General features: G+C 61.5%; 58 protein-coding genes and 4 tRNA genes (1 of these 62 cut by a window edge). 27 read left to right on the forward strand and 35 right to left on the reverse strand.

Annotated features, from left to right (window positions below):
* The first annotated feature begins 147 nt into the window (after window positions 1-147).
* The 3 genes from PY254_RS12195 (at window position 148) to PY254_RS12205 (ending at window position 421) form a co-directional block, all read left to right on the forward strand.
* Window positions 148-223, forward strand: a tRNA-Ala gene (locus PY254_RS12195).
* Between the two features lie 9 nt (window positions 224-232).
* Window positions 233-308: transfer RNA gene (locus PY254_RS12200), tRNA-Glu, on the forward strand.
* Between the two features lie 36 nt (window positions 309-344).
* Window positions 345-421, forward strand: a tRNA-Asp gene (locus tag PY254_RS12205).
* A gap of 65 nt (window positions 422-486) precedes the next feature.
* Here the strand turns inward: PY254_RS12205 and PY254_RS12210 are convergent.
* A complete protein-coding gene (locus PY254_RS12210; RefSeq protein ID WP_281012316.1) occupies window positions 487-948 on the reverse strand; it encodes a DUF1249 domain-containing protein in 462 nt (153 codons plus the stop codon).
* 28 nt (window positions 949-976) lie between these two features.
* Window positions 977-1792 (reverse strand): posphoenolpyruvate synthetase regulatory kinase/phosphorylase PpsR, encoded by an 816-nt coding sequence (locus tag PY254_RS12215; protein ID WP_281012317.1) that lies wholly within the window; start codon window positions 1790-1792, stop codon window positions 977-979.
* Between the two features lie 297 nt (window positions 1793-2089).
* Here PY254_RS12215 and ppsA point away from each other — a divergent pair, with 297 nt between their 5' ends.
* The gene (gene ppsA / locus PY254_RS12220) at window positions 2090-4462 is read left to right on the forward strand and encodes a phosphoenolpyruvate synthase (protein WP_281012318.1); all 2373 of its coding nucleotides are present in this window, start codon (window positions 2090-2092) and stop codon (window positions 4460-4462) included.
* Between the two features lie 117 nt (window positions 4463-4579).
* Here ppsA and PY254_RS12225 read toward each other — a convergent pair whose 3' ends face one another.
* Window positions 4580-5281, reverse strand: coding sequence for a PP2C family protein-serine/threonine phosphatase (locus tag PY254_RS12225; RefSeq protein ID WP_281012319.1), 702 nt, complete (start codon window positions 5279-5281; stop codon window positions 4580-4582).
* Window positions 5282-5393: 112 nt separating this feature from the next.
* Between PY254_RS12225 and PY254_RS12230 the strand changes: the two genes are divergently transcribed.
* Window positions 5394-5483, forward strand: a tRNA-Ser gene (locus PY254_RS12230).
* A gap of 405 nt (window positions 5484-5888) precedes the next feature.
* Here PY254_RS12230 and dnaQ read toward each other — a convergent pair.
* Genes dnaQ through PY254_RS12245 form a run of 3 tightly spaced genes read right to left on the reverse strand, consistent with a single transcriptional unit; the run spans window position 5889 to window position 7747 of the window.
* Window positions 5889-6593: a DNA polymerase III subunit epsilon gene (gene dnaQ, locus PY254_RS12235; RefSeq protein WP_281012320.1), complete on the reverse strand. Its 705-nt coding sequence runs from the start codon at window positions 6591-6593 to the stop codon at window positions 5889-5891.
* Window positions 6590-7033 (reverse strand): ribonuclease HI, encoded by a 444-nt coding sequence (gene rnhA, locus PY254_RS12240; protein WP_281012321.1) that lies wholly within the window; start codon window positions 7031-7033, stop codon window positions 6590-6592. The genes dnaQ and rnhA overlap by 4 nt, the downstream gene beginning before the upstream one ends.
* A 27-nt stretch (window positions 7034-7060) precedes the next feature.
* Window positions 7061-7747 carry a class I SAM-dependent methyltransferase gene (locus tag PY254_RS12245; RefSeq protein ID WP_281012322.1) on the reverse strand — a complete coding sequence of 229 codons (687 nt, stop codon included), beginning with the start codon at window positions 7745-7747 and terminating at the stop codon, window positions 7061-7063.
* A 248-nt stretch (window positions 7748-7995) separates the two neighbouring features.
* Here PY254_RS12245 and gloB point away from each other — a divergent pair, with 248 nt between their 5' ends.
* From gloB to PY254_RS12265, 4 genes are all read left to right on the forward strand, one after another.
* Window positions 7996-8760 (forward strand): hydroxyacylglutathione hydrolase, encoded by a 765-nt coding sequence (gloB, locus tag PY254_RS12250; protein WP_281012323.1) that lies wholly within the window; start codon window positions 7996-7998, stop codon window positions 8758-8760.
* Window positions 8757-9941, forward strand: a complete 1185-nt coding sequence (locus PY254_RS12255; protein WP_345781812.1) for a transglycosylase SLT domain-containing protein — start codon at window positions 8757-8759, stop codon at window positions 9939-9941. The genes gloB and PY254_RS12255 overlap by 4 nt, the downstream gene beginning before the upstream one ends.
* Before the next feature lie 653 nt (window positions 9942-10594).
* Window positions 10595-11185: a GGDEF domain-containing protein gene (locus PY254_RS12260; protein WP_281012324.1), complete on the forward strand. Its 591-nt coding sequence runs from the start codon at window positions 10595-10597 to the stop codon at window positions 11183-11185.
* 134 nt (window positions 11186-11319) lie between these two features.
* Window positions 11320-12213: a sensor domain-containing diguanylate cyclase gene (locus PY254_RS12265; protein ID WP_281012325.1), complete on the forward strand. Its 894-nt coding sequence runs from the start codon at window positions 11320-11322 to the stop codon at window positions 12211-12213.
* Window positions 12214-12344: 131 nt separating this feature from the next.
* Here the strand turns inward: PY254_RS12265 and PY254_RS12270 are convergent, their stop codons facing one another.
* From PY254_RS12270 to PY254_RS12300, 7 genes are all read right to left on the reverse strand, one after another.
* Window positions 12345-12821, reverse strand: coding sequence for a DUF2269 family protein (locus PY254_RS12270; protein ID WP_281012326.1), 477 nt, complete (start codon window positions 12819-12821; stop codon window positions 12345-12347).
* A complete protein-coding gene (locus PY254_RS12275; protein ID WP_281012327.1) occupies window positions 12818-14110 on the reverse strand; it encodes an NAD(P)H-binding protein in 1293 nt (430 codons plus the stop codon). Before PY254_RS12275 ends, PY254_RS12270 begins: the two co-directional genes overlap by 4 nt.
* A gap of 143 nt (window positions 14111-14253) precedes the next feature.
* A complete protein-coding gene (locus tag PY254_RS12280; RefSeq protein ID WP_281012328.1) occupies window positions 14254-14823 on the reverse strand; it encodes an RDD family protein in 570 nt (189 codons plus the stop codon).
* A 200-nt stretch (window positions 14824-15023) separates the two neighbouring features.
* Window positions 15024-15242: a hypothetical protein gene (locus tag PY254_RS12285; protein ID WP_281012329.1), complete on the reverse strand. Its 219-nt coding sequence runs from the start codon at window positions 15240-15242 to the stop codon at window positions 15024-15026.
* 184 nt (window positions 15243-15426) lie between these two features.
* The gene (locus tag PY254_RS12290; RefSeq protein WP_281012330.1) at window positions 15427-17511 is read right to left on the reverse strand and encodes a putative bifunctional diguanylate cyclase/phosphodiesterase; all 2085 of its coding nucleotides are present in this window, start codon (window positions 17509-17511) and stop codon (window positions 15427-15429) included.
* A 225-nt stretch (window positions 17512-17736) separates the two neighbouring features.
* Entirely contained in the window at window positions 17737-18369 is a 633-nt protein-coding gene (locus PY254_RS12295) for an energy transducer TonB (protein WP_281012331.1), read from the reverse strand.
* Window positions 18370-18541: 172 nt separating this feature from the next.
* Entirely contained in the window at window positions 18542-19933 is a 1392-nt protein-coding gene (locus PY254_RS12300; RefSeq protein ID WP_281012332.1) for a serine hydrolase domain-containing protein, read from the reverse strand.
* 192 nt (window positions 19934-20125) lie between these two features.
* On the opposite strand from PY254_RS12300, the gene PY254_RS12305 reads away from it, so the two are divergent.
* The 4 genes from PY254_RS12305 (at window position 20126) to PY254_RS12320 (ending at window position 23615) form a co-directional block, all read left to right on the forward strand.
* Entirely contained in the window at window positions 20126-20914 is a 789-nt protein-coding gene (locus PY254_RS12305; RefSeq protein ID WP_281012333.1) for an alpha/beta hydrolase-fold protein, read from the forward strand.
* A 170-nt stretch (window positions 20915-21084) separates the two neighbouring features.
* A complete protein-coding gene (locus PY254_RS12310) occupies window positions 21085-21564 on the forward strand; it encodes a VOC family protein (RefSeq protein ID WP_281012334.1) in 480 nt (159 codons plus the stop codon).
* A 72-nt stretch (window positions 21565-21636) separates the two neighbouring features.
* The gene (locus PY254_RS12315; protein ID WP_281012335.1) at window positions 21637-22866 is read left to right on the forward strand and encodes an acetyltransferase domain-containing protein; all 1230 of its coding nucleotides are present in this window, start codon (window positions 21637-21639) and stop codon (window positions 22864-22866) included.
* A 92-nt stretch (window positions 22867-22958) separates the two neighbouring features.
* Window positions 22959-23615: a glutathione S-transferase family protein gene (locus PY254_RS12320; protein WP_281012336.1), complete on the forward strand. Its 657-nt coding sequence runs from the start codon at window positions 22959-22961 to the stop codon at window positions 23613-23615.
* A gap of 90 nt (window positions 23616-23705) precedes the next feature.
* On the opposite strand, the gene PY254_RS12325 is transcribed toward PY254_RS12320, so the two are convergent.
* Complete coding sequence (locus PY254_RS12325; protein ID WP_281012337.1) at window positions 23706-24608, reverse strand: hypothetical protein; 903 nt, start codon at window positions 24606-24608, stop codon at window positions 23706-23708.
* Window positions 24609-24870: 262 nt separating this feature from the next.
* Between PY254_RS12325 and PY254_RS12330 the strand changes: the two genes are divergently transcribed.
* The 7 genes from PY254_RS12330 to PY254_RS12360 all read left to right on the forward strand — a co-directional run bounded on the left by PY254_RS12330 (window position 24871) and on the right by PY254_RS12360 (window position 30544).
* Entirely contained in the window at window positions 24871-26100 is a 1230-nt protein-coding gene (locus PY254_RS12330; protein WP_281012338.1) for a YncE family protein, read from the forward strand.
* Window positions 26101-26222: 122 nt separating this feature from the next.
* Entirely contained in the window at window positions 26223-27149 is a 927-nt protein-coding gene (locus tag PY254_RS12335; RefSeq protein WP_281012339.1) for an aminotransferase class IV, read from the forward strand.
* Complete coding sequence (locus PY254_RS12340) at window positions 27146-27892, forward strand: sulfotransferase-like domain-containing protein (protein ID WP_281012340.1); 747 nt, start codon at window positions 27146-27148, stop codon at window positions 27890-27892. Before PY254_RS12335 ends, PY254_RS12340 begins: the two co-directional genes overlap by 4 nt.
* A gap of 334 nt (window positions 27893-28226) precedes the next feature.
* Window positions 28227-28970: a hypothetical protein gene (locus PY254_RS12345; RefSeq protein ID WP_281012341.1), complete on the forward strand. Its 744-nt coding sequence runs from the start codon at window positions 28227-28229 to the stop codon at window positions 28968-28970.
* A 323-nt stretch (window positions 28971-29293) separates the two neighbouring features.
* A complete protein-coding gene (locus PY254_RS12350; protein ID WP_281012342.1) occupies window positions 29294-29725 on the forward strand; it encodes a MarR family winged helix-turn-helix transcriptional regulator in 432 nt (143 codons plus the stop codon).
* Between the two features lie 52 nt (window positions 29726-29777).
* Complete coding sequence (locus PY254_RS12355) at window positions 29778-30155, forward strand: VOC family protein (RefSeq protein WP_281012343.1); 378 nt, start codon at window positions 29778-29780, stop codon at window positions 30153-30155.
* Entirely contained in the window at window positions 30122-30544 is a 423-nt protein-coding gene (locus PY254_RS12360) for a VOC family protein (RefSeq protein ID WP_281012344.1), read from the forward strand. The genes PY254_RS12355 and PY254_RS12360 overlap by 34 nt, the downstream gene beginning before the upstream one ends.
* Before the next feature lie 82 nt (window positions 30545-30626).
* On the opposite strand, the gene PY254_RS12365 is transcribed toward PY254_RS12360, so the two are convergent.
* The 4 genes from PY254_RS12365 to PY254_RS12380 form a co-directional block, all read right to left on the reverse strand.
* A complete protein-coding gene (locus PY254_RS12365) occupies window positions 30627-30758 on the reverse strand; it encodes a hypothetical protein (protein WP_281012345.1) in 132 nt (43 codons plus the stop codon).
* A gap of 288 nt (window positions 30759-31046) precedes the next feature.
* Entirely contained in the window at window positions 31047-31880 is an 834-nt protein-coding gene (locus PY254_RS12370; RefSeq protein WP_281012346.1) for a hypothetical protein, read from the reverse strand.
* Window positions 31881-32510: 630 nt separating this feature from the next.
* Window positions 32511-33119, reverse strand: a complete 609-nt coding sequence (locus tag PY254_RS12375) for a M15 family metallopeptidase (protein ID WP_281012347.1) — start codon at window positions 33117-33119, stop codon at window positions 32511-32513.
* Window positions 33120-33356: 237 nt separating this feature from the next.
* Window positions 33357-33962, reverse strand: coding sequence for a DsrE family protein (locus PY254_RS12380; RefSeq protein WP_281012348.1), 606 nt, complete (start codon window positions 33960-33962; stop codon window positions 33357-33359).
* 320 nt (window positions 33963-34282) lie between these two features.
* On the opposite strand from PY254_RS12380, the gene PY254_RS12385 reads away from it, so the two are divergent.
* Both PY254_RS12385 and PY254_RS12390 read left to right on the forward strand, forming a co-directional pair.
* On the forward strand, window positions 34283-34726 hold the full coding sequence (locus tag PY254_RS12385; RefSeq protein WP_281012349.1) for an ArsR/SmtB family transcription factor: 444 nt from the start codon (window positions 34283-34285) through the stop codon (window positions 34724-34726).
* Window positions 34704-35219 (forward strand): SRPBCC family protein, encoded by a 516-nt coding sequence (locus PY254_RS12390; RefSeq protein ID WP_281012350.1) that lies wholly within the window; start codon window positions 34704-34706, stop codon window positions 35217-35219. Before PY254_RS12385 ends, PY254_RS12390 begins: the two co-directional genes overlap by 23 nt.
* A 425-nt stretch (window positions 35220-35644) precedes the next feature.
* Here PY254_RS12390 and PY254_RS12395 read toward each other — a convergent pair whose 3' ends face one another.
* Window positions 35645-35983: a hypothetical protein gene (locus PY254_RS12395; RefSeq protein ID WP_281012351.1), complete on the reverse strand. Its 339-nt coding sequence runs from the start codon at window positions 35981-35983 to the stop codon at window positions 35645-35647.
* Window positions 35984-36422: 439 nt separating this feature from the next.
* Between PY254_RS12395 and PY254_RS12400 the strand changes: the two genes are divergently transcribed.
* Entirely contained in the window at window positions 36423-37757 is a 1335-nt protein-coding gene (locus PY254_RS12400) for a M48 family metallopeptidase (protein WP_281012352.1), read from the forward strand.
* A gap of 81 nt (window positions 37758-37838) precedes the next feature.
* Here PY254_RS12400 and PY254_RS12405 read toward each other — a convergent pair whose 3' ends face one another.
* From PY254_RS12405 to PY254_RS12455, 11 genes are all read right to left on the reverse strand, one after another.
* Window positions 37839-38339, reverse strand: coding sequence for a hypothetical protein (locus tag PY254_RS12405; RefSeq protein ID WP_281012353.1), 501 nt, complete (start codon window positions 38337-38339; stop codon window positions 37839-37841).
* A gap of 186 nt (window positions 38340-38525) precedes the next feature.
* Window positions 38526-39143 (reverse strand): hypothetical protein, encoded by a 618-nt coding sequence (locus PY254_RS12410; protein WP_281012354.1) that lies wholly within the window; start codon window positions 39141-39143, stop codon window positions 38526-38528.
* 471 nt (window positions 39144-39614) lie between these two features.
* Window positions 39615-40649, reverse strand: a complete 1035-nt coding sequence (locus PY254_RS12415) for a hypothetical protein (protein WP_281012355.1) — start codon at window positions 40647-40649, stop codon at window positions 39615-39617.
* 66 nt (window positions 40650-40715) lie between these two features.
* Window positions 40716-41027, reverse strand: coding sequence for a type II toxin-antitoxin system RelB family anti-toxin transcriptional regulator (locus PY254_RS12420; protein ID WP_281012356.1), 312 nt, complete (start codon window positions 41025-41027; stop codon window positions 40716-40718).
* A complete protein-coding gene (locus tag PY254_RS12425; RefSeq protein ID WP_281012357.1) occupies window positions 41024-41251 on the reverse strand; it encodes a type II toxin-antitoxin system RelE/ParE family toxin in 228 nt (75 codons plus the stop codon). Before PY254_RS12425 ends, PY254_RS12420 begins: the two co-directional genes overlap by 4 nt.
* A 212-nt stretch (window positions 41252-41463) precedes the next feature.
* Window positions 41464-41775 (reverse strand): type II toxin-antitoxin system RelB family anti-toxin transcriptional regulator, encoded by a 312-nt coding sequence (locus PY254_RS12430; protein ID WP_281012358.1) that lies wholly within the window; start codon window positions 41773-41775, stop codon window positions 41464-41466.
* 68 nt (window positions 41776-41843) lie between these two features.
* Window positions 41844-42236 (reverse strand): HVO_A0114 family putative DNA-binding protein, encoded by a 393-nt coding sequence (locus PY254_RS12435; protein WP_281012359.1) that lies wholly within the window; start codon window positions 42234-42236, stop codon window positions 41844-41846.
* 119 nt (window positions 42237-42355) lie between these two features.
* Complete coding sequence (locus tag PY254_RS12440) at window positions 42356-43336, reverse strand: IS5 family transposase (RefSeq protein WP_281012220.1); 981 nt, start codon at window positions 43334-43336, stop codon at window positions 42356-42358.
* 54 nt (window positions 43337-43390) lie between these two features.
* A complete protein-coding gene (locus PY254_RS12445) occupies window positions 43391-43750 on the reverse strand; it encodes a toxin-antitoxin system TumE family protein (RefSeq protein ID WP_281012360.1) in 360 nt (119 codons plus the stop codon).
* Between the two features lie 114 nt (window positions 43751-43864).
* Window positions 43865-45535 carry a urocanate hydratase gene (gene hutU, locus PY254_RS12450; RefSeq protein WP_281012361.1) on the reverse strand — a complete coding sequence of 557 codons (1671 nt, stop codon included), beginning with the start codon at window positions 45533-45535 and terminating at the stop codon, window positions 43865-43867.
* Between the two features lie 74 nt (window positions 45536-45609).
* Window positions 45610-47007: a S41 family peptidase gene (locus PY254_RS12455; RefSeq protein WP_281012362.1), complete on the reverse strand. Its 1398-nt coding sequence runs from the start codon at window positions 47005-47007 to the stop codon at window positions 45610-45612.
* A gap of 132 nt (window positions 47008-47139) precedes the next feature.
* On the opposite strand from PY254_RS12455, the gene PY254_RS12460 reads away from it, so the two are divergent.
* A complete protein-coding gene (locus PY254_RS12460) occupies window positions 47140-48657 on the forward strand; it encodes an AlkA N-terminal domain-containing protein (protein ID WP_281012363.1) in 1518 nt (505 codons plus the stop codon).
* Complete coding sequence (locus PY254_RS12465) at window positions 48654-49181, forward strand: methylated-DNA--[protein]-cysteine S-methyltransferase (RefSeq protein ID WP_281012364.1); 528 nt, start codon at window positions 48654-48656, stop codon at window positions 49179-49181. Before PY254_RS12460 ends, PY254_RS12465 begins: the two co-directional genes overlap by 4 nt.
* A gap of 48 nt (window positions 49182-49229) precedes the next feature.
* Here the strand turns inward: PY254_RS12465 and PY254_RS12470 are convergent, their stop codons facing one another.
* Entirely contained in the window at window positions 49230-49643 is a 414-nt protein-coding gene (locus PY254_RS12470) for a hypothetical protein (protein WP_281012365.1), read from the reverse strand.
* Window positions 49644-49695: 52 nt separating this feature from the next.
* Between PY254_RS12470 and PY254_RS12475 the strand changes: the two genes are divergently transcribed.
* Window positions 49696-50970 carry an alkaline phosphatase family protein gene (locus tag PY254_RS12475; protein WP_281012366.1) on the forward strand — a complete coding sequence of 425 codons (1275 nt, stop codon included), beginning with the start codon at window positions 49696-49698 and terminating at the stop codon, window positions 50968-50970.
* Between the two features lie 80 nt (window positions 50971-51050).
* Here the strand turns inward: PY254_RS12475 and PY254_RS12480 are convergent, their stop codons facing one another.
* From PY254_RS12480 to PY254_RS12495, 4 genes are all read right to left on the reverse strand, one after another.
* Entirely contained in the window at window positions 51051-52325 is a 1275-nt protein-coding gene (locus PY254_RS12480; protein ID WP_281012367.1) for an MFS transporter, read from the reverse strand.
* Window positions 52326-52424: 99 nt separating this feature from the next.
* Window positions 52425-53411, reverse strand: a complete 987-nt coding sequence (locus tag PY254_RS12485; protein WP_281012368.1) for a multidrug resistance efflux transporter family protein — start codon at window positions 53409-53411, stop codon at window positions 52425-52427.
* Between the two features lie 80 nt (window positions 53412-53491).
* Window positions 53492-53686: a hypothetical protein gene (locus tag PY254_RS12490; protein ID WP_281012369.1), complete on the reverse strand. Its 195-nt coding sequence runs from the start codon at window positions 53684-53686 to the stop codon at window positions 53492-53494.
* 99 nt (window positions 53687-53785) lie between these two features.
* On the reverse strand, window positions 53786-55156 hold the full coding sequence (locus PY254_RS12495) for a formimidoylglutamate deiminase (RefSeq protein WP_281012370.1): 1371 nt from the start codon (window positions 55154-55156) through the stop codon (window positions 53786-53788).
* Between the two features lie 93 nt (window positions 55157-55249).
* Between PY254_RS12495 and PY254_RS12500 the strand changes: the two genes are divergently transcribed.
* Window positions 55250-56513 carry the 5' portion of a bifunctional GNAT family N-acetyltransferase/carbon-nitrogen hydrolase family protein gene (locus PY254_RS12500; protein WP_281012371.1) on the forward strand. 296 nt of this gene lie beyond the right edge of the window, so the window shows 1264 of its 1560 coding nt (coding positions 1-1264); the start codon lies at window positions 55250-55252; the stop codon falls past the right edge of the window.

Raw genomic sequence — 56513 nt, forward strand, 5'->3', positions numbered from 1 at the left:
TGGATCGTTCCAGCTTAAACGAAGGACACTGCTCACTCGCCTGTTGGCTGAACGAGTGGTTGGAGATCAAACCCACGCTGATCGAAAGTGTGAAAAAAAGCTTGACGGATATACGGCTCGCACCTATTCTTTGCGGCTTCCAGCGGCGGGGCCATAGCTCAGCTGGGAGAGCGCCTGCATGGCATGCAGGAGGTCGGCGGTTCGATCCCGCCTGGCTCCACCAATTTGAATTGTCCCCATCGTCTAGAGGCCTAGGACACCACCCTTTCACGGTGGACACCGGGGTTCGAATCCCCGTGGGGACGCCAAGTTGGCTCGCAAAGCTGGAAGATGCAACAAAATGCGGAGTGGTAGTTCAGTTGGTTAGAATGCTGGCCTGTCACGCCGGAGGTCGCGGGTTCGAGTCCCGTCCACTCCGCCACTATTCAAGCAAGAAGCCCGCCTAGCGCGGGCTTTTTGTTGTGCGGCAAGAAAACCCCGTACGGCTCAATCCTCGCGCTGCAAAGTCCCTGCGGAATGCCCCTGCTCGGCAAGGTATTCCAGCCATCGCGAGAGGAAGCGGTTCATGCGCAGACGATGCTGGAACACCGTATGCGCGGGTGAGAACGGACCCAGCACCTGCCAAAGATGCCGACCGGGATGGCAATGCAGGGCCTCGGCCACATGGGCGTCGGTATACATGCGCAACTGCGCCGACGGCGCGCGCTGGCCGGTGTCGACATCGACAAAATCGTAGGTGAGCTCCAGCTCCAGCGTGTACGGATGACATTCCTGCACATGCAGGTGCACGTTGAGACCATCGTCGACATTGGAAACATAGCGGCCCGGTGCCAATTGCTGCGGCTGGAACAGCCGGGACAGGCGATGGTAATTCTCCGCATACAGGCCCATCAGGAACTCGAAGCGTCCCGGCAACAGGCTGTGGCGATTGTCCAGTACCGCACTCATGGCTGGCGTGCAAACTCCGGTTGGTGGTCTAGAACATGGTGCGTTCAATGCCAAAGCGATCGAAAATCTTGCTGGCAATTTCCTCGATCGACACATGGGTGGTGTTGAGACTGGGGATGTTCGATTGCCGCATCAGGCGATCTGCCTGCTCCAGCTCCCAGCGGCACTGCTTGAGCGTGGCATAGCGACTGCCGGCGCGACGCTGTTCCCGGATCTGTGCCAAACGGACTGGATCGATGGTCAGTCCGTAGAGTCGATCCTTGTAGGGCCGCAGGCGTGCCGGCAACTCCAGCTTCTCCAGGTCTTCGTCGGTCAGCGGATAGTTGGCGGCACTGACGCCGTAATGCAAGGCCATGTACAGGCAGGTCGGTGTCTTGCCCGAGCGCGATACGCCCACCAGGATCAGATCGGCCTCGGCATAATCCACGTCGATCCCATCATCATGCGACAGCGCGTAATTGGTCGCGTTGATGCGCGCCTCGTATTTGTCGAAATCAACCATGCCGTGCGAACGATTGACCGCACCCGAACGCTTGGTGGCCAATTCGTCTTCCAACGGGCCAATGAATGGCGCGAACACGTCCATCATCAAGGCGCCGCTGGTGGCGACAATCTCGCAAAGCGCGCGTTCGGCCATGGTGTTGACCACAATCGGTCGCTGGCCCGTCTGCGCGTAATTCGTCTTGATGCGCAAGGCAGCCACTTCCGCCTTGTGCGCATTGTCGGTGAACGGCAACCGGTGCTTGTCGAACTTCACACCCTCGAATTGCGCCAAGATGCTGTTGCCGATGGTCTCTGCCGTAATGCCGGTGGAGTCGGAGATGAAGAATACCGTTCGCTGCATACCTTGACCTTGATGGCGGTTCGTACTTGGCCGCACCATAGCAGGTTGCTGCGGCCAGCCTGCCGTCCCGGTGTGCATGACACCCCAGTGCCAAATCCACCAACGGCGGCGTGCGACCTGACGCTGAAAATCGACTGCCAGCTGACTGGTATCGGGTTGGAATGGCATCGGCGTGCAATGGTCTTCTTGTGCTCCGCACCATTCGCAGCGGACAATACCAGTTCCTTGCAAGCCGCTTCACGCCTGCATGTCGCGTACATTCCACTATTCGCAACGATTCCCCAAAAGGAGACACCCTTGAACGATCTGGTGCTGTGGCTCGACCAACTGCGCATGACTGACCTGGGCAAAGTGGGCGGCAAGAATGCCTCGCTCGGCGAGATGATCGGCAACCTGGCGAAATTGGGCGTCTCCGTGCCCGGCGGTTTTGCGACCACCGCCGGCGCTTTCCAGCAGTATCTGGAAAAAAGCGGCCTGGCCAAGCGCATCCAGGATCGGCTGGAGCACCTCGATGTCGACGACGTCGATACGCTGGTGGCTGCCGGCAAGGAAATTCGCGGCTGGATCGTCGATACCGCCCTGCCCGCCGAGCTGGAACAGGCGATCCGCGACGCCTACATCAAGCTGTGCAAGGACGCGGGTTCGGACGACATCGCGGTCGCCGTGCGTTCTTCGGCCACTGCTGAAGATCTGCCCGACGCCTCGTTCGCCGGTCAGCAGGAAACCTTCCTCAACGTGGTCGGCATCGACGACGTGCTGCACAAAGTGAAGGAAGTGTTCGCCTCGCTGTACAACGACCGCGCCATTTCCTACCGCGTGCACCAGGGCTTCAAGCACGACGATGTGTTCCTCTCCGCTGGCGTGCAGTTGATGGTGCGCTCGGACGTGGGCGCCTCCGGCGTGCTGTTCACGCTGGACACCGAATCGGGCTTCCGCGATGTGGTGTTCGTCACCGGCTCGTATGGTCTGGGCGAAATGGTCGTGCAGGGCGCGGTGAATCCGGACGAGTTCTACGTGTTCAAGCCCACGCTGCGCGAAGGCAAGCCGGCGGTGCTGCGGCGCAATCTCGGCGCCAAGCAGTTGCGCATGGTCTATTCCAGCGCACCGGGCGAGCGGGTCAGGACCGAAGACACCCCGGCTGAACTGCGCCACAAGTTCTGCATCAACGACGAGGACGTGCAGGAACTCGCTCGTCAGTCGCTGATCATCGAAAAGCATTACGACCGCCCGATGGATATCGAGTGGGCGAAAGACGGCAACACCGGCAAGATCTATATCGTGCAGGCGCGCCCGGAAACCGTGAAGTCGCGCTCGCACGCCACCCAGCTCGAGCGCTTCCACCTCAGCGAAAAAGGCAAGGTGCTGGCCGAAGGACGCTCGATCGGTCAGAAGATCGGCGCCGGCAAGGCGCGCGTGATCCGTTCGCTGTCGGACATGAACAAGGTGCAGGCCGGTGACGTGCTGATTGCCGACATGACCGATCCCGACTGGGAGCCCGTGATGAAGCGCGCCTCGGCAATCGTCACCAACCGTGGCGGTCGTACTTGCCATGCGGCGATCATTGCGCGTGAGCTGGGCGTACCGGCGGTAGTCGGCACCGGCAACGCACTGGAATTGATCCCCGATGGTGCCGACGTCACCGTGTCCTGCGCCGAAGGCGATACCGGCACGATCTACGAAGGCATCCTGAAATTCGAGCGGATCACCGCCGATCTGGGCGACATGCCCGAAGCACCGCTGAAAATCATGATGAACGTGGCCAACCCCGAGCGCGCGTTCGACTTCGGCATGCTGCCGAACGCCGGCATCGGCCTGGCGCGTCTGGAAATGATCATCGCCAGCCACATCGGCGTGCATCCCAAGGCACTGCTGGAATACAACAAGCAGGATGCCGAGACCAAGGCAAAGATCGACGAGCGTATCGCCGGTTACCCAGGCCCGGTCGAGTTCTATGTCGACCGTCTGGTCGAAGGCATTTCCACGATTGCCGCCTCGGTCTACCCGAAGCCGGTGATCGTGCGTCTGTCCGATTTCAAGTCGAACGAATACGCCGGTCTGCTTGGCGGCTCGCGTTACGAGCCGCACGAAGAAAACCCGATGATCGGTTTCCGTGGCGCCAGCCGCTATGTCGACCCAAGTTTCGCCGAAGCCTTCGGGCTGGAGTGCAAGGCGGTCAAGCGCGTGCGCGAAGTGATGGGCCTCAGCAATGTCTGGGTGATGATCCCGTTCGTGCGCACGCTGGAAGAAGGCCACAAGGTGATCGACGTGCTGGCCAAGAATGGCCTCAAGCAAGGCGAGCACGAGCTCAAGGTCATCATGATGTGCGAAGTGCCGTCGAATGCCCTGCTCGCCGACGAGTTCCTCGACATCTTCGACGGCTTCTCGATCGGCTCCAACGACCTGACCCAGCTCACCCTGGGCCTGGACCGCGACTCCAGCATCGTTGCCAACCTGTTCGATGAGCGCAACCCGGCGGTGAAGAAGCTGCTGTCGATGGCAATTCAGACCGCACGCGCCAAGGGCAAGTACATCGGCATCTGCGGCCAGGGCCCGAGTGACCATCCGGACCTGGCGGAATGGCTGATGGAACAGGGCATCGAGTCGCTGTCGTTGAACCCCGATACCGTGGTCGACACCTGGCTGAAGCTAGCCAAGAAAAAGGCAAGCTGATCGAGTTGCAAGTGATCCGTTGACGGCTACCGTCACGCGTACCACACAAGGGCCGGATCAATCCGGCCCTTGTGTTTTCTGACACCTGCGGTCAGGCGCGCGCAAGCCACAGAACAATCAGCGCGCGCGCACAATCAACACGGTGACATTGTCATCACCGCCGCTGTCCAGTGCGGCCAGCAGCATCTGGTCCACGCACTCCTGCACCGCCAGATCGGTGCGAGCCATGGTGCGGGCGATGGCTGCATCGTCGACACCTTCGGTCAGACCGTCACTGCACAACAGAAAACCGGTACCTGCTTCCAGTCGCCCCCGCGCCATGCCGATGTGCAGATGTTCGGTCGCCGTGACGCCCAACGCCTGAGTCAGCACATTACGTTGCGGATGCTGAGAGGCCAGCGCGGGGTCGAGCTGTCCAGCCTCGACCAGCGCCTGCACCAAGGAATGGTCATGACTGACCTGCCGCAAATCCTGCTTCCATTGGTATACCCGGCTGTCGCCCACCCAAGCCACTTCGTGGCTGTCGCCCACCACGCGCAGTGCCGCAATGGTGGTACCCATGGGCAGGATGTCGCGGCTGTCGCGGGCATGCACCAGAAGGCCTTCAGCTGCACCGCGAACGGCCTCGACCAGGCTGTGGCCTGCCTTGACCAAACGCACGACCTCATCACGCACGAACGCCGAGGCGACTTCACCGTGCTGGTGGCCACCCATGCCGTCGGCCACCAGGAACAGACCCAGCGAAGCATCGGCGTAATAGGTGTCCTCGTTGCGCGTGCGGCGCAGGCCGACGTGCGTTCCGTGTCCGAATTCGATCATGGGGATTCAATGAGAGCTAGCGCTGGAAGCATGCCGCAAGACACGGTTGTTGTCACGGCAAGTTCGCTCGCGTATGATTCCCGGCTCGCATGAGCCACCATGCAAATGCACCGGAGAGGTGGCAGAGTGGTCGAATGTACCTGACTCGAAATCAGGCGTTGGTGAAAGCCAACCGTGGGTTCGAATCCCACCCTCTCCGCCAAAAAGCAAAACGCCCCCACGTGGGGCGTTTTGCTTTTTTGGCGGTGATAGCTGGGTGAGAACCCACCCGGGTTCGACAAATTTGTCAGGAACAAATTTGGACAGCCGAATGGCTGGCCCCGCAGCGCAGCGAAGGGGTTCGGCCCAAGGAAGGGCCGAACAATCCCACCAGCGCCTTACCACACTCCATCCGTCGCTCGCGTTTTGCTTTTCTGGCGGTGACGACTGGGTGAGAACCCCTTGGGTTACTCGGCACATCCTGTGCCTCGCCCTTCGGGCCATCGGCTGCGCCGAAGTGCGACTACGGCATCCCGCCTACGTCGTCGAAAAATTCATCGGGAGCGTGCTGGACAGCCGGAACTTAGCTCCGCAGCGGAACGAGAGGGCTCGACCCTGGGTCGAACAATCACGCCCCCCGCCAAACACTAACCCCACCCGCCGCCTTGTCCAGCACATCCAACCGTTGCTCATGCAAAGCCAGCTCTTCCGGCGAAGCAGCCAGCACGCGCGGTCGTACCCGTAGCTCAAGCGGAGCCGCCACCACCACATCGCCTTGTTCCCCAACGGCATCGAAACCCAGATCAAACGCCACCTGGCCCGAGGTCATCGCCAGATAGACGTCTGCCAGCAACTGGGCGTCGATCAAGCCACCGTGCAGGTCGCGACGGGAGTTATCCACGCCGAGCCTTTTGCACAAAGCGTCCAGACTGTTGCGCTGGCCGGGGTAGCGCTCGCGCGCCATGGCCAGCGTATCCAGCACGGTGCAGCGGTCGCTGATCCGGCCAACGCCACGATCCAGTCTCGCCAATTCGGCATCCAGAAAGCCGATGTCGAAACTGGCGTTGTGGATGACCAGTTCCGCGCCGTCGATGAAGGCAAGAAATTCTTCCACCACTTCGGGAAAGCGTGGCTTGTCGAGCAGGAACTCATCTTCGATACCGGTAACCAGCCGCGCACCTTCGTCGATTGCGCGATCCGGATTGAGGTAGGTCTGGTAGTGCCGTCCGGTGAGCCGGCGCTCGACCATTTCAACACAGGCAATTTCCACCAGACGATGTCCCTGGCGAACCTCAAGACCGGTGGTCTCGGTGTCGAGAATGATCTGCCTCATGCCACGCCCCTCAAGGCTTCAGCCTGCTCGCGCGCCGCCTGATCGACCCGCTCGTTCTCGGCGTGACCGCTGTGCCCTTTCACCCACTTCCAGCGCACCTGATGCGTACCGACGGCGTCGGACAAACGCTGCCACAGGTCCTGGTTCTTCACCGGCTTCTTGTCCGCGGTACGCCAGCCGTTGGCGCGCCATTTGGGCATCCACTGCTCGATGCCCTGCATTACGTAACGCGAGTCGGTGGTCAGTAGGACCTGACAAGGGCGCGTCAGGGCTTCCAGCGCGCCGATCGCCGCCATCAACTCCATCCGGTTGTTGGTCGTGGCGGGATCGCCACCGGCGACCATGCGTTCACTACCCTTCGCACGCAGCAGTGCGGCCCAACCGCCTGGCCCGGGATTGCCGAGACAGGCACCATCGGTAAATGCTTCCACGTCACTCATTGTCTGTCGTCTTTTCCATAGAAGAAATCAGGAGATTGAATTGCGGCGCACGCTGGGCGACAACTGGCCATTGGCAGGCACCCGCCCCGGCAGTGGTCGCAAGCGCACCAAGGGCAGTGACTGCCTGCGTTTGCGCGCCACCAGCACATAGCCACCACCCAGCGGGCTGGCAGGGTTGCTTCTGGTGTCGGCAGCGTGCGGCCAAATGCTGCCTATCCGCTGAATTTGTTCGATCAGCATGCCGTTGCGCTCAAGCTGAAGCCGTAGCCGCCACGGCAACTGCAACGACGGCGACTTGCCCTGTGTCCGCAAGTGGACCCATGCCGACCAGCCACCCAGCGGATGCACCCCGGTCACCACCAAGGTACCGCCAGGCGCAAGCACGCGAACAAGCTCACCCAACAAGTCTGCAGCATGCGGCGCTACTTCAAGTGCATGTCGCACCAGCACCAACTCAAACGCATCGTCCACGAACGGCAACGGCTCGCTTGCCGATGCCTGCACGTCACCTTCGTAATGGGGGTTTCGCAAGGCCAGCGAGGTCCAGCAACCCAACAGCGGCAGCGCCGGCGGCACTCGACAGCAAGAGGCGTCCAGTACCAGACCATGCGTACCGGCACAGCGCTGCAGTCCGGGCGTCAATACCCGGAGTTGCTCGTCCAGCAAGCGGAGCATGGGCGCACTGGAATAGACCTCGTCACCGCGTTGTTGCATGAAAACCGGTCCGGTCTCGATCGCTGGGCAGATTGTAACGGCTGCGGCTCGGGCTCCACAGATCACCGCGCAAATGGAACGGTCACACGCAACTGAACGCCCGGAACGCGAGTTAACGTTCTGCTAACGAGCCAACCGCCTCACCCCTTTATAGTCGACCGCCCATGCGCGCCGGGATGGCAGCGTCTGTCGTTCCACCGAAGGCGCTCCACCAAAGGTGGAGACCTCCCAAACGCAGCGAACCCGACGTGCATCTACTTCCGTTACCGGCCCTGGCCGACAACTACATCTGGCTGCTGCATGATGGCGCCGGCAATGCCATCGTCGTTGACCCGGGCGACGCGCATGTCGTGGAGCAGGCGCTGGCCGCCCATCGCTTGCGACTGCGGGCGATCCTGCTGACCCACCATCATCCCGATCACGCCGGTGGCATGCCTGCCCTGCGCGAACGTCACGCTGTGCCGGTCTATGCACCCGTAGACGAGCGGATCGAGCAACCAGTCATCACAGTGAGCGATGGCGAACACATCGCGCTGGATGAACTCGATCTCCAGTTCGAGGTGCTGGCACTTCCAGGCCATACCCTCAGTCACATCGCCTTCGTCGGCGCCGGCCTGCTGTTCTGCGGCGACACTTTGTTCAGTCTGGGCTGTGGCCGTCTGTTTGAGGGCACGCCGGCGCAGATGCTGGCCTCGCTGGACCGACTGGCACAACTGCCCGCCGACACCCTGGTGTGCGCGGGTCACGAATACACCCAAGCGAACGCCCGCTTCGCGCAGACCATCGAACCGGACAACGCCAACCTGTCGAAACGCGCGGCAGAAGTCGGCATTTTGCGCGAATTGCGACAGCCCACCTTGCCGGTGAAGATGGCCAGCGAACGGGCGAGCAACCCCTTTCTGCGCATCGACACCGAGGCCCTCATGGCATGGGCCCGCCAGCATGGATGCAGCGGAGATCGTGTCGCCCGCTTCGCCGCGCTGCGGCTGGCCAAGGACAACTTTCGCGAATGAAACACGCCACGCGACTTGCGCCCCTGTTACTGACTGTCCTGCTGGCGGCGTGCGCCAGCGTACCGTCACAACGGCAAACACCTGTCCGCCAGCCACGCTTGCTTCCGGCAGCCACGCCACCACCGATGGAAGCGACGCCACCGGCTCCGGCAGCAGACCCTTGGGATTCGCTGCGCGCAAGCTTCGCCATGCCCGGTTGCGATGCCGACCCGGCGGTACTGGATTGGGCCAGAACCTTCACACGCCACCCTAAACAATTCGAAAGCCAGCTGCAGGAAGTCCTGCCGCGCCTGATGTACGTGCAGAAAGTGGCCGAACGATACGACGTCGCCGGTGAGTTCGTACTGTTGCCGTGGGTCGAAAGCCACTTTCAGCCGATTGCTGCGCGCAACCATCGGCCGGCCGGCATGTGGCAGCTGATGCCGAAGACAGCCGTAGCGATGGGGCTACGTGTAGACCGTCACTTTGACGGTCGGCTGGATGTACCGGCTTCGGCCAATGCCGTCATGCGCCTGCTTGAGCAGTACCACCAGCAATTCGGCGACTGGCGGGTTGCTGACTACGCCTACAACGCGGGCGAGTTCAGCATTCGCAAGATGATCAAGACGCATGGCCAGCCAGCTGCGCTGCCCGCCATGCCTCACTTGCCTGTGCGCCGGGTGACTCGCGAACACCTGGAAAAATTGCTGGGCATCGCCTGCGTTGTGCGGGAGCCTGCGCGCTTCCATATCAGCCTTCCCAGCCTGCCTGGCGAGCAGCACCTGGTGCAGGCTACGGTTCCGCACACCATGTCGATGGCCAACGCCGCCGACCATGCCGGCATGAAGCTCGACGCGTTGAAACGGTTGAATGGAGCATTTGGCAGCAACATGATCGATACCGATGCCGCTTCCTACCTGATGATGCCTGCCGCCCATGCTCGCCGGTTCAAGGACACGCTGCTGCAACTGGCCAGCGATGCCGGCCATGTCGATGCGCTGCCGACGACCGCGCCAGACACTTCAATCGGCCTCTTGCCTGCGCCCAGTCCGCCGCAGATCCATACCGTCAAAGCCGGCGACAGCCTTTGGCAGATCGCCCGCCAGCACTCGGTCAAAGTGGAGCAACTGAAGCGATGGAACCATCTGGGGAACCATGCGCTGAAGCCTGGCCAGACGCTGCTGATCCGTGCACCTCATTGATTGAATCGCATCAGCTGAGGCCAGGCCATGGCCGTACATGGCGGACAGAACAACGGCACCGATCCTCGTGACGGCATCGCCCTGTCCGCGCTGACCGTACTCCGTGATCGACGAACAGCAGAACTACGACCGCATGCCGTCAGAACCGGATACCGGCACACTCCAACGCACGGCACAAGTTTCCGCTACCGCCACCGACAAGCCTCGGCGGCAACCCCGGCGAGCTGATACGCGCCGGCGAAGACCACTCCGCCATTAACCAGCGAGCCTTGGGCAAGTTCAAGCAGCGAGAGTCCATCGCGCTGCCTTGCGTGCGTGGCTCCGCCGAGCCACTTCGTGACAGCCCCGCGGCATTAGCCTGGCCAATTTGTTGGCGTCAGTCGAAATTCCGGCATTCCCAACCGGCCGTGGTTGCGTCAGCGCAAACACGCCCCTGCCATTCGAACAAATATTTACCATCTAGTACAACGTGTTATGCGACAGCCCCAGGAAGTTGGCAACTTGGCACGCTGTTTGCTCAATTCCATCCAAGAGATGGACGTTCGCAACCGTGGCCATGCGCGACGCAAGCAACAACCCCATCGACCAACCGAGCAAACAAGGTCAAGCCGATGCCGACAACCCGACCGCTATGCCGAAGCACCGATCTGGCCATGGAGAACGAACGTCTCCGCGCCGAGCTGGAACGTGCCCAGACGGAAGTTCGCACACTCCTGGAACAGGCCACCACCGACGAGCTCACTGGCCTGCTCAACCGGCGCGGATTCCTGCGCCTGGCCGAGTTGGAACTGCGCCGGGCGCGCGACGAACAGCAGTCCCTTACGCTCGTCTACATCGACGTGGACGGGTTGAAGACGCTCAACGATGAGGCTGGCCATGAAGCGGGAGATGCCTTGCTGGTTGAGACGGCAGCCCTGTTGCGCACAGCCTTTCGCTCCACGGATGTGGTGGCCCGACTGGGTGGTGACGAGTTCGTGGTGCTGACACGAGGTTTCCATGGGGATGGTGCGGTCATGCGCCACCGGATCAAGCGGATGAGCCAGGAGTTACACCGCTCCGGCGCGCAAACCCGCGAAATATCGCTAAGTACGGGCGTCATTCTGGCCACTCCCTCGGTGGCGCCAGACCTCGAAGATTTGCTCAATCGTGCGGACAAAGCCATGTACGAAATCAAGCAGGCCAAATCGGGGCCCTATCGCGGGCGTCAGCATCTACCTGCGCCGGCGTTGTTGATGGCGATGTGAGTCACGCAAAAAGAGCGATGCAAGAAGCCGGCAGAAACATCCTTCACCTGCAACAAACGCGATTCTGATAACTTTTCATGGCATGCATGAAAGCCATCACCACATCAATACCAAATGACGACCCACACACGCCCATGACCGCGACGCTACCTCCCCTCGTCGACGTGCTGGATCTGATGCCCGACGCCGTATGCGTCGTCGACGCTGACGGTCGCTTCCTGTTCGTAAACGCGAGTTTTCAGAGGATCTTCGGCTATGCCCCCGATGAAGTGTTGGGACAGCCGATCTTCGACCTGGTTCACCCGGACGATCGCGCCGCCACCACTGAGCAGGCCGAGACCGTGATGGCCGGCAAACTGCAGCGTCATTTTCGCAATCGTTATGTCCACAAGGACGGTCACAACGTGGATGTCCAGTGGTCCGCGCGCTGGCTTCCCGATCATGGCGTACGCATCGGGGTGGGCCGCGAAGTCACCGAGCTGCGGCGACTGGAGCGTGAACTGGAGCGACGCGCCAACCACGACTCGCTGACCGGCCTAGTCAATCGCGATCGCCTTCGCATCGACCTGCAAAGTGCGATTGACCATGCCATTGAAACCGACCACGGCGTGGCGCTGCTCTATCTGGACCTTGACGGTTTCAAGTCGGTCAACGACTGCTGCGGCCACGACACCGGTGACCAGGTGCTGCGTGAAGTGGCTAATCGCCTGCAGCGAAGTGTCCGACTCGGTGACTTGTTGGCCCGCGTTGGTGGCGACGAATTCGTTGTGATGTTGCCCGGCTGCCGCGATGCCGCAGCGGCCCAGAACGTAGCCGACGCTTTGCGCGCCAGTATCACGCCACCCTTCAGTTTGCCGCATGGCCTGTTCACGCTGGACGTGAGTATTGGTGTGGCCTGTTTTCCCGACGATGGCCACAGCGCAAGCGCCCTGCTGACCCATGCTGATCGCGCCATGTACACCATCAAACATCGGCAATCGTTGCGGACAGAAGCTGCGCATGGTTGCGCTGGCGCCAAAAAAGGCTGAGGCAGAAATAGCTCCGGGAAGACGATTCGCCCACCTTCGCGCCACCTGCCCACACCAAGACAAGTCAACGTCGCGGCGTCCACCGACGCGGCCATGAACTCCCGCGTAAAGCTACGTGCGCAGACAGGCGCTCATGCCCAGAGCGCCGGCTTGGCGACCATCAGCCAGAAGACCAGCACCACCGCGATAAAGGCTGGCCAGCCCAGCACAAACCAGGTGCGCATATAGCGATGACAAAGCGGTGGAAGACTCGTACCGTCGCGCAACGCTACGGCGGCCATATCGCGCACGCGCCATTGCAGCCAGACCACCGGCAACCAACAGGCGCCGGTGAACAGGTACAGCAGCCCGGCTGCCTGCAACCACGGTGTATGCAAGTCGAAATGCATCAGGCGCATGAGCAGATAGCCCGATAGCGGCTGCACGATCACCGCCGGCGTGGTGAACAGCAGGTCCGCACGCACGGCAAGCCGGGTTGCCACCGCGATCGCCTCGACCCGACCGCTGCGATAGGTGAACCACATGAAGAACGCGGTACCCAGGCCCGTGCCGAACAGCAAGGTGGACGACAGAATGTGTACGGTTTTCAACAACACGTAGTCGTTCATCGACGCTCTTCCGTGGCCAGCAACACCGCCAATACCCCAAACAGGGGCAGGTTTTTCAGCAACCCGCCAAGCGGGTCTAACCAGTGGCTGGGCCAACCGATGCCGATGCCCAGGGTGTAACCCAGCAGCATCAGCAACATCAGTGTCAGCACCCAACGTGGTCGCCAGCGCAAAAGACACAATGCGCCGAGCACAAGGTCGGCGCTGGCAGTAAGCCGCGCCAGCATCAGCAAACTTCCTGCAGACAACGAACTGCCCGGCACCACCGTGATGACCTCGGCTTCCGTCGCCAACCAGCCCGCCACGCCGGAGCCGAGCCATAGCAATGCGATCAGCACCCGCAGCACCGGCAATCCGAAATACAGGCGGGCATGCCAGCGGTCCTGCACGGCGCTGGGCGTCTCGGCCAGCGCGCGCTGCAGCGGGCGTGGCTGCAGCCCCAGCGTTTGTTGCAGCCGCGTAACCGCATGTGCCTCACCGACGTTGCCGCGCTCAAGCATGCGCGCCATGGTTTGCCCCAGCGGACCGTCTCCCAGCCGCTCGCCCATCGCGGCGCCGACTCGCACCATCCATGCGGGCACCGGCAACACCACTGGACGGCCAAAACCAAGCCAGTGCCGCCACGCGAGCAGATAGTCGCGCAAGGCCAACACCTCCGGCCCGACCAGCTCGATCACTTCGCATACCAGGGCAGGCCGAGCCAGCGCGGCAACAACGGCCAAGCCGACGTCTTCCGCAGCAATCGGCTGCACCAGCTGGTCACCCTGGCCCGGCAGCAACAAGAAGCGCGGCAACGCGGCCAGCGCACGCAGCAGCGAGCTGCCACCGTAAGAACCGCGTGCGCTGTAGACCAGCGACGGCCGCAACACCAGCCAGTCCAGATCCAGCGTTTTCAACGCCGCGTCACCGCGGTGCTTGGAGGCGATGAACTCGCCGTCGGCGATTTCACCCAGCGCGGAAATCTGGATTACCCGCCGTATACCCAGCTGACTACAAGCACGAAACAAGGCCAACGGAGTCCGCTCATGCACCGTCTTGAAGCTATCTCGCCCGCGTTCACGCAAGATGCCGGCGCAGTTGACCACCGCGTCGACCCCATCCAGACGTGGCAGCCAATCCGCTTCGTGCACGTCGCTCGCCATGTCGCAAGCGATCGCACGAACGCCTGGAAACCGGGCGTCAATACGCCCACTGCGCACTGCGCCAATAACCTCATGACCAGCGGCCGTCAACGCCGCCACGATATGTGCACCAATGAATCCAAACGCGCCCGTCACCAAGACTCGCATCGCAATCCCCGACATCGAAGGCGGCATTGTAAGGGGCATGAAGATGCAAGTAGACCTGCGCGCGAAGCGCGCACGGCACGAACGTGTCAAACCGCACAACACAGCTGCCGGTGCTACCGACAGGCAACCACCGTTCGGCAACTTCACGGCATCCATTGACTGAACACCAGCGCGCACGGAATCACCGCCAGCGCATAGATCAGGTAGCTGGCCACGACGTAGAGAATCGCAACTGACGCCTGCATCGACACAGCCACAACCTCGCCGGATGGATCGGTGCCACGACGAACGACTACACTGCTCCCCAGCCGGTCATGCAAAGCGCGGCCACGATCGCACAGCATCCACAGGTAGCCCAGACCGCAGGATAGCAACGTCAGCAGTGCGTACAACGAACGCAAGCCCATCAAACCGAGGCTGGCCGAGCGCGCACCTGCTGCACGTACCTCAATGCCCAACAGCAACTTGCCTGGCGTCGCATGCCAATCACTGGCATGCAGCAACCAGAAATACACCATGACAGGCACGAGCTGGCCGACCAGCAACAGCGAAACCACCGCTCCGTTGTGCAGGCCACTATCCGGGCCAGATGACGCCGCGATGAGATAACTGATCAGCAAGAGCGGCTGCAACAAGAGGTTCACGCTGGACAGAATCAGATAGTCCACGAACAGCGCCAGCAGACGACGAAAGAACCACGCAAATGGCGACATGCTTGCCTCAACACGGGAGGGATATGCCATGTAACGCAGCAGACTTCGCGGCGGGGTCAATCAGAGCCGGAATTCCGCGGCCCGGTCGATCGTCGTTCTCCGATCATGACTTCAGCTGCGGCGCACTCACGGTTTGAGCCGATGCCGTGAACCATTTATCCAGGCGCACGCGTGAACGCGAGTGGCTCACGTCAGCGCGGCTACGACCACGGCACGGACTCCGCCAACAATGTACGCAACTGTGACGTATCCATGTCGGTGAGTTGCTGCTCGGCAAGCCGCAGGTTTTCCTCGCTCATGGCAATCTGTCGAACCACACCCTCGCCAGAGGGCGAGAACACCAGCAACATATTGCCGTAGGAAGCATCGAGCACCGCAGCCTGCCAGGAAACGCCCTGTGTATCGTCGAAACTGCGCACAGCCTGCTCCAACCGAAAATCGTCAGGTCATTATATCGACGTACCCGAACCAGGTATTCAGTACGCATGGTGCTGGCCACCCCACGCAAGCAAGGCATCTTCGAAATCTGCCTGGAATGAAGTCGCGTTCGATAACGGGACAACATATCGCGCCTGCCGCTTTGACCTGCAGCATCAAACCGGATCAGACCAGGGGAACTCGCTTCGAGGAGCGGCGGCCTTCCAGCCAGCGATGCAGCTCGGCCGCCGGCAATGGCCTGGCTATCAGGAAACCCTGCAGCACATCGCAATCCAGTTCAATCAGTGCATCGCGCTGCAGGTCTGTTTCCACGCCTTCCGCAACCACGTGCAAATGCTGGTCATGCGCGATGGCGATGATGGCATTGATGAAAAGGTCGCGTGCGTCGGGTCGCAGACCCTCGACAAAGATCCGGTCGATCTTGAGCTCATGCAACGGAAGCTTTTTCATGTTGCCGAGTGAGGCATAGCCAGAACCGAAATCATCGAGCGAAAATTCGAAACCGAGTTCGCCCAGTTCGTGCATCTTGCTGACCACATCGTCCAGGTCATGCATGAAGGCACTTTCCGTGATCTCGATGGTCAGCCGTTGCGGGTTTGCCTGGGTGGCACGAACCACTTCACGCACCATCGCCACGAAGTCATGCCTGAAGAGTTGCCAGGGACTGACATTGATCGACATCCGCGCATGCCCATATTCACCCGGCCAGGTTTCGCGTTCCAGACAGGCCTGACGCAGTACTTCCATGCCAATGACGTGGATCAGGCCCGCTTCTTCGGCAATCGGAATGAACTCTGCCGGTGATATGAGACCATGTTCGGGATGTCGCCAGCGCAACAGCGCCTCTGCACCCACGAAGCGACCCAGCCGGTCGACTTGCGGCTGGTAATGCAGTTCGAATTCCTTGCGCTCCAGCGCAACCCGCAAGCCTTTTTCAAGCAGCAAGCGCCGATCCGATTCAGCCTGCATGACGCGCTCGAATACGACAACATGATCATCGCCACCTGCCTTCGCGCGATGCAAGGCCACCGCCGCCTGACGCAATGCGCTATCGGCATCCCTGGCCATCTGCGGGATCAGCGCGATACCCGCGCTGACGGCGATCACCAGGTCGTTGTCACCAATGCAAAAAGGTTTGACCAAGGTGGCGGTGATGGATTGAACGATCGCCCTGGCGGCATCAGCCGGGTCCGTGTCGGCGGGCAAATCTACATGCACGGCAAAATCATCGCTGCCCTGTCGACTGACCAGCCCACCGGCCGACATCACGCCTCTCATGCGCTCGGCGAAGGCACCCAGCAAAAGGTCGCCGGCATCATGCCCCAACGCCTCGTTGATGATACGGAAGTGCTTGATATCGAACATGATCAGCGCGCTGGGCGGCAGATCGGCATCGGCCATCACGGTGTGCAGGTGCTTGTGCAGATACAGCCGATTCGGCAAGCCCGTCAGACGGTCATGATAGGCAAGATGGCGCAGCTCAGCCTCGCTATGCTCGCGCCGCGTAGTCTCTATGCGCAGGTCGGCCACCTTGCCTGCAAGCTCGCGCGTCTGCTGCTGCACATCTCGCCGCAAACGATCGCCCATCAACAACAGCAGCGGCAGGAAGGCGAGCGACTCATAAGTCACCCCAGCCTCACCTGCGAAATGGAGCATTTGGGCATGCACCGCCGCCAGCGTCTGGATCACGATATAGACCGTCAGCGGCCACGCCCGATCATGGATTTGCCTCCGCCAAAGTGCGGCACAGCAAACGGCTGCCCATAAATAGGTCGCCCCCTTGGCCAGAAGGAATACCGTCAACAGGCTGGACGAGTGACCAAGATAGGCATGAACACGCTCTCCCCACGGCGTGATGATGTCGGGCAGTTTGACGACCTGGTCGTGCAACACATCGGTCGAACCGAACTGGTTGGCGATCAGCAGTCCGCCCAACAGCACGGCCAATATCATCAAGCCTCGACGCCAATACGGCATGTCCGCGTACAAACTCAGAAACCAAAATGCCGCCGGATAGGTCAGGCAACTGACCGTGATTTGTATGCGCATCAGCATCTGTGCGCGGGTCAGCGAATCCGTCCCGCTGATCGCGGCGTCCAGCAACAGCAGCACGGAAAGCAGCAGGCTGAGATAGCCGAAGGCTGTGTTGGCGTGGCGGCGAAATCCGGACGAACCGGTGAGCAACGCATGAACCCCAGCGAAGAAGGCAACACCGCATGCAATCAGCAAGCTGGGAACGTAGATGTCCATTCGTTCGCGAGGCTTGCCCCTCCCCTGAGGGGCCTTGGGGCACGATAGTGCAGAAGCAGACAGCTGTCACCCCGGCATCGGCCAAAACTTTGCTGGCACTCGCGATTGTCTTGGCCCACCCAACAAATGAGCGCACATCGACCTGAGCTGAAGACTGTGCCGGGAACCGATGGACAATCGCGCAGCGATCAATAGATCGTCGCCGATCCCATCCCGATCAGTCTGCTACAGGGACAACGGTTGCGCCGGCCGGTACAACGCCAGGCAAAGCAGAACCATGCCAATCAAGACCACAAGCAGGCTGCGCTTTGCCACCGACCAATGCCTTGCCACGAACACCGGATACGCGACGACCCATAACACCAGCATGCACCAGAGCCAGAGCGTCGACGTTCTCTTGGCCAGAATGACCGACCATCCGTAACCTATCAGCCAGACCAGACTGCCGAGGAGGCCGGCCAGCCCACTGCCGAAAGCCGCCCACGTCTCGGGCGCAACCTCGACCTTGGCAACCTTCTGTTCCAGCTCAAAACGGACCGGCACGATAATCCGTTGTGCCACAGGTGTATCACCGTTCGTCCCGGGCAGGAACGACCATTCCGAAACACTGCGCAAAGCAGCCGCGTCAAGATCCGGATATCCACTGGATTGGTCGAGACTGGCATTTACCGCCCGCCCATTGACGTCGACCTCGGCCGCGACCATGACCGTACCCTGCTCTGCCGCAGACACCGCCGACGCCGGATACTGCACAGGTGCATAGATAACCGTGGGCGCTGTCGTGTCATCGGTTGCACAGACAGTGGCACAGAAAAATACCGCAACCAGCCACGCAGCCCAGGACTTGCGAAAAGCCATCTCTTGCCCCTGGTTGCCCGCACGCCACGAATCGGCACCGCAACCCTGACAGGGTAACCGAATGCAGCGCAACCACGCAGCAGCACATAACCATTTGCGGCGCGGATCGAGAACCTCGACCGACTCGGCAACTGACACACGCAAACTCGCACCACTGTGCGCTCCAAACGTCTTATCGCAGCGTAGCGGTCACGTCGTTGACCAGATGCACCAGCCCGCGCATGTCGAAGTTCGGCGGATCGATCGTCGAGCCAAGACGCACAATCACCAGCCGTTGCGACGGCACGATCAGAATACGCTGGCCATTCATGCCCGAAGCAAAGTACGCATCGCCGGGCATGCCGGCGATGATATGGCCACCATCCGTTGAAACACCGGTGTTGGTCCAGAAGCCGAAGCCATACAGTGAGTCGAGAGTCTGCCTGCTCGCCGCAGCACTCCAGCCAGCCGGAAGAATGCGCTGACCGGCAACTACGCCATCGTCCAGATACAGCTGACCGAGGCGCGCCCAGTCGCGTGCCGATGCATAAATACGCGTCGAACCCACCAAGGTCTGCGCGCCATCGAACTCCATCCGCACGTGATGCATGCCAAGCGGACCGAACAATTCGCGATGGGCGAAGCGAATCATCCCCGCCGCCCCGCCAGCCACGTGATCGCGCAGCACGCCGGCAAGTATCAGCGTATTGCCACTGGTGTACGCCCACTGGCTGCCGGGTGCAGTACGTAGACCGGCGCTGGCGGCGAACGCTGCCATATCGCGGCGCTGGAACAACATCTCCGATACCGGATCGAAGCCGCTATCGTCCTCGGTGAGGTCAAGGCCCGAGGTCATGCGCGACAGTTGCTCCAGCGTGATCGGGTGGCGCGGGTCATCCCGGCGCTGCCACGCTGCCACCGGCGCAGGCATCGCCATATCCAGCCGACCCTGTCGCACCAGAATGCCCAGCAGCGCATTGATCACCGACTTGCTCATCGAATAACCGAGCTGCGGCGTCTGCGCTGTGAAACCTGCGGCGTAGAGTTCAGCGATGATCTTCCCGTCATGCACCACCACAATCGCATGCACGTGGCGACGGGGCCCACTGGCCGGTTCGGCGAACGCGCGACTGAGTGCAGCCTCCAGCGCGGGATCGGTGTTGGCAGCCACTGGCGGTTCCGCGATTGATGTCTCCGACATCACTTCGTCAGCGGCTTGCAGCGCAGCTGCATCTGGCCTCGTGGTTGGCAAGCCACAGCCATACGCCGGGTACCACGTTGCTTCGCCGGAAAAGTGCCCGTGCCAGTTGACCGTGACCTCACGACGTTCCGCGTCAACGCGGTAGTGCAGACCACGCAACAGGATATGCATGCCCCGCTGCGGCAGGATGTTCTCGGCAAACGCGCGCTCCGGCGTCTGACCGGAGACGAAGACGTAGGCGCAAAGCGTTTGCGCGACACTGGCCGTGGCCACCCGCAAGGCGCGATCCGGACGTTTCCAGACAACCAGCGCCGCCAGCAAGACCACCAGCAGCAACGTCGCTCCAAATCCAACGCGCAGGCTCTTCTTGAATCGTATCGACACGGAATTCCCTTTAGTCTGGATACTGCGGCGTCGAACCACTCACTCTCGATCACGGCGGTTCGCGCGATGTGGATTCTGGCACCTGCTCATCCATTCTGCTCGTAGCTGCGTACGCATAGGGCTAGCATCTTCAATGCCTCGGCATTGTGGACACCCCCTCGCCTTTGCTCGCCACCCAGGAACACATACGCCATGCCTGCCTCTTGCCGAATCCTCGTTCCGATGCTGCTGACGTGCCTGTTGCTGCTATCGGGTTGTGTGGCCGGCGGTGACGTCACCAAACCGGTACCGACCACGTTCATTGCCGCCCCACAACCTGCGCATCGACTGGTCGTAATCCTGCCTGGACGGGGCGATAGCCTGCAGGGACTGACCGACACCGGCATTGCAGAGATCATCCAGCAAAGCTGGCCCGATGCCGACGTGCTGCTCACCGGGCTGACCATGCCGTTCTACCGACAGGGCCGCGCGGCCCAGCGCCTGCACGATGAAGTGATCGAACCGGCGCAACGACCGGCCTATCGTCAGATCTGGCTGGCCGGCATTTCGTTGGGTGGTCTGGGTGCGCTGCTCTACGACATCGCCTACCCCGACCAGATCGATGGCCTGATGCTGCTCTCGCCTTATCTTGGCGACGACGCCATTCACCAGCAGATCCGTCAGGCCGGCGGACTCGCTGCATGGCAAGCCGGACCGGCACAGCCGATCGGGCCGGATACCTTTCAGCACGAGTTGTGGCGCTCCCTGCAGCACTGGTCGCAGCGTCCGCAACGCGCGCGCTCAACCTGGCTGGCTTACGGCGCCGACGAGCCGTTCCGTCAACCGATCGAACTGATGAGCCCGCTGCTGCCAGCCGACCACGTCCTCATGCTGCCGGGCAAGCACAACTGGAAACTGTGGAAACCGGCCATGCGCGAGCTCCTGCAACGAGCCGGCGCCGAGGACCCCCGCTCCACCTTCCAGCGCGGTGCAGGCGAGTAAGCTCCCGAAGCAGGCGGACCTTGACCACGCAACGAGGGCCCGGATAGACCTGACCTCCGTGTTTCCGGCGGGATCAGTCCGGTGCGAACACAATCGTGGTGTCGATTTTCACACCGGCCATTCGTCGCAAGAGGAGGAAGTCCCCAGCCCCTTCAGCCAGGAGAAACCGCATGGTCAGCAAGAACACGATTTGCCTTTGGTATGACGGCACCGCCCTGGACGCCGCGACGTTTTACGCCAAGACGTTCCCGGACAGCGCCGTGGGGGCCGTCCATCGTGCGCCGGGGGACTATCCGGCGGGCAAGCAGGGCGATGTTCTGACCGTCGAGTTCACCGTGATGGGCATCCCGTGCCTGGGCTTGAACGGCGGCCCCCAGTTCAAGCACGACGAGGCGTTCTCGTTTCAGGTAGCCACCGACGACCAGGCCGAAACCGACCGACTGTGGAACGCCATCATCGGCAATGGCGGTCAGGCCAGCGAATGCGGCTGGTGCAAGGATCGATGGGGATTGTCGTGGCAGATCACTCCGCGCGCGCTGATGGATGCGATCACCGATCCCGACCCGGCTGTCGCCAAGCGCGCGTTCAACGCCATGATGGAAATGACGAAGATCGACATCGCTGCGATCGAAGCCGCCCGTCGCGGCTGACGCCGAGGCTGGGCGATTCGTCACCGCCGCCCTGCCCTTCCTTCCCACACATTTCCCAGAGGTTGATCTGGCATGACCACAGCGAGTGCCACGACGCCGATCCCGGAATCAAACGCTTCGTTGGGCCCCGATGCACCCAGCCGACGGCGCATCGAGTCGGTCGACCTGTTGCGCGGGATCATCATCGTCATCATGGCGCTGGACCATGTCCACGATTTCTTCGGTGCGCTCGATGTCAGTCCAACCAACCTGGACACCACCACGGTGCCCTTGTTTTTTACTCGCTGGATCACTCATTTCTGCGCCCCGGTGTTCTTCCTGCTCACCGGTACCGGTGCTCGGCTGGCGCTTCAGCGCCTGACGAAAAGCGAGCTGTCGCGCTTCCTGTTCACACGTGGCGTGTGGCTGCTGTTCCTGGAAGTGGTGGTGATGCGCTTCGCCCTGCAATTCAATTTCGATTACCACGTAACCATCATCACGGTGCTGTGGGCGCTGGGCTGGTCGATGATCGTACTGGCCGCCGTGCTTCACCTGCCGGACTGGGCGATCGCGGCGTTCGGCGTCGTTCTGGTGGCAGGTCACAACCTGCTGGACGGCATTCCAGGCAGTGCGTTGGGCAGCCTCGCACCGCTCTGGTCCGTGCTGCACGCGCCGGGCTTTCTGTTCAACGCCCCGCCGCATGCCGTGTTCATTGCCTATCCACTGATCCCGTGGCTTGGTGTGACGGCGCTGGGCTACACGCTGGGGCAAACCTATCGCTGGAGTAATGAACGCCGTCGCGCCCTGCTGCTACGACTCGGCATCGGGCTCAGCCTGGGCTTCGTGTTGTTGCGGTTGTTGAACGTGTATGGCGATCCTGTCGCGTGGTCAGTGCAGCGGTCGCCGCTGTGGACGCTGTTGTCGTTTCTGAACACCAACAAGTACCCACCTTCGCTGCTGTTCCTGCTGATGACGCTGGGGCCTGCGCTGCTGCTGCTGCGTATTTTCGACCGTGGCATTCCACGCTGGCTGCGCCCGGCACTGATCATCGGCAACGTGCCGCTGTTCTTCTACGTGCTGCACTTTTACCTGATCCACGGGCTGGCGGTAGTGACCTGCTACCTGCGCTTTGGCAGCGTGAGCGGCATGTTTCAATCGCCCGATCTCAACCACTTCCCGTTCACGGCGCCGCCGGGTTGGGCGCTGAGTCTGCCGGTCATCTACCTGCTGTGGGCGGGCGTGGTGCTTGCCCTCTATCCGCTGTGCCAGTGGTATGCCGGCGTGAAGCGGCGGCGCAAGGACTGGTGGCTCAGCTATCTCTGATGTTCACGACAATCGCTCAGGCTTGCGCCTCTTGAATCATCTTCCCGCTACGTTTTCCCCAGGCACTTCACGCACCCACCGGGAGCCTTGCCATGACGCCGACCATCACCGCCTTCGAAAGCTCGCCCGATCGAGGTCGGGGACTCGCCCGCGACCTGCGCGTGCGCTGGGCGCTTGAAGAAGTGGGCCTCGCTTACCAGGTGCGCCTGATTTCCTTCAGCGCGATGAAGGAACCGGCGCATCGCGCGCAGCATCCCTTCGGGCAGATTCCCACCTACGAGGAAGGCGGGCTTGTCCTGTTCGAGTCGGGGGCGATCGTGCTGCACATCGCGGAGCACCATGCGGGCTTGCTGCCAGACGAGCCGCTCGCCCGGGCGCGCGCCATCACCTGGATGTTTGCGGCGCTCAACACGGTGGAACCACCGCTGGTGGAACGCGGCATGGCCATGTTGTTGGAGCGCGACCAGCCGTGGTACGCGCAGCGCCAGCCGCTGCTGGACGAGCGCGCCCACAAAATGCTCGGCCAACTCTCCACACGCCTTGGTACTGCCGAATGGCTCGACGGCCAGTTCAGCGCCGGTGACCTCATGATGATCGGTGTGCTGTTCCGCTCGAAACCTTCGGGAATACTGGACGAATACCCGAACCTCGCCGCCTACGTCGCTCGCGGCGAAGCACGGCCCGCGTTCAAGCGCGCTTTTGATGCGCAGCTGGCGGTATTCACCGGCAGCGGCGCAAACGCGTGGTGAAAGTTCGCCCGCGTCATCAAGCCGAAAATCCAGGGGCTCGCCCCAAGGTGCTGCCGCGCGGAGAGCGCACGCTGACTTTTGCTTTCACCTCTACACAATCGCCGCCGTGATCGCCGCGAAGGTGTCGAAGATCGCGGCAGCGGGGTGATTCGCCGGCGCAGCCGGCTCCAGCGCAGACACCATCGCACCATCCTGACCAAAGATCGCGAAGATCAGTCCGCCGGTGGGATCGCCGTGGAATTCGACGACCATGCCACTGTCCGTGTCGGCGCGGGACGACGCGGCGCAGACACCTGCATGGCCCGTACGGCCAGCTTGATCAAACACCGCATCAGCCAGGCCTCGCGCTGCGCTGTAGTCCTGCGATTCACTCGCCGCAGAGATAAGCATATCGATCGGGGCCCAGTCGACGATGCCGTAGCGACTCTTCGCCTCGCCGCTGGAGCGAAGGCGCTGGAGCAAGGGCGCCAGCGCGGACAGTCGCAGATCAGCAAACAACAACGGCTGCTTCAGCCGAAACAGATGAAAGCGCTGTCCCCCGGGCGCCAGTGCGCCGGTCTTCTGCTGCTGCATGAATTCGCGTGTCTTGTCGGGCGCGCCCGGCTTCCACAACGGCGGCGCGGGTGCGCCAGTGATCTTCGAAGCGGCAGGCGTCTGCAATGCGTAGTGCGCAGCCTCGCGCAGCACGCCAGCCACCGTGCCGACGTAGAGTGCGCCTTGCCCATGGCGCCCATCGAGTCGCGGGCCGCTGAAGCGATTATTGCCATTCATCGAACTGCCCGGCGCGATGCTGCCAGCCTGGGCAATCGTCAGCGCGCCATTGACCACCCGCAACACCAGCTGGCCAGCAGCCAGCTTCATCGACGGCAACTGGCCACGCAGCAGCGCGTCCGTGGCAATGTCGTAAAAACGATCGTAGGTTTCCGGGTTCTGAATCTTGCCGCTGACAATCATCTGGCGGCGCGGCTGGTATCGGCTCTGGTAGGTCGGCACGGCTTGCTCCAACGATGAGGTGGCGAACAGCGACGATGTGCGTGATTCAAGCGTGGTCAGGCACGGCGCGCAATCATGGATTGAAAAGGTTTCGTCCCCCTGGCGCTACTTTCAGCGCCGGCCTGATAGTAAGCGTCAAACGGGATCAAGAGTCCAATACTCACAAACAGTGTGGGCTTTCCATACCCACCATCACCAAAAAGCGCACTCTGTCACCGGTGCCCGCGATACACCCTTCCATCCATCAATGAGGATACGAGCCATGAAGAAGGCGATGTCTTGCGGCTTGCTGCTTCTGGCTCTTGGTTTTCCGCTGCTCGCACAAGCGACCAAGGCATCCAGCGACTATCTGTTCGTATGGGCGATGGAAGCGCAGCATCCCGATGCGTCCACCATGGCGCTGAAGCCCACCGACCTCGCCGGGCAGCGCAAGGCCCTGGGCCTGGGCAGGGATTTCCTCGCGGTGTTCGATGCCCGCCCCGGCCCGTCGTTCGGCAAACTGATCACGATGCTGCCCACCGGCGCGGCGGTGATGGCCCACCACACCAGTTATGCCGAGCCGCCCGATCATCTGCTGTATGCCAACGATTGGCTGGCGAACCGCACCTACGTCTTCGACCTTCACGATGCAATGCATCCGAAGCTCTTGCGGCAATTTGGCAGCATCGGCGCTCTCGGCTATCCGCACTCGTTTGCGTATCTTCCCAACGGCGACACGCTGGCCACGTTCCAGTACTCCGGCAAGTTCAACCAGGCGGCGGGTGGACTGGTGGAGTTCGACCCACAGGGTAAGGTCGTGCGAACCGTCTCGGCAGCCGTGGCGGGACATCCGAACATCCGCCCGTACAGCATGACGGTGATTCCGCAACTCGATCGCATCGTCACCAGCAGCGCCGACATGATGGCCGCGCAGGTCAGCCATGTGGTACAGGTCTGGCGGCTGTCCGATCTGAAGCTGATCAAGACCCTGCAACTGCCGCCGGCCATGGACTGGATTTACGACACCGCTGCGGATTCATCGGAGCCACGCGTACTGGCGGACGGCAAGACGGTGGTGGTTCCCACGTTCAACTGTGGCCTGTTCCTGCTGAAAAATCTGGCGAGCAACGAACCGACACTGCAACATGTCTACGACTTCGGCTACCGCACCTGCGAGGTGCCGGTGGTCGCCGGTGACTACCTGGTCGAAACCATGCAAAGCGGACACGCCATCGCAAGCCTGGACATGCACGATTCGCAACACCCGCGCGAAGTCAGCCGCATCCTTCTGCCAGCGAATGAATATCCGCATTGGCTGGCACTCGAACCGGGCGGGAATCGGCTGGTCATCACCGGCTACGGCGCACTCGCCACCAAGGTCCGCTTCGCCACGATTGATCGCAGCACCGGCCAACTGACCCTCGATCCGCAGACCCTCGACTTCACTCGCACGTGGCCCGACGGCTGGAAAGGAAGCGCGATGCCACACGGTGCTGTTTTCAGCAATCCTTGAGCCAGGACAGAACGCAGTCAGGTTGAGATGACCGCCATGCAGACAAGCGGACGGATGCCTGGAACACCGCGAAGAGCCGAAAGAACGGGTACGCTGGCCGCAGTCCCGGCAGGAAGGCAGCGATGAGCAAAGGTACCCACGACTACGCCAGCGATCCGCGCAACGAAGCGATCCGGATCAGCGTCAACGGCGAATTGTTTCCACGCAACGAAGCGCGCGTGTCGGTGTTCGACAGCGGCTTCGTGCTCGGCGATGGCGTATGGGAAGGCCTGCGCCTGCACGACGGTGGCCTGCCCTTCCTCGACCAGCATCTGGATCGTCTGTATGAAGGCGCGCGGGCGATCGACATGGAGATCGGCCTGACCCGCGAGCAGTTGACCCGGCGCATCGTCGACACCCTGCGCAGCAACGGCATGCGTTCTGACGTGCACATCCGCCTGATGGTCACCCGCGGCATCAAGGCCACGCCGCATCAGGACCCGCGCTTTGTAATCGGCGATGCCACCATCGTGATCATCCCCGAATACAAGCAGCCGCTACCGGCCACGGTCGAGCAAGGCATCCGCCTGTTCACCGTGCACGTGCGTCGCGGTGCACCCGATGTGCAGGACCCGAAACTCAACAGCCACTCCAAGCTCAACTGCATTCTCGCCTGCGTGCAGGCGCAGAAAGCCGGCTACGACGAAGCGCTGATGCTCGATCCGCACGGCTTCGTGGCCACTTGCAACTCCACCCACTTCTTTATCGTGCGGCGCGGCGAGGTTTGGACGTCCAGCGGTGACTACTGTCTGCGCGGCATCACCCGCGCCAACGTGATCCGGCTGTGTCGCGAGCACGACATTCCGGTGTTCGAGAAAAACTTCAGCCTTACCGACGTCTATGGCGCCGAAGAGGCGTTTGTCACCGGCACCTTCGCCGGGCTGGTGCCGGCCCGCGAAATCGATGGTCGCATCATGGGCGATGGCAAACGCGGTCCGATGGTCGCACGCCTGCAACAGCTCTACATGGCGCTGGTGGAAAAGGAGAGCCGCGCGGAACCACGCGTATGAACGCAGCGCGCGACGGCCTGCGCATCGCCATGTGGTCAGGGCCGCGCAACATCTCCACCGCGATGATGCGTGCGTGGGAAAATCGCGAGGACACCGTCGTCATCGACGAGCCGTTCTACGCGCACTACCTGATTTCCACTGGCGTGGCACATCCCGGTCGTGACCAGGTGATCGCAGCGCAGAACAACAACGCCAGCGAAGTCGCGGCAATGTTGACCGGCCCGATCCCGCAAGGCCGCGCGGTCTGGTATCAGAAGCACATGACCCAGCACATGCTCAGCCACATGCCGCTGGACTGGCTCGACCACGTCACCCACTGTTTCCTGATCCGCGAGCCGGCCGCAGTGGTCGCCTCGTTCACCATCCAGCGCCCCGAGGCGGCAGCGTGGGAACTCGGCTTCGAGCAGCAAGCACGGTTGTTCGATCACGTCTGCGATCGACTGGGCAGCACACCACCGGTGATCGACGCCAGCGACGTGCTGGAAAACCCCGCCGGCACGTTGCGTGCGTTGTGCGCGAGTCTGGGCGTTCCCTTCAGCCCGCGCATGCTGCAGTGGCCGCGCGGCCCGCGCGCCAGTGACGGCGTGTGGGCACCGCACTGGTACGCCGCGGTGGAAAATTCCACCGGTTTCGCCTCGCATCAGGCACGCCAGCCCAGATTGAGTGCGTTCCAGCGCGGGCTGGTGGAACAGTGCCAGGCGTATTACGACAGGCTTTCACCGCACCGTCTGGTCCCCGACTGATCTTTCCACGCACAGGTGCCGGGCTGGCTGCAAGCCGACGCGACGGCGCAAGAAATCGCGGTGCCGCGTACTCCTCTGCCTCGGGTGTTGACCGGAGGTCGATCTCGGGCCCGGTCCGTAGTAAAAGAACCTGAGCTCAAACCAACCCTGTTCCCGTCACCCAACTGCTTCACCACCCTTGAGACGAGCGCGTTGCCAGCATCACCGCTCGTGTCTGGTCCACAGTCTGCTGACACCCCGAGCGCGGGGCATTTGTCCCGATCCAGTGTCTTCGGCAACGGGCGTACACCCGCAGGTGCCACTGCCTGCACTCACCCTTCAAGCGAACTGCACGATGAATATCCATAGCCTGTCGAGCGGCGTCCATCCTCGTTCGCCTGCAGCGGCCACGTATGGCGAGCCCGTCATCCGTACCGGTGGCGGCAGCGCTCAAGCCGTCGACGGCAGCAGCTCCGGCCAGGTAGGCACCTTTGTATCGGCCATCCTCCAGGCACTGTCGCAGTCTGGCACCGCGCCCAACTCGGCTGGAATATCCGCCAGCACATCCGTTGGTGGCGCGTCGACAAGCACAGGCCCGCTGCAGGCACTGGACAGCTTTCTACAAACACTGATCCCGGCCCTGCAGACCCAACCTAGTCAGGCTCCGGCGCCGCCGGCGACCGCTGACGCGCCCACAAGCAGCTCCGGCAGTATCCCCGCCGTTGCGACAACAGCCACGGCAGCCACGTCAACCAGTGGCAGTGGCACGGCAGCAACAATCTCCGCACACCCTCATCATGGTCGACACGGCGGACGTGGCGGGCGTGGCCATGACGTTTCGCAGGTTGAATCGAACCTGCAAAGCCTGATCCAGCAGTTGTCATCCAGTTCGAACACCCCAGCGTTGACATCGGCATCGGGCACAACCGCAGGCAGCACCACGCTGGATTCGCTAGAGCAAAGTTTCCAGGCGCTGACCCGTTCAATGGGCAATGCGTCGGGCTCTGCATCCACCAGTCTGGGCAGCTTTTTGCAGGCGTTCTCGCAAAACCTCGAGCACATGGGCAGGACCGGCACCATCGTCAACACCCAAGCCTGACCAGCTGTAGCGAAGCAACAGGCTGTCCGTGTGTGCAGGGCCGCCTTGAGAAGCGGGCGGGGAGACCGAGATAGTCAGGCGGATTGAGGTACTGGTGGCGCTACCGGAAATAGTGCGGCACCCGTTGCTGACCCGGCCTGCAGGATCGTTCACGGAATTCAATGGCAGCTTGACTCGTTGGGGATGCGCCCGGCCGGCGCTTTCTTCGCCGCAATCACCCCAGAATCTTGCCAGTCCCACTTAGTACGGTATATTGACTATCAATATTACAAACTAATCATGCAACCATGCCGCCCGAACCCACTTGGTACGAAAACGTTGTCATGCCCGCATTGCTCCGCCACGCACGCACGACCTACGGTGTCGCGATGCGCCGCGCGCTGGAGTCTGCCGGTTTCAGCGACATACCGGCCAACGGCTTGTACGTGATCGGAGGACTGGCACTCGGCGCAAGCGACGTGCCGCTGAGCAAGCTGATTACGGATCTGCGCGTGTCAAAGCAGGCTGCCGGCCAGCTCGTCGACGCCTTGGTCACCGGCGGTTACCTGCAACGCAGCGTCGATCCATTGGACCGGCGTCGCTTGAATATCACGCTTACCAAGCGCGGTCGCGCCGCCGCTGTAACCCAGACCGCTGCGCGCAAACGCATCGACGCGGCACTCACGCGACGCGTCGGCAAAGAAGCCATGGAAATCACCCGAAGCACCCTCGCCGCACTGATCGAAATCGGACGCCCGGATAGTGCCGGCGCCTGAAGCAGGTCACGCGAGACAACCCACCAGCCAGGACACTCCTCGGGAGAGCAGCATGCTCAACAATCTGATACCCAAGATCTTCTACGAGCAGTTGCAGGACGGCCTGGATTTCTTCGTGGACAGCCTCGGCTTCCAACTGCTGCATCGGGACGAAACCCTCGCGGTGGTCGCTCGCGATGGCGCCAAGGCCTATGTTGTGCAGAGCCCGGAATACGCCGCGAAGGATCGGCCGGAGCTGGCCATCGAAACAGATGACATCCAGATGATCTACGCCGAAATGGCAGCGCGTGCACCGCACCTGCTGCATCCCAACGCAAAGAGCCTGGCGCTGAAGCCATGGGGTGCGTGGGAGTTCGCGATGCGTGACCGCACCTCGGTATGCGTCATCTTCCGCGAATGGCCGAGCCACGACCGAGCAACCAACGCGTGAACACCAGACCGAAACCCAGCGCCGTTGTATTTGCTAAACACGTTGCCAAACTGGCGCGCTTCTACCGCGACGTTGCCGGCATGGAAGAAATTCACGCCGACACCAGCCACGTCGTGCTGGACGGCGGCCACTTCCAACTCGTCGTTCACAACATCCCGCCGAAGATCGCGGCCTCCATCGAGATCACCGGACCACCACGTATTCGCGACTCCATACCCATCAAGATCTGCCTGCCGGTGCTCAACATCCACGACGCACGAATACTGGCGGCAACCTTGGGCGGCAAGGTCGGCGCAAAGAAGGATGAATGGCAGGCACGCGGCTTTACCGCGTGCGATGGATACGACCCCGAAGGCAACGTGTTTCAGGTACGCGAGAGTGCGCCGTAACGGGGTATGTCACGTCAACTTTCACGACTCAGCCAGGTGAACCTGATCCGTTTTGCGTTTGGACTGCGCTCCCTGGCACGACTCAGCGTCCTCCGCGCCGGTTCCGCAGACTTCCTGCCAAGATCTCGTCGTTGGCGTGCTGCGCCAGCGGCGCCATGATGGCGTAGCCGGCCTGCGTCGGATGCACGCCATCACGGGCGAACGGCTTGTCCATGCCACCTTGCGTGTTGACCCGTTGAAAGACGGGCCGCCAATGTTGCGCGACTTTCCGGTCAAACCGGGCGGCTCAGGCCAGGCCATGGCCGAGTAGCGCGCTGGTTTGAGCGGCTACTGCAAAGTGTCAGGGTCCGGTTGCCAGCCGGATTGGCCCCTTCCACCTTGTTTTCTCTATTGGCCGGCGAGCGGTCGCACCAGCCGGCACCAGCTCAGATGAAATCGGGTTTGGCACAAGAAGAAGACGAAGGTGGTCACCGCCGTCCCCCTTTTGCTCACTCCGACCCGGTTACCTGGCGGGCGACTCGGCCGTGGCCGCGCTGGCAGCCGCCGCAGGTTGCGTAGCGCCGGAAGCGTACTGCCCCACCTGCAGGGCAAACTGCGCTTTCTGTCCCGACGGCAACGCCGCGGGATCGACATAGACCTGGATCAGGTAAGTCGTCGTATCCGCCACCGACTCGGACCAGGTCTTTGCCCCGGTCGTGGCCGTGTCGACCAACTTTTTGGCATGGGTCTGATCATCTACCTTGAACTGCACCTGCGGATTGCTGGAGACCAGGTTGACGGTAACCGCCATGCCGGCGGCGATGGCCACGCTGAAGTTGTGCGAGGCAGCGTTGGACGCCAGTGTCCAATTTTGAACCGCCCATGGCTGATTCGCTTCAAACGTCACGGCAGTCGTCGGCGCCTGCAAGTCGGCGGCGCCGTATTGCCCTACCTGCAACGCGTATTTCGCGGTTTCGCCAGAGGCTATCGCGGCAGGGTCGATGTAGACCTGGATCGCATAGGTGGTGTCCGCAACGTTGGTTGTTGACCACGTGGTTTCGCCGGTCTTGCGGCTATCCAGCATCACCTTGCCCTGACTCTGATCCGTCACCTTGAATTGCACGTTGGGGTTGCGGCTCAGAAGATTGAGCTGCAAGGTCTTGCCCGCCGCAATCGCTACCGTGTAATTGAGCGAGTCGCTGGAACGGTCAAGGTTGCCGACTTCCTGCGCCCACACACTGTTCGCCGCGAACGTCACATTGACCGGCGCATCGGCCAGAACGGGCAGTGAAACGCAGGCAGCAGCCAGACCGAGGCTTAGGCTCAGGGCGCTGCGTAGAAAGTCGAAACGTGACATGGGTGGAATCCTCGCATGGTTGGGAGTTCGCTGGTGAATGAGTCGATGCTGCCACGTCGGGCATCGTCGTCGCCTCGATGCCGGGCTCTTTATGGACAGTGACGCAGCGCCCGGAGTCAGTACCGTATGCAGACCATACGCCTGCATCGCGTCGCTCGCCATCTACCCAACAGAGCCAGATCGGCTCGACCTGCCAAGCCAAAGTAACCCGACCCCTTGCTCCTCCTGTTTGCACTCCGCCACGGGTTTCGGATGTAAACATCAACGGAACATGAGCCATGCAATCAGGCGATACTCCGCGCCAAGGCAGGCAAGCAATCCGAGCACTAAAAAGAGCAGCCTCAAAACGTCGTGGAAAGCGTCCGCCGCCCGATCCGTTGGCAGTAGACGCCCTGCCGTGTATTTGTTCAAGAATCGGTCTTGTTCAACGATGCCGATGCTTCGAACACAACTGAAAAAGGCCTGCGCGAAGCTAGACCCAACGACCGGCGAACACAATCGGCAACGTGAGCAACCCGGCGAGCCGTCGTTTTGGGCGGAAGAAACAAGCAGTGCGACGTGCACTCTGCGGCTTGCCTGCCCCATTGAATGAACCTGCCCGCGCCTCTCAACCGACCCAGTCAAAAGACTTCAAGCAAAGATTGGCCGGTCTGTGGCTACCCGCTGTCTCATCTCGGCCATCATTTGCGATTCGGCAAGGTCTACCGCCCACGACGGGCGAAGCTCAAAGTGCGGCTGGTCAACGATGGTCTTCCAGTTGCCACCCCACTCGAGGCCGATATTCTGCCCCAGCAGCCCAACGGCCTTGTACATGGGAGACTCGCCGAGATAGCTATTCCCCTCAAACAGGCCGACGTCGAAGGCGATGCCAAAGTTATGCGCGCTGTATCCGGCCCTCGCCTTGGTCACTACGTTACCGGGAGCAGTACGACCCTGAGCATAGAGTGCATCTTGTTCTGCATACGTGCGCAGGCCACTGATGATCCTGAGCTTGATGCCGCCAGCAAGCGCGTTCTGCACGAGCGCACGAGCATAGGGCCTCACCTCGGGCAACAGTGTGGCAATCACCTTTTCACTTCGCGCGTCCACCACATCGATGACGTTGGCGAGGTAAGCAGGTGACACCTTGGCATCAACAAGTTTCGAATAGATGGCTGACCATGTCTGCGGCCCCGCCTTGCCATCCACCGCAACCCCTACCTTCTTCTGCACCGCTGAAATCATGTCTTCCAGCTTCATGGGCAACGCCTCCGGTCAATGGAAAAGGGAACCAGATGGGGTGGCTGGATCAAGGTGAAGCGAAGCGGCGAAGCGGCGAAAGCCAGATCGCCGGGTTTGCGGATTCTTCGCGCTCCGACCGGCCACAGAATTCTGCAGATCCCAAGGTTTGCGCAAGTCGATTCGAGCTGGAAGTCTGCCAAGACACTAGGCATGGCATCCGGCCCCTCCCGCGAAGGGATCGGAATGGTCGGCAAACTACAACTGCATGTAGCTGTAACCAAGATGCCCGTAAACGACAAAGTCGCTCAGTGCCGAAAGCGAAACGGTGATATCCGGGCCCACATCGGTGTCGACCAGCCCGCCTTCCGCCAATGCCTGGCCGCAAACGAACAGCTCGACGCCAGCTTGTTTGAGTTCGTGCAGGATCTTCAAGTTCGGATTGTCGACCTTGAAAAATTTCCGGTAAGTGGCGTTGCTGGCCGTAGCAAACGTGGCCTGCCCTTCGATCACCGCCACGATGTGCACGTGGTTCGAAGGTACCTTCGCATACCCGAGCAGGTTGACGGTGCGCGCCAATCGCTGCAGCGAACCCAACACGGCAGTGTGGTCATCGCTGCCATGAACCACGTCGACAATGACCTTGTATTCGGCATTCGGATCGGGCTGTACGGCAGCGTCCGGCCGTGGATGCACCTCACCAAAATCCTTGATGACCGGATTGATCCAGACCGTTCCCGGCAGCGGCCGCATCTCCGCACGTGGTTCGGCCTTGGGCGTCGTCGCGCACGACGCCAGCGACATCGCGAGTATGGGCAATAGCGAGCAAGCGAGCACGCGAACGCGTGCATTCCACAGTGTCATGTCCGTCTCCCCTGGCAACCGCTGACTGCGGTGGCTATGAAAGATACTCGTTCAGGAGCACCGCGGTAGTGCCACCGTCACGCGCGCGACCGGGAGCGCCCTGATTAAGTATCCCTGCATGACGCAGAAAAAGTTGGCTCACACATCTTCCTGCGCTAGTAGTGTGTCCATCTGTGCTCGCGTTGGCACCCGATCCACTTCCATGACTCCGCTCGAATCGCCGTCAGCTACGCGAACTCGAACGGTCGCAGGTGTACCGGTCCACGCTTTGGCAGTCGGGGCTGGAACCGCCGCCGGCTTCGCGGTGTGACGTACCGCCGGTGAGCCTGCAACAGCAGCAAACCCACTGCTTCAACGGGCACTTGCGCACGGCCTCGCCTTGCGAAACACTGAACCACATGGTTCAGCATTATTCAAACACGTTCAATGCCACGTTTGCCGCGCTGTCGGACGTCACCCGGCGCGGCGTACTCGAGCAGCTCGCCCGCGCGGACGCCTCCATCACCGAGCTGGCCGGCACGTTCCGGATGTCGCTCACCGGCATGAAGAAGCATGTCGCGGTGCTGGAACAGGCGGGTCTGGTCACAAGCCAGAAGGTCGGTCGCGTGCGGACCTGCACGCTCGGTGCGCACCGTCTGGAGCAGGAAGCGGCGTGGATCGCGCGCCATCAACAGCTGTGGAACGGGCGCTTCGACGCGCTCGACGGTGTTTTGAATGAACTCAAACAACAGGAGAAGGCCGGTGGACGCAAGCAAAGAAAGTGATGGCAGCAACAACGTCACGGACGTGACGCGGGTCTCCGACCGCGAGCTGGTCGTGACGCGACGGTTCAACGCACCGGCGCGCCTGGTGTTCGAGGCGTGGACCAAACCGGAACTGTTCCGCAAGTGGTGGGCGCCGGCGTCGATCGGCATGACCTTTCTGGCCTGCGAGATGGATGCCCGCACCGGCGGCAAGTACCGCATGGAGTTCAGTCACCCCTGCTCGGAGCAGCCAGCCGTATTTTATGGCCGCTACCTGGAGGTGACGCCCTACTCCAAGGTGGTCTGGACCAACGAGGAAGGCGACGGCGAAGGTGCGGTCACCACCGTGACCTTCGAGGAACAGGACGGGCAAACCCGCGTCGTCATGCACGACCTGCATCCGTCCAAGGAAGCACTGGACGAGGCCATCGACTCCGGCAGCACCAGCGGCACCGAAGAGCAGTTCGCGCAATTGAACGATGTGCTCGCCTCGTCGGCCGTCGCGACACACTAGGGGAGCTTCGCTCGCGCCGATTACGGACCGCGTCGGGGGCAAAGGGAACGGAGGCAATGATGGCGAATTGTTTGCCTGCCTTCCCTTCATACGCGTGCAAGAGATCCTGACGCTGTGACCTTGCCGTCTTGCCCTAGCGATTCGCCCGCCATCGGCTTGTTTTTGACGACGTGGCATCGGGCGCTCTGGTCAGGCCAATCGAAGGTGCGAACGTGCCGCTCGGTGCTGCCTATTGGCTCGTGCTTCCTCTGCATTGGCGCGTACGTGCGCCAACCCAGACCCTGATTCGGTGGCTTAAAGAGCAGGCACAACGAGACGACGGCGCATTCTGAGTACCAGCGAAGCTAGTGGCAAAGGTGTCCGGCACACTTGCTGTCACCTTTGCCGTCCCCGACGCCTTCCATCGCATCGGCAGACAGGTGGCGTCACTTCTCCGATACACCGACCCACAGGTACACGGAAGTTGGCTTCCCCGCGAAGGTTGCGGGAGCAAACTTCCAGGCGCGGATGATCGGCAGGATGTAACGCTTCTGGCATCGATTGCCTGCAACCGGCGCGTGGTGCGACTGCACTTCCCGCACGACGCCTTTCGCGTCGATGAAAGCCTCGAATTCACCCATGGCCTCGCTGCCGTTGCAGGGAACATGGTCTGGCGTCGAAAGGCTGGCTGGCACCGGCGGCACGAAGGAGCGCAGGCCCGTCTTCGGTGGCCCCAGGAATTCCGGGGTCCCGACCACGTGATACTTCCATTCAAGCTGCCCCATGCGATGAGCGCCTGCAGCCATGGCTGGAGTCGCGATGGCGGTTGCAAGCAAGGCGAGCAAGCCGATGGCACGTCTGGATGGCATAGTCATGGAACCGCTGGATGATGGAGTGAAGGGCCGCCATGGCCGCCCGCCTGAAGGCTGTTTTTTGCGCAACGCCAACCACGCGAGCGCAGCACCTTCCGTGTTGCACGCAACGAACCACCTGCGCATGACGTTGACCTGCAGGGAGGACGGGAATGGGATCAGGTCAAGTTAGTGTGGCCTAGTCAAATGCACCAGCCCGCTTGGCCGGGTGCTGCGTTGCAGTTGCTGCCGAAGCCATCCTGACGAAACGTACTCCAGCTTGATGGACAATCCATCCCTGCCGTCATCCATGGATGGCACCGACTCCCCGCTTCAGGTAGTTTGCAGGTTCTCTCTGGGGGTGAGGATTTCCATGAAAAAGTTGACTGGCATGCTGTTGCTGGTGTTTCTCGCTGTGGGTGTGGTGTGGGCCCAGACCGTACCTGACCCGGCGGCGGCGCAGCATCAGGTCAGCACGGCGCCGGCTGCTCATTTCGACGTGAATGCCGCCACCGAGGCCTATATGGCTGAGTTGTCGCCGGCACAGCGGGCCAGTTCCGACGCTTATTTCGAGGGTGGCTACTGGCTGATTCTGTGGGATCTGCTGGTGGGGCTCGCTGTGGCCTGGTTGCTGCTGGGCACCCGACTCTCCGCTCGCATGCGCAACCTGGCCGAACGGATCACCCGCTTGCGCTGGTTGCAAACGGCGATCTATGCGCTGCAGTACATCGTGCTGACTTCGCTGCTGATGCTGCCGTGGAGCCTCTACGAAGGCTACTTCCGCGAACACCAGTACGGTTTGTCCAATCTGACCTTGGGCGGCTGGTTCGGCGAGCAGATCAAGGGGCTGATCGTCGGTCTGATCCTCGGCACTGTGGCGCTGGTGATCATCTATGCAGTGATCCGCCGCGCCACGCGAAGCTGGTGGCTGTGGGGCGCTGGTGTGGTGATCGTGTTCTCGATCTTCGTTTCGACCATCGCGCCGGTTTATTTGATGCCGGTGTTCAATACCTATAAATCGTTGCCGGACAGCCCGCTCAAGGTGCAGATCCTGTCGATGGCGCGAGCCAACGAGATTCCTGCCACCGATGTGTACTGGTTCGATGCGTCGCGCCAAAGCAAGCGCATCAGCGCCAATGTCAGTGGCCTGTTCGGCACCACCCGCATCAGTCTCAACGATAACCTGCTCAAGCGGAGCTCACCCGAAGAGATCAAGGCGGTGCTGGGTCACGAGATGGGCCATTACGTGCTCAACCATGGCTACAAGGACATTGCGTTCTCCGGCATCATCATCGTGTTCGGCTTCGCCTTTGTGCAGTGGGGGTTTGGCTGGGCCGAACGACGCTGGGGCGAACGCTGGGGGTTGCGCGGCGTCGGTGATGTCGCCGGGTTGCCACTGATCGCGCTGCTGTTCTCGATCTTCATGTTCTTCCTGACGCCGGTGAACAACACGATCACCCGCACCATGGAAGCCGAGGCTGATGCGTTCGGCCTGAACGCCGCGCGCCAGCCGGACGGTTTCGCCCAGGCTGCGGTGCAGCTATCCGAATATCGCAAGATGCATCCCGGCCCGGTCGAGGAATATCTGTTCTTTGACCATCCCAGCGGCTGGCAGCGCATTCATCGGGCGATGGTATGGAAGGGCGAAAACCTGAATGATCCAACCGTTCGAAGCGGTGATGCGATTGCACCACCCGGCGCGCGCTGAATCGGAAACGAAGGGGTCAGGTTCATTGATCAAGCCAGAGTAGATGAACCTGAGCCCCATTCCTTCCTTTTGCTTTCTGCCTCAACCCTGCACCTGCATGAAGCTCATTCCGGTAATGTTTGTCAGCTCGATCCGTCGTTCCAGCTCTTGTCGTGCAGCATCGTTGACGTAGATGTCACCGGGCATGGAAGGGGCGATGAATACCGCGGCCTCTGCCGGAATCGCCGAATCGATGAACGATGGTTTGTTGATCGCCGCTGAGTCGCGCCTTTCCGAACGCTCCGCGTCGACGCAATCGATTAGGTGGGTCGGGTTGAAGTAGTACTCGACATGGCCATCGACATCGACTTCGAGCAGTTGACCAAACTGCGACAGGAGATCACCGAGCGCATCACGCGCTTTGGAACTCATGATCAGGCCTTCGGCCGTGAACGGGCTGATGTCGGCCCGTGGCTTGTGGCTCTTTTGGTGACGCTCCTTGAAGACCTCAAGCTTCGGCGGCACAGTCCAGCGTAACGGCCGGCCGTGGCCTTCGAACTGTTCCCAGAAATCGTCGTCTGAATCATCGGCGACCACCAGCATGGCCACCTTATTGATCAGGTCATTCTTTATTTGCCAAACGTTCATGGGTTGAGCACCACTCGTCAATAGCAAACGAAGGCAAACAAAGGGGTCAAAACAAAGGGGTCAGGTTCATTTACCAAGCCAAATTAAATGAACCTGACCCCATTTCTCCCAGAACCTGACCCCGCTCTCTTTTCATTCTCGTCATTTCTCCACCTCCAGAGTAGCGTCAAACACACCTTGAAAATGGTTTCTGTCGAATACTTCCTTCGCTCTTAGTTCACATATCCCAATGTGAGGTGGAGGAATACACGTCAACTCTAGCTTCCCAGAAGCATCAAAATCAGCAGGGCCTGCGCCCGTTTGGATAAGCAATTGCTCATTATCCATAAACCTTACTTCATACGCTCTGCCGCGCCACTTGCATTTCCCCGGCAAAAAGCGATCATCAATGATAGTAGCAATATATTGAGATCCAAATTTATCCACTTTTTCATCTGTTACCACCTGCTTGACTATGGCAGCTCCTGATATCGGATGGGTAGGCGCACAGCCGATATCGCCTACTGTCCAGATCGACTCCACTTCAACGTTGTTAATGCCCGCCCCATCTTGCACTGATATTTTCAGCTGCGATGTCTTTCGCGGATGCGGGTTTGTTGTAGGACTGGGTGCGGCGGGCGCGGGAGGATTGGCGCAGCCATACAACACGACCAAAGCACAAGCCAGCAATAGCATGAACCAACGCGAACTAATCGCAGGCGCAGATCCAGTCTCGTGATCAGAACCAATTGTCTTTGTCAAAAATTGGGGCAGGTTCATTTATGCTTGCTCCATCAACATTTCCATGGTTCTTCACGCAGTTGTTATCCCCGGTAGCAGCGGCGCCCCTCTCCCAGTCAAAAGGACCCCTGCGTCGCTTTCTGGTGAGTTCTTCAACTTCGAGGGCAGGCACGCCAAAAGTCTAGTCCGAAAACAAAGGGGTCAGGTTCATTTACCAAGCCAAATTAACTGAACCTAGCCTCTTATTGCGACGGCTGAAGCCAGGACTTGACGCTTGGGCAGAATTAGCCCGCCGCATCAACCCACCAGAAACAATTCAAACGGGTGTAAGTGAACCTGACCCCGTTTTTGCTGTCTTCGCGAAATCAAGCGCGTGCAAGTGAAGCTGCTGCCTTTTTCCGCGCTACGTTGCAGCCATGCATCTCGCTCATCGACGACCACGGAACAATTCAAACGGTTGTAAGTGAACCTAACCCCGTTTTTCAACCTGACCCCGTTTTTGATCCTGAGTTAATTCTCGCCATCATCAAAATCCCTAAACAGCATCGTGGACGCAACCGATGGCTCGATTGGTCTGTCTTTGTCATAATGTTTGGCCATCTCATAACCCTCGCGCCGATATTGCGCCAGACTCAAGGACAAATCACCGAGCTTCTCGGTATTAATAACCATCCTCAAAGCAGTGCCAGCGAAGTTAGTATCAAGATCAAGCTTTTTACCGTCACCAAGTAGGAGTCCGCTTTTACCACTGCATATGAAGAAGCTGCCACCATTACGACATATTCGATTTGTCATATATAGGCCAAAACCAGAATTTTGCCAAACGTCGTTATTATTTCTTCTAACACCCTTGAACATTTTCCCGGAGACGGCCGGCATCAATGCCATATGAATTGCATCTCTGTCACTCGAAATGTTTAAGTATGGGTTCTTTGTCAACGACTCTCGAATGCCGATACCCGAATCCACTACAGCCATCTCAACCTTGTGTTTTGTGGGCCAATACTGGGCGCAAAATTCAAGGACAGAAGAATGCGAGTGTTCCACGACATTTCTCATAATTTCCCGCAATGAGAATGTAAGTGTGTCTACGAGTTCGCCGCTGTCTACTCTAGTGAGCATTTTTGCAAGCTTTGCGGACTCCTTCTCTATAACATTACCAATCGGCTCATAGCTATCCGCCGCCTCTCTTTCTATATCACTCACATTAAGGATTGTCAGGGGTATGTAATTAGTATTCCCCCTAGCTTCGCCGGGCTTGTATCCATAATCGGCTCCTGCGGCCTTAAAAAAACCCATCAATGCTGCATAAGTTGCACTATCGCAATTTTGGAACTCAAGACTAGTGCCCGATCTCGATTCGGCGAATCGGCGAAGTTCCGTAGACACGTAAGCAATCGAAAATGGCTCGACATGCTGCATTTTTGAACAATCAATCAGTGTCTTTTCGACAAAGGGAGAAGCCCAAAGCCGATTGCAAAAGTGAATTGCATTTCTCAATGACAGATTTTGAGGTATTTTATGTATTTGGAAAGGAACTTCCATACTCAGGTTCCAAAAAAAGGTTCAGAACAGAACGAAGGGGGCGAACAAGGATGTCAGGTTCACTTATCAAGCCGCCGCCAACGCCTTCCGAACCGTCTTCGGCGCCGCCACCGCAATCTTCAGCAACGCCTTCGCCGCCCCGCTCGGTTCGCGCCGTCCCTGCTCCCAATCCTGCAAGGTCCGCACGGACACCCCAAGCATCGCGGCGAAGTCGGCTTGAGACTGCCCCAGCTTGATTCGGGCTTCGGTGGCCTGGCTCACCTGCACGACGAACCGGCGTCCGCCACCGGCCTTGATTTCACGGATGGCTTCCAACACTTCTTCGCCGATGTTGCGCTTCGCATCGCGGGCGAGGATCTCTTTGCTCAGCTTTTTCATGACTTCACCATATGGTTTTTGATCAGCCGCATGACATTCGCCGGGAGATTTTCCTGTCGGGTCTTGGCGTATATCGCGAGCAGCCAGATCTGCCCTGCCTGAGTGACTTCGTAGTAGATCACGCGAACACCGCCACGCTTGCCTTTGTCCGTCACGCCCCAGCGCATCTTGCGACAACCACCAGAGCCGGGGACCAGATCACCCGCGTCGACATGCTCGGACAAGTACCACTGAAGAGCGGCGTACTCCTCGTCCGTGCGAAACTGGGGTCAGAGTCGAATGGCACTGACTTAAGCTCGTCATCCTCGCGAATGCGGGGATCCAGTGCCCTTGGCGCTCGGCAAAACCTGCAGCCACTGGATTCCTGCTTTCGCAGGAATGACGAAATGTGACATCCCATGCTTAAGTCAGTGCCATTCGGGTCAGGTCCATTTAATCAAGCCGCCGCCAATACCTTGCGCACCGTCTTCGGCGCCGCTACCGCAATCTTCAGCAACGCCTTCGCCGCCCCACTCGGCTCGCGCCGTCCCTGCTCCCAATCCTGCAACGTCCGCACCGAGACGCCAAGCATCGCGGCGAAATCGGCTTGTGACTGCCCCAGCTTGATCCGGGCTTCGGTGGCTTGGCTCACCTGCACGACGAACCGGCGTCCACCACCGGCCTTGATCTCGCGGATGGCTCCCAACACTTCTTCGCCGATATTGCGCTTGGCATCGCGGGCGAGGATCTCTTTGCTCAGCTTTTTCATGACTTCACCATATGGTCATTGATCAGCTGTATGACTAGCGCCGTCACACAGGGAAGACTCATCCCCTCTCAAGCTGCCTTGATCACAAACTCACTCGCCCTCACCACCGGCCTCACCGTCCGCAACTCCCGCTGCATCTCAACCAGACCATAGCGCTCCATCGTCTTGAGCGTACGCGACAGATTGCTGGGCGCGCGCCCAGTAACCTCAGCGAGCTGACTCAACGATTCGGGCTTCTGTTCCCGGATCACACGCAACAATGCGCGATTGTCGTCAGACAACACTTCAGCCAACGAACGCATGGAGGTAAACCAGATCTTCGGCTCATCGGGCCTTGGCTGATGATTGCCGCTGGCAATCGCCAGCGCGCGCGCTCGGATGGCTTCCTGGGTAGCAATGCCGATGATCATTTTCTTCATGACTTCAATTCCACTAGGGATGCTCTGATCAATTAAGTTCAAAATGGCCGTCCAGACGGCCGTGCTAAAAATATGGATTGACTACGACGAAAAGGCAGATTGTGAGGCATATCGCCGCCATCGCCGTGCTGGGTTACCCCCAATCGCCTCGATTTCCCGCCTCACAGGCGCACCTCCCCTGCGGACGCTAGCAACGTTCGTCGCACCATCCACAGATTCGATAGCGCGAACAGCGTGAGTATCTGAGCGGTGTTCTTGAGCAAGCCCTTGAAGCGCACCTTCTGATAGCCGAACTGCCGCTTCACCACCCGGAACGGATGCTCCACCTTGGCTCGAACCGCGGCCTTCATGTGCTCGGTGTGCTTGACCGCATCCTTCAACTCGCCCTCGGGCATCGCCTTCACGCTGCCGCGTTTGGCCGCGATATGCCACGTGCGGCCGCGCTTGGGTGCCCGTTTCTCGGCGCCTTGGTAGCCGGCATCGGCATGCACCGTCTTCTCTTGGCCGTGCAGCAACTTGTCCACTTCCGTCACGTCGCCCACGTTGGCAGGTGTCGTGGTTACCGTGTGCACCAGCCCCGATTCCACGTCCACCCCGATGTGCGCTTTCATGCCGAAGTACCACTGCTGGCCCTTCTTCGTCTGGCGCATGTCCGGGTCACGCTGTTTGTCCGCATTCTTGGTCGAGGACGGCGCCTGAATGATCGTGGCATCCACGATCGTGCCCTGGCGTAGCAACAGGCCCTGGCCGCTCAGGTGCGCATTGACCGCTTCGAAGATCTTCACCGCCAGGCCGTGCTGCTCCAGGAAGCGACGGAACTTCAGGATCGTCGACTCGTCCGGAATCGCGTCCTCGTTCAGCTCCAGCCCGGCAAACCGGCGCATGGACTCGATCTCGTACAACGCATCTTCCATCGCTGGATCGCTCAGTGCGTACCACTGCTGCATGAAGTGGATCCGCAGCATCGTCGATGCCGCCATCGGCGGGCGACCGCGACGACCGGAGGTCGGATAGCTCGGTTCGATCAGCGCCAGCAGGTCGGCCCACGGCACGACTTTGTCCATCTCACCCAGAAACCGCTCACGACGTGTCGGCTTCTTCTTGACTTCAAAACTCAACGAGGCGAACGAACGCTGCTTCATCGGCGATGGGCTTCCTGGGGACTGCTGGCTATGATGCCGCAGACGGGGAATAAATCAGAGCATCCCTAGTACGCGATCCACTTCGTTGAAGAAGTCTTCGAGCAACTGCTGCGGGCTGGTGAACTCGTACGCCACACCTTTATCGCGAGAGTGACGATGGCGATGGTCGTAGGCAAGGCGCCGCCCTGCATAGCGCTTGCGTTTCGGCGGTTTGACGGCGTGTGCATTGTCGAATCCCAGTAATCGGGTGCCATGTCGATCGTGCAAGGTCAGCGCATAGCGGATGCCATGCGGCACATGTTCAGTCGCCTCAACGCGCCATGCTTCGATCTTGATCCAGAAACCGTTGCCCTGGTCGTAGATCTCGTTGTGAAGCAAGAGGAGCGTTTCCAGTCCCGCATCTTCCTTGGACATGACTATATATCATCCGATGATAACTTCAAGTTGCCCCGCCAGACGTTGAAGGCGCTGGATCCCAGCGTTCGCTGGGATGACGGCCTTAGGCATCCAGTTCGTCGACCGATACGCCTACACCATCGGCAACTTCAACCCCTGCTCTTTCGCACAGTCGATAGCCACCTCATACCCCGCATCCGCATGCCGCATCACCCCAGTCGCCGGATCATTCCACAGCACCCGCGCAATCCGCTCATCCGCTTCCTTCGTGCCGTCGCAGACAATCACGATGCCGGAATGCTGCGAATAACCCATCCCCACCCCGCCGCCATGATGCAACGACACCCATGTCGCACCACCAGCGACATTCAACATCGCGTTGAGCAACGGCCAGTCAGATACCGCGTCCGAGCCATCTTTCATCGCCTCGGTCTCCCGGTTCGGTGACGCCACCGAGCCGGAATCCAGATGGTCGCGGCCGATCACCACCGGCGCTTTCAACTCCCCGTTGCGCACCATCTCGTTGAACGCGAGGCCGAGCCTGTCGCGCACGCCGAGGCCGACCCAGCAGATGCGCGCCGGCAGGCCCTGAAAGCTGATGCGCTCTTTTGCCATGTCGAGCCAGCGGTGCAGATGTTCGTCGTCGGGGATCAGTTCCTTGACCTTGGCGTCGGTCTTGTAGATGTCTTCCGGATCACCGGAGAGTGCCACCCAGCGGAACGGGCCGATGCCGCGGCAGAACAGCGGGCGCACGTAGGCCGGTACGAAACCGGGGAATACGAACGCGTTTTCGCAACCGACGTCTTTCGCCATCTGGCGGATGTTGTTGCCGTAGTCGAAGGTGGGAATGCCCTGGGCGTGGAACGCGAGCATCGCGTCGACATGGGTTTTCATCGACAGCTTGGCAGCGCGTGAGGTGCCGACCGGATCGCTCTGGCGGCGCTCGAACCACTGCTCCACGGTCCAGCCTTGCGGCAGGTAGCCGTTGACTGGATCGTGTGCGCTGGTCTGGTCGGTGACAGCGTCGGGCTTGACGCCGCGCCGGACCAGCTCGGGCAGGATGTCGGCGGCGTTGCCGAGCAGCGCGATGGATTTCGCTTCGCCCGCTTCGGTGTGCTTCGCGATGCGCGCGAGCGCGTCGTCGAGATCGCTGGCCTGCTCGTCGACGTAACGTGTGTTCAGGCGGAAGTCGATGCGGCTCTGCTGGCATTCGATGTTGAGGCTGCACGCGCCGGCGAGTGACGCGGCGAGCGGCTGTGCTGCACCCATGCCGCCGAGGCCGGCGGTAAGAATCCAGCGCCCCTTCAAATTCCCGCCGAAGTGCTGGCGACCCATCTCGACGAACGTTTCGTAGGTGCCCTGGATGATGCCTTGCGAGCCGATGTAGATCCACGAGCCAGCGGTCATCTGGCCGTACATCATCAGGCCTTTGCGATCGAGCTCGTTGAAGTGTTCCCACGTCGCCCAGTGCGGCACCAGGTTGGAGTTCGCGATCAGCACGCGCGGCGCGTCCTTGTGCGTGCGGAACACGCCGACCGGCTTGCCGGACTGAACCAGCAAGGTCTCGTCGTCGTTCAATTCGCGCAGCGATTTGAGGATTGCGTCGAAGCACTCCCAGTTGCGCGCGGCGCGACCGATGCCGCCGTACACCACCAGCTCCGCAGGGTTTTCCGCCACCTCGGGATCGAGGTTGTTCTGCAACATGCGGAACGGCGCTTCCGTAAGCCAGCTCTTGCAGGAAAGCTCGGTACCGCGCGGCGCGCGGATGGTGCGGGTGGTGTCGATACGCGTGGGTGCAGTCATCGCAAAACGCTCCGGTGGGTCAGACCGCCGAGTATAGACGCGCTGCTTCGACCCACCGTTGTGCAGGTGCGCAGTCAGTGCACGCAGGACGCCGCCAGCCATGCCAACGCAGCCGTCAGCGTCGGATCGCTGGCGGCGCTTGTCGTGGCGTCGATCGCCTGATCCGGCATCAGCTTGCCGCCGTACGCGTGACCGTTGCGGTCCACGTCAACGGTGGTGGTGATCACAAGCAAGCTGCCGTCAGGCAAGGGAAAGGCACTGTTGCCGGTGCTGCGGCCGTCGGTCGGCTGACCGAACGAGCGCGTGCCGGGTCGTCCCTGAAAGGCAATCGCCATCACCTCGCCGGAGCTGGACGTATGCGGCCCGAGCAGCACAGCCACGGCATCGTGTTCCAACTCGGGCCCGCGTGCTGGCGCCTGGTCGAGCGGGTTCGCCGCAGCGAACTTCGTCTCGTTTCCGTCGGCATAGCGGAAGCTGCCGAGTGGCTCATCGCCAAGCAGCGGACGCAGGCCAGCCAGCATCGGCAACATGCTGCCGCCGGTATCGTGGCGCAGGTCGACGACCCAGCCGCAGCGGACTTGCGGCGCGAGCGTGCCGATCGCACCCACCATGCTTGCCACGAACGCATGACGCGCCGGCGCATTCATGCCCTCATAGCCGGGCATCTCGATATAGCCGACGCTGCCCGGCTTCAGCTCGACCGAGCTCGGCGACGTGGCGCCGCCACTGGTTTGATGTTGATGGGCATCGGAAGGCGGCATCAGATAGCTGTGGTGATCGCCGAGCGCGTTCAGCATTTGCCGGATCGCCGGATAGACATCAATCGGCACGACGGCATCGCTTGCCATCGCGTGCAATTCGGGAACGAGCCGGACCCAGTCGACGTCGCGCGCATGCAACGCATGCGCCTGCACGATGCGAATCGCCGCATCCAGCACGCTCGCCGGCGCCACCCTGGCCGTTGTCGAGGTATCCAGCACGACAAGCCGCAACTGCCTCGCGGTGACTTCGCCATTGCCATTCAGCACGGTGCCGAGCAACAAACTGGTGGCGGCCGTGGGTACGTCGATCTGCACGGCGCGATGGGCGTCTGTCGTCGTGGCCACCACCGGCATGCGCTGCGAATTCGCGAACGAAATGATCTGGTGCGCGGCATTGTCCGCGCGCAGCCAGATCAGCGCGCCGTTCACGGCGTCGTGCGTATCCAGATCGGCAGACAGGCGGATCGTGCGGCCTCGATACCGCGTCGCATCGAGCACGCTCACGGAGCTGCCGAACTTCACGGGATCGGCGTGCTGAGCGCGCAAGCTGACCGTCGCGCCGTCCTCGCCGAGCAGGTCGCCGGAACCGTGCACGTCGTACCCGTGGCCGCTGCCGGTGATTCGCCATGAAGTATCGGTCGGCGCGGCGGCGCCTGACATCGGCGCGATGCCAACGCAGGCAAACAAGACGACGACCAGCAAACGGTGCATGGCGTTCCAGCGGATGCGATGAAGCACAGAAACTACATCGCCGACGCCGGCGCGTACAGCACGCGCGTACCTGTCGGCATCCATGTCCGAAAACGGCGAGTCTTGCGGTCACGGCGGTGCTAGCCTTCGGCCATGCCCGACACGCTTGCCCTTGCCCTGCCCGACCCGAGAACCTGCGAACAGGCCCGACTCAGCCGCGACGCGCGTTTCGACGGACTGTTTTTCACCGCCGTGAGCAGCACCGGCATCTATTGCCGACCGGTGTGTCCGGCGCCGACGGCAAAGCGCGCGAACGTACGCTATTACGCGAACGCGGCAGCGGCGGAAGCGGCGGGGTTCCGACCGTGCCTGCGCTGCCGGCCGGAGCTGGCGCCGGGCAACGAGCACTGGCAGCGCGGCGATCACGTGGTGGCGCGCGCGTTGAAGCTGATCGAGGCCGGCTTGTTGTCGGAGCAGTCGCTGGATGAACTGGCCGCGCGCGTCGGCGTCGGCGCACGGCAGTTGCGCCGGCTGTTTGTCGAACGCATCGGCGCGCCGCCGATCAGCGTGCACACGACGCGCCGCCTGTTGTTCGCGAAGCAGTTGCTGACGGAAACCGCGTTGCCGGTGACGGAAGTTGCACTGGCGTCCGGCTTTCGCAGCTTGCGCCGGTTCAATGCGGCGTTCGCGCAGGCGAACCGGATCGAACCGCGCGAACTGCGCCGGCACCCTCGTTCGGCAGCCGGTGCACCGTTGCTGTTGCGGCTGGGCTATCGACCGCCGTATGCATTTGATGCGTTGCTGGCGTTCCTGCGCACGCGCGCGCTGCCCGGTGTGGAACAGGTCGATGCGCTCAGCTATGCACGCGTGTTCGGTCCGCCGGATGCGCCGGGCTGGTTGCGGGTGAGCGCGTGGCCGGACGAAGCGCATGCGTTGCAGCTCGAACTGCATTGCCCGCAGCCGACGCAGATCCTCGGCGTGGTGACGACGCTGCGGCGGATGTTCGACCTGGACGCGAATCCGCAGATGATCAGCGACACGTTCGCCGGCGATCCCGTTCTCGGCCCGCTGCGCGAACGCGAGCCCGGCCTGCGCCTGCCCGGCGGCTGGGACGGCTTCGAGATTGCGGTACGCGCGGTGTTGGGCCAGCAGATCAGCGTGGCGGCCGCGCGCACGCTGGCGACGCGCATCGTGCAGCGCTGGGGTGAGCCGGTGGCAGGCATGCCCATCGCCGGGCTGGAACGCCTGTTCCCCACGCCGGCCGCACTCGCCGACGCCGACCTGCGCGCGATCGGCCTGACCACGACGCGTGCGGCGACCGTGCGCGGCATGGCCCAGGCGATGCTGGACGGTCGCGTGGATTTTCGCGCCGAGCAAACGCTGGAGGAGTTCGTCGCCCGCTGGGTTGCGCTGCCCGGCATCGGTGAATGGACAGCGCATTACATGGCGATGCGTGCACTGAGCCATCCCGATGCGTTCCCGGCGGCCGACCTGATCCTGCGCCGCGCCGCAAACCCCGGCGCGAAGGAACTGTCCACACGTGAGCTGACACGCGCCGCGGAAGCGTGGCGGCCGTGGCGAGCCTATGCGGTCATGCACCTGTGGCGCAGCAGCGCGAGCGCTGCACCAGCACCACGTACTCCACCAGTCACCCGGAAATCTCGCGCATGAATCATCCCGCCGGCACCATCCACTACTTCGACATGGCGAGTCCGGTCGGCCTGCTGCGTCTGATTGCCGATGACGAGGGCCTGCGCGAGATCTGGTTCGAACGCGAGGATCGGCCGGAAGCGGTGCAGCCGACATGGGTTCAAGCAAACGGCTCGCAACTGCCTGCACCGATCGCTGCCACGCGCAAACAATTGCAGGAATATTTCGCCGGCAAACGCCAGCACTTCGAACTGCCACTGCATCCCGTGGGCACGCCGTTTCAGTTGAGCGTGTGGCAACAACTGCGGCTGATTCCCTACGGCACCACGATCAGCTACGGCGAACTGGCCCGCCGCGTGGGCAACCCGAATGCATCAAGGGCGGTGGGCGCCGCGAACGGCCGCAACCCGTTGTCGATCGTGGTGCCGTGCCACCGGGTGATCGGCAGCAACGGCAGCCTCACCGGCTTCAGCGGCGGGCTGCCAATCAAGCAGAAGCTGCTGGCGCTGGAGCAGCGCACGACGGGTGGCGATCTTTTCGGCTGAAGAACGCCGATACCGGGCGCAGCAATGCCGCTGCGCGAAAACCTTCGCTCAGTGGCCGTGCTTTTTCACAACCGCTGGCGATGGCGCCGTCACGCTTGGCGACGCTGGCGTATCACGCTCGCGGTTCACCAAAGCCTGCATGGCGGCACGATCACGATCGTGTTGCGCCTGCTCAGCGCTGTCGAGTTGCGCGCGACTGCGCGGATCATTCGCCGACGGGCGCTTTGCGTTGTCGGAAACAGACTGGTGCAATTGCTGCTCCAGCTGGCTCTTGTGCAAATCGTCGCGCACTTTCTGCTGCTGGGTATCCTGCTGGAAACTCGCGCTGGACGCTGGTGGTCGAGTCGCCGACTGCATGGCGGCTTGCCACGCGGCGGCCGTACCCATCGGCGCGAACGCGATCACACCGGCCAGCAGGCCGCGTTGCAACGAAACGGATCGAACAAAACGTGCCTTGGTCATAAAGGTGCGCGATCATGTGGGGAGGATTTCAACGAATCGTAAGGCTGTGCTCATGAAAATAGTGTTTCGCCTGCTGTGGTGTGCTACGGCAGCATTCATCTGCGGTTGTGCCACCGAACAACCCCGCACCAGTACCACCGCAATCCACAAGCCCACGCCGCTGCTGCTGATCTCGATCGACGCGTACCGTCACGACTACCTGCAACGCGGCTTCAGCCCGACGCTGGCAGCGCTAGCCGAGGGCGGTGTGCGCGCCGCGTCGATGCAACCTTCGTTTCCGTCGCTGACGTTTCCGAACCACTACACGCTGGTCACCGGGCTCACCCCCGACCACCATGGCGTGGTCAACAACACCATGTTCGACCCGCAACTGGGCAAGTTTTCGCTGAGCAGCCGCAAGGCGGTCAGCGACGGTCGCTGGTGGGCGGAAGGCACGCCAATCTGGGAGACCGCCGATCAGCATGGCCTGCGTACGGCCACGATGTTCTGGCCTGGCTCCGAGGCGAATATCCACGGTCACCAGCCGGATTACTGGAAGCCGTTCGACGACAACGTCAGCTCGATCCAGCGTGTCGATCAGGTCTTGGCGTGGCTGGATCTACCTGCGGCGGAACGACCCAGCTTCCTCACCCTGTATTTCGACGCGGTCGACCACGCCGGCCATAAATTCGGGCCGGATACGCCGCAGGTGAACGATGCGCTGCGTGAAACGGATGCGGCGATGGCGCATCTGGTGCAGGGGCTGAAGCAGCGCAGTTTGTTCAACCGGATCAACCTGATCGTGGTTTCCGATCACGGCATGGCTTCCGTGCCTGAAGTAAACAGCGTGATGATGGATCAGCTGATTCCGCTGGATCAGGTGCAGACCGTGAGCATGGGCATCCTGGCTGGCTTCAACCCGAAATCCGACAGCAGCGAGGATCGCGCGAATTTCGACAAGATCGAGAACACCCTTGTACAACCGCAAGACCACATGCAGTGCTGGGACAAGACCCGCGTGCCGGCGCGACTGGCCTATGGACACAACGCACGCGTGCCGCAGTTGTTGTGTCTGGCGAATGTGCACTGGCGCATCACCACCAGCGACTACGCGGCCAAGCGCAAGGGCCGGGTCAGCATCGGCGAACACGGCTTCGACAATGTCGAGCCGACGATGCAGGCCATTTTCGTGGCGCACGGGCCAAGCTTCCGCACCGGCGTGCAGGTAGCGGCGTTCCCGAATGTGGACGTCTATCCGCTGATGACCCACCTGCTCGACCTGCCGCCCGCAGCGAATGACGGCAACTACGACGCGGTGAAGGACATGCTGAAACCTGACGCACGCTGAAGAATCATTTGCAGGGCGGGCGTGGCCCGCCGCTCCTCAGCTTGCGTGGCTGTTTCGAAAAGCCGGTGGGCGGTGCCCGCCTACGGCATCGCGCCCCGGCTCATCGGCGTGGGTAATGTCGCCACGTTGACCAGTGGCGGCAGGCGGAAAAGCCATAGCGAGATCAGCAGACCGGCAAGCACCAGCACGCCGACAAACAGCGCCACGCCGTTCCAGCCATGTGACGCATAGAACAAGCCACCACTGGCACCGGCGATGCTGGAGCCCATGTAGTAGCAGAACAGGTAGACCGACGCCGCCTGCGCCTTTGCCGCACCCGCGCGACGGCCGACCCAGCTACTGACAATGGAGTGGCCACCAAAAAAACCGAAGGTGATCGCCACGATGCCGAGCATCACCAGCAGCAGTGGCTCGGTCATGGTCAAGGCGGTGCCGCCGAGCATCAGCGCAAACGTGGTCCACAACACTTTGCGCCGGCCCAGCTTGCCGGCCAGGTGGCCCATCCATGCCGAACTGAAGGTACCGATCAGGTAGATGCCAAAGATCAACCCAACCACGGTTTGGCTGAGGTTGTACGGCGGCGCCAGCAGGCGATAACCGAGATAGTTGTAGACCGTGACAAACGCACCCAGCAGCAGGAAGCCCTCGGCGAACAGCCACGGCAATCCACGATCATGGAAGATACCGCTGAAGCGCCCCAGGAAGGTACGCCAGTGCAAGGGCTGCTGCACGAAATGCCGCGACGGCGGCAACGCACGCCAGAAGATCAACGCAGCCAGCACGCCGATCACGCCGACCGTCGCCACGCCCACGTGCCAGCCAAAGTAGTCGGCGATCACACCGGAAATCAGCCGCCCGCCCATGCCGCCCACCGCGCTGCCACTGATGTACAAACCCATGCCGAGGCCGACCGAATCGGGGTGCATCTCCTCGCTGACATACGTCATCGCCACCGCCGGCAGTCCGCTCAGGGTGAGGCCGAGCAGACTGCGCACGACCAGCAACGCGGTCCAATTCGGCATCACCGCCGTCACCAGCACCAGCAATGCGGAAGCCAGCAGCGAGGCGACCATGATCGACTTGCGCCCCCACGCATCGGACAGGCCGCCGGCAAACAACATAGCCACCGCCAGCACGCCGGTGGTCAGCGACAACGACATCGCCGCGCCCGCCTCACTGACCCCATAGTGCTGACTGAACTCGGGCATCAGCGGCTGCACGCAATACAGCAGGCCGAACGTGGCGAAGCCAGCCGCGAACAGCGCAAGATTGGTCTGCCGGAACGCAGGCGTGCCGTGGTGGATATACGGCACGGCGTCCATGTCAGTACTCGCCGGCACAACGGTTTGCCGCATGGTTTTCATCCTGTAGTCGCAACGTCGCAACGCGATGCTCGTCAAGCATAGGCCGATCGCCCGCAGCAGCGAATCAACGCCACCAAAACACGTACCGCCTCAGGCACTGCGATCGGTACGCAACGCCCGCACCGCCTCGTCATCACCCGCTGCACCGCGGCCACTGACCCAGCCGAACAGCGCGATGCCGACGATGATTGCCAGCGCGCCGAACGCAGCGTAACCACGCGGCCAAGATTCACCAAGGAACAACACGCCAAGCACGGTGGCGAACAACAATTCCGCCGCCTGCATGGCTTCCACCGCCGCCAACGCGGTGGGCTCGCTGCGCACCATGTCGGTGGCACGGAAGAACAGGATCGTGGCGATGGTGCCGGATGACAGCGCCACGCCACCGGCCAGCAAGCCTTCGCGCAGCGTCGGTGGTCCAATCGTCAACCAGGCAATCAGCGCGAACACCAGCCACAACGGCCAGCTGCACAGCGTCATGCCGAATACCCGTTGCACCGCATTGATACGCGTACTGCCCTGTTCCAGATGCAACAGCAACTTGCGGTTGCCCAACGGATAGGCGAACGCGGAAAGCACCACGGCGCCAATCGCCAACCAGTCGTTCGGACTCAAGTGGCCATGCGCGTGGCCCCATTGCAACGCAAACACACCGCCGACGATCAACGCGCCGATTGCCAAGGTGCGCCAGGCCAGCTGGCGGCGGTCGTCGCGATAAATCAACGGCGCCAGCAACGGCCCCGCCAGCACGGTGGTCTGGAAGCTGCCGGCAATCAACCACGACGGCCCGCTGTTTGCCGCCCAGGTAAGCGGAATGCCAAACAGTACAAAACCAACGCCGCTCCACAGCAACCACGGCCGCGCATGCCGGCGCAGCTCACCCGGCAACTCGCCCAGGCCGCCCTGAAACGGCAGCACCACCGCCAGCATTGGCAAGGTCAGCAGATAGCGCAGGATCACCGCCCACGCCCAGTGGCCACCACCAGCGACGAGACTGCGGTTGAGCACGTAGGTAAACGTGAAGAACAGCGCCGAGATCAGCGCCAATCCTACCGCGAACAGGGCATTCGAACGCATGCTGCGTGAGTCGGCGAAAGAATGGCAGTGTGGCAAATCAAAGCGCGCTTGCGTAGAGGCGTGCGCCGTCGTGTTCGAGCTTACCGATAGCGCCAGTAACCGCCGACCCAGATGCGGCTGGGGCCCCAATAACCCGGAACCCAGATCCGTGCATGGACAGGCTCCACCACGCTGACACGGGCGACGTGGCGCGGGGCGGCCACGATGCAACCGCTGAGCGAGGCGCCACCGGCGAGTAGCACGCCAAGGGCAAGACAAGCGGGAATTCGACGCATGGGACACTCCGTTCGTGGCAAGTGTCGAGAAAAACGTCGTTGCCACCCGCTGCGATGACAGCTACACCGCGCTCCGATGGCGAGCGTTCATGTTGCGCCTCAGTGCGTGCCGATCGTGTCCACGGCAGCGCGATAACGAGCCGCAATGCGTTCCTCATCACGATGCCTGAAATTGCGTACCTGCCAGCGGCCACCCACCATCACGTCGCGCACCAACGGGGTATTGCCCGCGAACAGGAAGCTGTCGATCAGCGAGCGTGCATCACGGGCGGCCAGCAAGGGCGAAGAGTCATCGAGCACGATCAGGTCGGCGCGCACGCCCGCACGCAGTGCGCCAATCGGCGCACCACTGGCTTGTGCGCCGCCGTTCAATGCCGCGCGCCACAGGGTTTCGCCGACGCTGTCACCCTGCCGCCGCGCCGCGATGTTGCGGTGGCGACTGAGCAGGCGCTGGCCGTATTCCAGCCAGCGCAGTTCCTCCACTGGCGAGATCGAGATGTGCGAATCCGAACCAATGCCCAGCTTGCCGCCGGCGTCAAGAAAGTCGGCGAGCGGAAACAGGCCATCACCAAGGTTTGCCTCGGTCGTGGGACACAGCCCGGCGACGGCGCCGCTGCGAGCCAGTTGCAAGGTCTCCGCTTCCGTCAGATGCGTTGCATGCACGAGACACCAGCGGGCATCGACCGCGGCATGATCGAACAGCCATTCGACCGGTCGTGCGCCACGCGTAGCCAGGCAGTCCTGTACTTCGCCGATCTGCTCCGCGATGTGAATGTGGATCGGGCCGGTCTGCGCCAGCTCGCTGGCCAGCACGTCGCGCAAGGCCAGCTCGGGTACCGCTCGCAGCGAATGCAGCGCGATACCCACGCGAACGTCGTCGCTTTCGTGCGCACGCAGCGTCTCCAGCAAACGCAAATAGCTGTCCACCGAATGACCAAAGCGACGCTGCCGCGCGCTGAGCGCACGCCCGTCGAAACCGCCGCTCATGTAAAGCACCGGCAGCAAGGTGAGACCGATGCCCGCTTCCCGTGCCGCCTCGATCAAGGCCAGCGACATCTCTTCCGGCTGCGCGTAAGCCGTGCCATCGGGCTGGTGGTGCAGGTAGTGGAATTCGCAGACGTGGGTATAGCCGGCCTTGAGCATCTCCACGTAGAGCTGGGCGGCAATCGCCTTGAGCTGGTCCGGATTGATCGCTGCCGCGAACGCATACATCGTCTCGCGCCAGCTCCAGAAACTGTCGTCGGCCTTGCTGCGGCGCTCGGCCAGACCGGCCATGGCGCGCTGGAACGCGTGCGAGTGCAGATTCGGCATGCCGGGCAATACCCAGCGGCCGATCTGTTCGGTCGGCCCGGTCGGGTTGTCGAACAGCACACCGGCTGGCGACAGCCCGAAACCGCCATCGATCTGCCAGCCATTGTCACGCCATAGTTGACTGGCCTTGAACCCGGATGGACTGGTCGACTCGCTCATAAAGCTTGCTCCGCTAACGAATGACGCAGTGTAACCGTCACCTGCATCGCTCTTCTTCACCTCGTCACAAAGTCGACTGTGCATAATATGGGGATGACCAAGAAAACCAGCGAAAACACCCCGAAGCTGCTGCTGCGCCAGGCGCAACTGAGCGACGTGCCGCAACTGGCAGAGCTGACTGCGCGCATCTACACGGCCGAATGGGGCCACTCACAGGAAATGCTGCGCTCCCAGCAGACGCACTTTCCCGAAGGCCAGTTCGTGGTCGAATACGAGGGCCGGATCGTTGGCTATTGCGCCACCTTCCGTATCGACGAGGAAACCGCGCTGGCGCCGCACACCTGGTCGCAGATCACCGGCGGCGGCATGGGTTCACGCCACAAGCCCGACGGCAACTGGCTTTACGGGATGGAAGTGGTGGTTCACCCGGACTACCGCGGCATGCGCATCGGACAGCGGCTGTACCACGCACGCAAGCGTCTGTGCACGGACCTGAAACTGCGCGGCATCGTGTTCGGCGGACGCATTCCCGGGCTGGCGAAAAACCTGCAGCGCTATGGCAGCGCCGAGAACTATGTGCAGGCGGTGGTGGACGGCAAGCGGCGCGACCTGACCTTGAGTTTTCAGCTGCACAATGATTTTGAAGTGCTCGGCCTGCTGCGAGCCTACGTACCCTCGGATCACGAATCGCTGGGGTACGCGGTGCACCTTGCGTGGCGTAATCCGCGCCTGCTCGACCAGCCGGACATGCCGCCCATTTCCTCGCAACGGAATCTGCCGGACTCGGTGCGCGTGGCCTCGGTGCAATACCAGCAGCGCAAGATCAAGTCGTTCGAGGAATTCGCCACGCAAGTGGAATACTTCACCGACATCGCCGCCGACTACAGCGCCGACTTCGTCACCTTCCCCGAGTTGATCACGCTGCAATTGCTGTCAATCGAGAACACCGAGCTGTCGCCGGTGGAATCGATCCGCAAGCTGAGTCAGTACACGCCACAGGTGAAAGAGCTGTTCAGCCGATTGGCCGTCCATTACAACATCAACATCATCGCCGGCACCCATCCGACCGAACAGGCCAATGGCGACATCCACAATGTCTGCTACGTCTGCCTGCGCGACGGCTCGCTGCACGAACGCGAGAAGCTGCATCCCACGCCGAGCGAACGCAATGTGTGGAACATCACCGGCGGCGACAGCGCGGCCACCATCCTGACTGACTGCGGCCCGATCGGCGTGATGATCTGCTACGACTCGGAGTTCCCCGAAGTGGCTCGCCATCTGACTGATCAAGGCGCGTTGATCCTGTTCGTACCGTTCTGCACCGACGTGCGCGAGGGCTATTTGCGCGTGCGCTATT

It is taken from the genome of Rhodanobacter sp. AS-Z3, assembly GCF_029224025.1.
In the GTDB taxonomy this organism is placed as follows: Bacteria; Pseudomonadota; Gammaproteobacteria; order Xanthomonadales; family Rhodanobacteraceae; genus Rhodanobacter.

Excerpts from the sequence above, each read along its gene's own strand:
- PY254_RS12210 (WP_281012316.1), bottom strand. The coding sequence starts at position 948 with ATGAGTGCGGTACTGGACAATCGCCACAGCCTGTTGCCGGGACGCTTC.
- PY254_RS12215 (WP_281012317.1), bottom strand. The coding sequence starts at position 1,792 with ATGCAGCGAACGGTATTCTTCATCTCCGACTCCACCGGCATTACGGCA.
- PY254_RS12225 (WP_281012319.1), bottom strand. The coding sequence starts at position 5,281 with ATGATCGAATTCGGACACGGAACGCACGTCGGCCTGCGCCGCACGCGC.
- dnaQ (WP_281012320.1), bottom strand. The coding sequence starts at position 6,593 with ATGAGGCAGATCATTCTCGACACCGAGACCACCGGTCTTGAGGTTCGC.
- rnhA (WP_281012321.1), bottom strand. The coding sequence starts at position 7,033 with ATGAGTGACGTGGAAGCATTTACCGATGGTGCCTGTCTCGGCAATCCC.
- PY254_RS12245 (WP_281012322.1), bottom strand. The coding sequence starts at position 7,747 with ATGCAACAACGCGGTGACGAGGTCTATTCCAGTGCGCCCATGCTCCGC.
- PY254_RS12255 (WP_345781812.1), top strand. The coding sequence starts at position 8,757 with ATGAAACACGCCACGCGACTTGCGCCCCTGTTACTGACTGTCCTGCTG.
- PY254_RS12260 (WP_281012324.1), top strand. The coding sequence starts at position 10,595 with ATGGAGAACGAACGTCTCCGCGCCGAGCTGGAACGTGCCCAGACGGAA.
- PY254_RS12265 (WP_281012325.1), top strand. The coding sequence starts at position 11,320 with ATGACCGCGACGCTACCTCCCCTCGTCGACGTGCTGGATCTGATGCCC.
- PY254_RS12270 (WP_281012326.1), bottom strand. The coding sequence starts at position 12,821 with ATGAACGACTACGTGTTGTTGAAAACCGTACACATTCTGTCGTCCACC.
- PY254_RS12275 (WP_281012327.1), bottom strand. The coding sequence starts at position 14,110 with ATGCGAGTCTTGGTGACGGGCGCGTTTGGATTCATTGGTGCACATATC.
- PY254_RS12280 (WP_281012328.1), bottom strand. The coding sequence starts at position 14,823 with ATGTCGCCATTTGCGTGGTTCTTTCGTCGTCTGCTGGCGCTGTTCGTG.
- PY254_RS12290 (WP_281012330.1), bottom strand. The coding sequence starts at position 17,511 with ATGGACATCTACGTTCCCAGCTTGCTGATTGCATGCGGTGTTGCCTTC.
- PY254_RS12295 (WP_281012331.1), bottom strand. The coding sequence starts at position 18,369 with ATGGCTTTTCGCAAGTCCTGGGCTGCGTGGCTGGTTGCGGTATTTTTC.
- PY254_RS12305 (WP_281012333.1), top strand. The coding sequence starts at position 20,126 with ATGCCTGCCTCTTGCCGAATCCTCGTTCCGATGCTGCTGACGTGCCTG.
- PY254_RS12310 (WP_281012334.1), top strand. The coding sequence starts at position 21,085 with ATGGTCAGCAAGAACACGATTTGCCTTTGGTATGACGGCACCGCCCTG.
- PY254_RS12315 (WP_281012335.1), top strand. The coding sequence starts at position 21,637 with ATGACCACAGCGAGTGCCACGACGCCGATCCCGGAATCAAACGCTTCG.
- PY254_RS12320 (WP_281012336.1), top strand. The coding sequence starts at position 22,959 with ATGACGCCGACCATCACCGCCTTCGAAAGCTCGCCCGATCGAGGTCGG.
- PY254_RS12330 (WP_281012338.1), top strand. The coding sequence starts at position 24,871 with ATGAAGAAGGCGATGTCTTGCGGCTTGCTGCTTCTGGCTCTTGGTTTT.
- PY254_RS12335 (WP_281012339.1), top strand. The coding sequence starts at position 26,223 with ATGAGCAAAGGTACCCACGACTACGCCAGCGATCCGCGCAACGAAGCG.
- PY254_RS12340 (WP_281012340.1), top strand. The coding sequence starts at position 27,146 with ATGAACGCAGCGCGCGACGGCCTGCGCATCGCCATGTGGTCAGGGCCG.
- PY254_RS12345 (WP_281012341.1), top strand. The coding sequence starts at position 28,227 with ATGAATATCCATAGCCTGTCGAGCGGCGTCCATCCTCGTTCGCCTGCA.
- PY254_RS12350 (WP_281012342.1), top strand. The coding sequence starts at position 29,294 with ATGCCCGCATTGCTCCGCCACGCACGCACGACCTACGGTGTCGCGATG.
- PY254_RS12355 (WP_281012343.1), top strand. The coding sequence starts at position 29,778 with ATGCTCAACAATCTGATACCCAAGATCTTCTACGAGCAGTTGCAGGAC.
- PY254_RS12360 (WP_281012344.1), top strand. The coding sequence starts at position 30,122 with ATGGCCGAGCCACGACCGAGCAACCAACGCGTGAACACCAGACCGAAA.
- PY254_RS12365 (WP_281012345.1), bottom strand. The coding sequence starts at position 30,758 with ATGGACAAGCCGTTCGCCCGTGATGGCGTGCATCCGACGCAGGCCGGC.
- PY254_RS12370 (WP_281012346.1), bottom strand. The coding sequence starts at position 31,880 with ATGTCACGTTTCGACTTTCTACGCAGCGCCCTGAGCCTAAGCCTCGGT.
- PY254_RS12375 (WP_281012347.1), bottom strand. The coding sequence starts at position 33,119 with ATGAAGCTGGAAGACATGATTTCAGCGGTGCAGAAGAAGGTAGGGGTT.
- PY254_RS12380 (WP_281012348.1), bottom strand. The coding sequence starts at position 33,962 with ATGACACTGTGGAATGCACGCGTTCGCGTGCTCGCTTGCTCGCTATTG.
- PY254_RS12395 (WP_281012351.1), bottom strand. The coding sequence starts at position 35,983 with ATGGGGCAGCTTGAATGGAAGTATCACGTGGTCGGGACCCCGGAATTC.
- PY254_RS12400 (WP_281012352.1), top strand. The coding sequence starts at position 36,423 with ATGAAAAAGTTGACTGGCATGCTGTTGCTGGTGTTTCTCGCTGTGGGT.
- PY254_RS12405 (WP_281012353.1), bottom strand. The coding sequence starts at position 38,339 with ATGCTGGTGGTCGCCGATGATTCAGACGACGATTTCTGGGAACAGTTC.
- PY254_RS12410 (WP_281012354.1), bottom strand. The coding sequence starts at position 39,143 with ATGAACCTGCCCCAATTTTTGACAAAGACAATTGGTTCTGATCACGAG.
- PY254_RS12415 (WP_281012355.1), bottom strand. The coding sequence starts at position 40,649 with ATGGAAGTTCCTTTCCAAATACATAAAATACCTCAAAATCTGTCATTG.
- PY254_RS12420 (WP_281012356.1), bottom strand. The coding sequence starts at position 41,027 with ATGAAAAAGCTGAGCAAAGAGATCCTCGCCCGCGATGCGAAGCGCAAC.
- PY254_RS12430 (WP_281012358.1), bottom strand. The coding sequence starts at position 41,775 with ATGAAAAAGCTGAGCAAAGAGATCCTCGCCCGCGATGCCAAGCGCAAT.
- PY254_RS12440 (WP_281012220.1), bottom strand. The coding sequence starts at position 43,336 with ATGAAGCAGCGTTCGTTCGCCTCGTTGAGTTTTGAAGTCAAGAAGAAG.
- PY254_RS12445 (WP_281012360.1), bottom strand. The coding sequence starts at position 43,750 with ATGTCCAAGGAAGATGCGGGACTGGAAACGCTCCTCTTGCTTCACAAC.
- hutU (WP_281012361.1), bottom strand. The coding sequence starts at position 45,535 with ATGACTGCACCCACGCGTATCGACACCACCCGCACCATCCGCGCGCCG.
- PY254_RS12455 (WP_281012362.1), bottom strand. The coding sequence starts at position 47,007 with ATGCACCGTTTGCTGGTCGTCGTCTTGTTTGCCTGCGTTGGCATCGCG.
- PY254_RS12460 (WP_281012363.1), top strand. The coding sequence starts at position 47,140 with ATGCCCGACACGCTTGCCCTTGCCCTGCCCGACCCGAGAACCTGCGAA.
- PY254_RS12465 (WP_281012364.1), top strand. The coding sequence starts at position 48,654 with ATGAATCATCCCGCCGGCACCATCCACTACTTCGACATGGCGAGTCCG.
- PY254_RS12470 (WP_281012365.1), bottom strand. The coding sequence starts at position 49,643 with ATGACCAAGGCACGTTTTGTTCGATCCGTTTCGTTGCAACGCGGCCTG.
- PY254_RS12475 (WP_281012366.1), top strand. The coding sequence starts at position 49,696 with ATGAAAATAGTGTTTCGCCTGCTGTGGTGTGCTACGGCAGCATTCATC.
- PY254_RS12480 (WP_281012367.1), bottom strand. The coding sequence starts at position 52,325 with ATGCGGCAAACCGTTGTGCCGGCGAGTACTGACATGGACGCCGTGCCG.
- PY254_RS12485 (WP_281012368.1), bottom strand. The coding sequence starts at position 53,411 with ATGCGTTCGAATGCCCTGTTCGCGGTAGGATTGGCGCTGATCTCGGCG.
- PY254_RS12490 (WP_281012369.1), bottom strand. The coding sequence starts at position 53,686 with ATGCGTCGAATTCCCGCTTGTCTTGCCCTTGGCGTGCTACTCGCCGGT.
- PY254_RS12495 (WP_281012370.1), bottom strand. The coding sequence starts at position 55,156 with ATGAGCGAGTCGACCAGTCCATCCGGGTTCAAGGCCAGTCAACTATGG.